This window comes from Alkalihalobacillus sp. NPDC127517 (assembly GCF_050276055.1).
In the GTDB taxonomy this organism is placed as follows: domain Bacteria; phylum Bacillota; class Bacilli; order Bacillales; family Bacillaceae_D; genus Alkalicoccobacillus.
This window is the reverse complement of record NZ_JBNNQX010000001.1, coordinates 329,439-387,109: the sequence shown is the minus strand read 5'-3', so window position 1 is coordinate 387,109 and position 57,671 is coordinate 329,439. Positions and strand designations below refer to the sequence as shown.

General features: G+C 40.0%; 58 protein-coding genes and 3 pseudogenes (1 of these 61 only partly in view). 45 read left to right on the top strand and 16 right to left on the bottom strand.

The window, feature by feature from the left end; all coding sequences use genetic code 11:
• The 15 genes from ACQKKO_RS01795 to ACQKKO_RS01725 form a co-directional block, all read left to right on the top strand.
• Positions 1 to 8 carry the 3' end of a CpsD/CapB family tyrosine-protein kinase gene (locus tag ACQKKO_RS01795; RefSeq protein ID WP_498643726.1) on the top strand. The gene continues 700 nt to the left of window position 1, outside the view, so only the last 8 of its 708 coding nucleotides appear in the window; the start codon falls outside the window, past its left edge; the stop codon is at positions 6 to 8.
• 27 nt (positions 9 to 35) lie between these two features.
• Positions 36 to 806 (top strand): tyrosine-protein phosphatase, encoded by a 771-nt coding sequence (locus ACQKKO_RS01790; RefSeq protein ID WP_498643724.1) that lies wholly within the window; start codon positions 36 to 38, stop codon positions 804 to 806.
• Positions 807 to 1,365: 559 nt separating this feature from the next.
• Positions 1,366 to 3,186, top strand: a complete 1,821-nt coding sequence (locus tag ACQKKO_RS01785) for a polysaccharide biosynthesis protein (RefSeq protein ID WP_498643722.1) — start codon at positions 1,366 to 1,368, stop codon at positions 3,184 to 3,186.
• A 37-nt stretch (positions 3,187 to 3,223) separates the two neighbouring features.
• A complete protein-coding gene (locus tag ACQKKO_RS01780; protein WP_498643720.1) occupies positions 3,224 to 3,841 on the top strand; it encodes a sugar transferase in 618 nt (205 codons plus the stop codon).
• Positions 3,842 to 4,729, top strand: coding sequence for an NAD-dependent epimerase/dehydratase family protein (locus ACQKKO_RS01775; protein ID WP_498643718.1), 888 nt, complete (start codon positions 3,842 to 3,844; stop codon positions 4,727 to 4,729). It begins immediately after the preceding gene.
• Positions 4,701 to 5,792 (top strand): glycosyltransferase family 4 protein, encoded by a 1,092-nt coding sequence (locus ACQKKO_RS01770; protein ID WP_498643716.1) that lies wholly within the window; start codon positions 4,701 to 4,703, stop codon positions 5,790 to 5,792. Before ACQKKO_RS01775 ends, ACQKKO_RS01770 begins: the two co-directional genes overlap by 29 nt.
• 231 nt (positions 5,793 to 6,023) lie before the next feature.
• Positions 6,024 to 6,404 (top strand): acyltransferase, encoded by a 381-nt coding sequence (locus ACQKKO_RS01765; protein ID WP_498643714.1) that lies wholly within the window; start codon positions 6,024 to 6,026, stop codon positions 6,402 to 6,404.
• Between the two features lie 2 nt (positions 6,405 to 6,406).
• On the top strand, positions 6,407 to 7,570 hold the full coding sequence (locus ACQKKO_RS01760; RefSeq protein WP_498643712.1) for a glycosyltransferase: 1,164 nt from the start codon (positions 6,407 to 6,409) through the stop codon (positions 7,568 to 7,570).
• A 38-nt stretch (positions 7,571 to 7,608) separates the two neighbouring features.
• A complete protein-coding gene (locus ACQKKO_RS01755; protein ID WP_498643710.1) occupies positions 7,609 to 8,676 on the top strand; it encodes a hypothetical protein in 1,068 nt (355 codons plus the stop codon).
• A gap of 154 nt (positions 8,677 to 8,830) precedes the next feature.
• Positions 8,831 to 9,766, top strand: a complete 936-nt coding sequence (locus ACQKKO_RS01750) for a glycosyltransferase family 2 protein (protein WP_498643708.1) — start codon at positions 8,831 to 8,833, stop codon at positions 9,764 to 9,766.
• A 73-nt stretch (positions 9,767 to 9,839) separates the two neighbouring features.
• Complete coding sequence (locus ACQKKO_RS01745) at positions 9,840 to 10,934, top strand: polysaccharide pyruvyl transferase family protein (protein WP_498643706.1); 1,095 nt, start codon at positions 9,840 to 9,842, stop codon at positions 10,932 to 10,934.
• 22 nt (positions 10,935 to 10,956) lie between these two features.
• Positions 10,957 to 12,483, top strand: coding sequence for an oligosaccharide flippase family protein (locus tag ACQKKO_RS01740; protein ID WP_498643704.1), 1,527 nt, complete (start codon positions 10,957 to 10,959; stop codon positions 12,481 to 12,483).
• A 29-nt stretch (positions 12,484 to 12,512) separates the two neighbouring features.
• Positions 12,513 to 13,517: a nitroreductase family protein gene (locus ACQKKO_RS01735; protein ID WP_498643702.1), complete on the top strand. Its 1,005-nt coding sequence runs from the start codon at positions 12,513 to 12,515 to the stop codon at positions 13,515 to 13,517.
• Between the two features lie 38 nt (positions 13,518 to 13,555).
• Complete coding sequence (locus ACQKKO_RS01730) at positions 13,556 to 14,905, top strand: UDP-glucose dehydrogenase family protein (protein ID WP_498643700.1); 1,350 nt, start codon at positions 13,556 to 13,558, stop codon at positions 14,903 to 14,905.
• A complete protein-coding gene (locus tag ACQKKO_RS01725) occupies positions 14,902 to 15,924 on the top strand; it encodes an SDR family NAD(P)-dependent oxidoreductase (protein ID WP_498643698.1) in 1,023 nt (340 codons plus the stop codon). The genes ACQKKO_RS01730 and ACQKKO_RS01725 overlap by 4 nt, the downstream gene beginning before the upstream one ends.
• A 334-nt stretch (positions 15,925 to 16,258) precedes the next feature.
• Here the strand turns inward: ACQKKO_RS01725 and ACQKKO_RS01720 are convergent, their stop codons facing one another.
• The 8 genes and pseudogenes from ACQKKO_RS01720 to ACQKKO_RS01685 all read right to left on the bottom strand — a co-directional run bounded on the left by ACQKKO_RS01720 (position 16,259) and on the right by ACQKKO_RS01685 (position 19,920).
• Positions 16,259 to 16,399: an IS3 family transposase gene (locus ACQKKO_RS01720; protein WP_498643785.1), complete on the bottom strand. Its 141-nt coding sequence runs from the start codon at positions 16,397 to 16,399 to the stop codon at positions 16,259 to 16,261.
• 73 nt (positions 16,400 to 16,472) lie between these two features.
• Positions 16,473 to 17,024, bottom strand: a pseudogene (locus ACQKKO_RS01715) (ATP-binding protein); the annotation flags it as partial.
• Between the two features lie 53 nt (positions 17,025 to 17,077).
• A pseudogene (locus tag ACQKKO_RS01710) lies at positions 17,078 to 17,329 on the bottom strand (ATP-binding protein); the annotation flags it as partial.
• 261 nt (positions 17,330 to 17,590) lie between these two features.
• The gene (locus tag ACQKKO_RS01705; RefSeq protein WP_498643696.1) at positions 17,591 to 17,926 is read right to left on the bottom strand and encodes a hypothetical protein; all 336 of its coding nucleotides are present in this window, start codon (positions 17,924 to 17,926) and stop codon (positions 17,591 to 17,593) included.
• A gap of 24 nt (positions 17,927 to 17,950) precedes the next feature.
• Positions 17,951 to 18,271 carry a hypothetical protein gene (locus tag ACQKKO_RS01700; protein ID WP_498643694.1) on the bottom strand — a complete coding sequence of 107 codons (321 nt, stop codon included), beginning with the start codon at positions 18,269 to 18,271 and terminating at the stop codon, positions 17,951 to 17,953.
• 12 nt (positions 18,272 to 18,283) lie between these two features.
• Complete coding sequence (locus ACQKKO_RS01695; RefSeq protein ID WP_498643692.1) at positions 18,284 to 18,808, bottom strand: hypothetical protein; 525 nt, start codon at positions 18,806 to 18,808, stop codon at positions 18,284 to 18,286.
• Between the two features lie 32 nt (positions 18,809 to 18,840).
• Positions 18,841 to 19,080 (bottom strand): hypothetical protein, encoded by a 240-nt coding sequence (locus ACQKKO_RS01690; protein WP_498643690.1) that lies wholly within the window; start codon positions 19,078 to 19,080, stop codon positions 18,841 to 18,843.
• A gap of 189 nt (positions 19,081 to 19,269) precedes the next feature.
• On the bottom strand, positions 19,270 to 19,920 hold the full coding sequence (locus tag ACQKKO_RS01685; protein ID WP_498643688.1) for an SGNH/GDSL hydrolase family protein: 651 nt from the start codon (positions 19,918 to 19,920) through the stop codon (positions 19,270 to 19,272).
• A 426-nt stretch (positions 19,921 to 20,346) separates the two neighbouring features.
• On the opposite strand from ACQKKO_RS01685, the gene ACQKKO_RS01680 reads away from it, so the two are divergent.
• From ACQKKO_RS01680 to ACQKKO_RS01665, 4 genes are read left to right on the top strand one after another with little or no spacing between them, the layout of a single operon-like run.
• Positions 20,347 to 21,120 (top strand): hypothetical protein, encoded by a 774-nt coding sequence (locus tag ACQKKO_RS01680; protein WP_498643686.1) that lies wholly within the window; start codon positions 20,347 to 20,349, stop codon positions 21,118 to 21,120.
• A gap of 18 nt (positions 21,121 to 21,138) precedes the next feature.
• Positions 21,139 to 21,435, top strand: a complete 297-nt coding sequence (locus ACQKKO_RS01675) for a hypothetical protein (RefSeq protein ID WP_498643684.1) — start codon at positions 21,139 to 21,141, stop codon at positions 21,433 to 21,435.
• Positions 21,428 to 21,685 carry a hypothetical protein gene (locus ACQKKO_RS01670; RefSeq protein ID WP_498643682.1) on the top strand — a complete coding sequence of 86 codons (258 nt, stop codon included), beginning with the start codon at positions 21,428 to 21,430 and terminating at the stop codon, positions 21,683 to 21,685. The genes ACQKKO_RS01675 and ACQKKO_RS01670 overlap by 8 nt, the downstream gene beginning before the upstream one ends.
• Complete coding sequence (locus ACQKKO_RS01665) at positions 21,645 to 21,938, top strand: hypothetical protein (RefSeq protein WP_498643680.1); 294 nt, start codon at positions 21,645 to 21,647, stop codon at positions 21,936 to 21,938. Before ACQKKO_RS01670 ends, ACQKKO_RS01665 begins: the two co-directional genes overlap by 41 nt.
• 26 nt (positions 21,939 to 21,964) lie before the next feature.
• Here the strand turns inward: ACQKKO_RS01665 and ACQKKO_RS01660 are convergent, their stop codons facing one another.
• Entirely contained in the window at positions 21,965 to 22,177 is a 213-nt protein-coding gene (locus ACQKKO_RS01660; RefSeq protein ID WP_498643678.1) for a hypothetical protein, read from the bottom strand.
• Positions 22,178 to 22,378: 201 nt separating this feature from the next.
• Here ACQKKO_RS01660 and ACQKKO_RS01655 point away from each other — a divergent pair, with 201 nt between their 5' ends.
• The 5 genes from ACQKKO_RS01655 (at position 22,379) to ACQKKO_RS01635 (ending at position 24,753) form a co-directional block, all read left to right on the top strand.
• Positions 22,379 to 23,320: a lysozyme inhibitor LprI family protein gene (locus tag ACQKKO_RS01655; RefSeq protein ID WP_498643676.1), complete on the top strand. Its 942-nt coding sequence runs from the start codon at positions 22,379 to 22,381 to the stop codon at positions 23,318 to 23,320.
• A gap of 45 nt (positions 23,321 to 23,365) precedes the next feature.
• Positions 23,366 to 23,620 carry a hypothetical protein gene (locus tag ACQKKO_RS01650; RefSeq protein WP_498643674.1) on the top strand — a complete coding sequence of 85 codons (255 nt, stop codon included), beginning with the start codon at positions 23,366 to 23,368 and terminating at the stop codon, positions 23,618 to 23,620.
• 18 nt (positions 23,621 to 23,638) lie between these two features.
• Entirely contained in the window at positions 23,639 to 23,860 is a 222-nt protein-coding gene (locus ACQKKO_RS01645) for a DUF6366 family protein (RefSeq protein ID WP_498643672.1), read from the top strand.
• Between the two features lie 119 nt (positions 23,861 to 23,979).
• Positions 23,980 to 24,426 (top strand): hypothetical protein, encoded by a 447-nt coding sequence (locus ACQKKO_RS01640; RefSeq protein WP_498643670.1) that lies wholly within the window; start codon positions 23,980 to 23,982, stop codon positions 24,424 to 24,426.
• A gap of 15 nt (positions 24,427 to 24,441) precedes the next feature.
• Entirely contained in the window at positions 24,442 to 24,753 is a 312-nt protein-coding gene (locus ACQKKO_RS01635) for a hypothetical protein (RefSeq protein ID WP_498643668.1), read from the top strand.
• Positions 24,754 to 24,902: 149 nt separating this feature from the next.
• On the opposite strand, the gene ACQKKO_RS01630 is transcribed toward ACQKKO_RS01635, so the two are convergent.
• Both ACQKKO_RS01630 and ACQKKO_RS01625 read right to left on the bottom strand, forming a co-directional pair.
• Positions 24,903 to 25,277, bottom strand: coding sequence for a hypothetical protein (locus tag ACQKKO_RS01630; RefSeq protein ID WP_498643666.1), 375 nt, complete (start codon positions 25,275 to 25,277; stop codon positions 24,903 to 24,905).
• Positions 25,278 to 25,488: 211 nt separating this feature from the next.
• Positions 25,489 to 26,088: a hypothetical protein gene (locus ACQKKO_RS01625; RefSeq protein WP_498643664.1), complete on the bottom strand. Its 600-nt coding sequence runs from the start codon at positions 26,086 to 26,088 to the stop codon at positions 25,489 to 25,491.
• A 171-nt stretch (positions 26,089 to 26,259) separates the two neighbouring features.
• Between ACQKKO_RS01625 and ACQKKO_RS01620 the strand changes: the two genes are divergently transcribed.
• The gene (locus tag ACQKKO_RS01620) at positions 26,260 to 26,997 is read left to right on the top strand and encodes a hypothetical protein (protein ID WP_498643662.1); all 738 of its coding nucleotides are present in this window, start codon (positions 26,260 to 26,262) and stop codon (positions 26,995 to 26,997) included.
• A gap of 124 nt (positions 26,998 to 27,121) precedes the next feature.
• Here ACQKKO_RS01620 and ACQKKO_RS01615 read toward each other — a convergent pair whose 3' ends face one another.
• On the bottom strand, positions 27,122 to 27,436 hold the full coding sequence (locus ACQKKO_RS01615) for a hypothetical protein (RefSeq protein ID WP_498643661.1): 315 nt from the start codon (positions 27,434 to 27,436) through the stop codon (positions 27,122 to 27,124).
• A 48-nt stretch (positions 27,437 to 27,484) separates the two neighbouring features.
• Positions 27,485 to 28,060 carry a hypothetical protein gene (locus ACQKKO_RS01610; RefSeq protein ID WP_498643659.1) on the bottom strand — a complete coding sequence of 192 codons (576 nt, stop codon included), beginning with the start codon at positions 28,058 to 28,060 and terminating at the stop codon, positions 27,485 to 27,487.
• 138 nt (positions 28,061 to 28,198) lie between these two features.
• Between ACQKKO_RS01610 and ACQKKO_RS01605 the strand changes: the two genes are divergently transcribed.
• The 3 genes from ACQKKO_RS01605 (at position 28,199) to ACQKKO_RS01595 (ending at position 30,682) form a co-directional block, all read left to right on the top strand.
• Entirely contained in the window at positions 28,199 to 28,771 is a 573-nt protein-coding gene (locus ACQKKO_RS01605) for a hypothetical protein (RefSeq protein ID WP_498643657.1), read from the top strand.
• A 633-nt stretch (positions 28,772 to 29,404) separates the two neighbouring features.
• Positions 29,405 to 30,229, top strand: coding sequence for an AraC family transcriptional regulator (locus tag ACQKKO_RS01600; protein ID WP_498643655.1), 825 nt, complete (start codon positions 29,405 to 29,407; stop codon positions 30,227 to 30,229).
• Positions 30,230 to 30,304: 75 nt separating this feature from the next.
• Positions 30,305 to 30,682, top strand: a complete 378-nt coding sequence (locus ACQKKO_RS01595; RefSeq protein WP_498643653.1) for a VOC family protein — start codon at positions 30,305 to 30,307, stop codon at positions 30,680 to 30,682.
• Positions 30,683 to 30,975: 293 nt separating this feature from the next.
• Here the strand turns inward: ACQKKO_RS01595 and ACQKKO_RS01590 are convergent, their stop codons facing one another.
• Positions 30,976 to 32,655 carry a methyl-accepting chemotaxis protein gene (locus ACQKKO_RS01590; protein WP_498643651.1) on the bottom strand — a complete coding sequence of 560 codons (1,680 nt, stop codon included), beginning with the start codon at positions 32,653 to 32,655 and terminating at the stop codon, positions 30,976 to 30,978.
• A gap of 372 nt (positions 32,656 to 33,027) precedes the next feature.
• On the opposite strand from ACQKKO_RS01590, the gene ACQKKO_RS01585 reads away from it, so the two are divergent.
• Both ACQKKO_RS01585 and ACQKKO_RS01580 read left to right on the top strand, forming a co-directional pair.
• Positions 33,028 to 41,340, top strand: coding sequence for a SpaA isopeptide-forming pilin-related protein (locus tag ACQKKO_RS01585; protein WP_498643649.1), 8,313 nt, complete (start codon positions 33,028 to 33,030; stop codon positions 41,338 to 41,340).
• 9 nt (positions 41,341 to 41,349) lie between these two features.
• Positions 41,350 to 41,949: a class D sortase gene (locus ACQKKO_RS01580; protein ID WP_498643647.1), complete on the top strand. Its 600-nt coding sequence runs from the start codon at positions 41,350 to 41,352 to the stop codon at positions 41,947 to 41,949.
• A 794-nt stretch (positions 41,950 to 42,743) separates the two neighbouring features.
• Here the strand turns inward: ACQKKO_RS01580 and ACQKKO_RS01575 are convergent.
• Positions 42,744 to 43,580, bottom strand: a complete 837-nt coding sequence (locus tag ACQKKO_RS01575) for an IS3 family transposase (RefSeq protein WP_498643645.1) — start codon at positions 43,578 to 43,580, stop codon at positions 42,744 to 42,746.
• Between the two features lie 49 nt (positions 43,581 to 43,629).
• Positions 43,630 to 43,920: a transposase gene (locus tag ACQKKO_RS01570; RefSeq protein WP_498643643.1), complete on the bottom strand. Its 291-nt coding sequence runs from the start codon at positions 43,918 to 43,920 to the stop codon at positions 43,630 to 43,632.
• Positions 43,921 to 44,397: 477 nt separating this feature from the next.
• Here ACQKKO_RS01570 and ACQKKO_RS01565 point away from each other — a divergent pair, with 477 nt between their 5' ends.
• The 15 genes and pseudogenes from ACQKKO_RS01565 (at position 44,398) to ACQKKO_RS01495 (ending at position 57,440) form a co-directional block, all read left to right on the top strand.
• Positions 44,398 to 46,104 carry a TcaA second domain-containing protein gene (locus ACQKKO_RS01565; RefSeq protein ID WP_498643641.1) on the top strand — a complete coding sequence of 569 codons (1,707 nt, stop codon included), beginning with the start codon at positions 44,398 to 44,400 and terminating at the stop codon, positions 46,102 to 46,104.
• 74 nt (positions 46,105 to 46,178) lie between these two features.
• Complete coding sequence (locus ACQKKO_RS01560) at positions 46,179 to 46,847, top strand: GntR family transcriptional regulator (RefSeq protein WP_498643639.1); 669 nt, start codon at positions 46,179 to 46,181, stop codon at positions 46,845 to 46,847.
• Between the two features lie 498 nt (positions 46,848 to 47,345).
• Positions 47,346 to 47,768 (top strand): phosphonate C-P lyase system protein PhnG, encoded by a 423-nt coding sequence (gene phnG / locus ACQKKO_RS01555; RefSeq protein WP_498643637.1) that lies wholly within the window; start codon positions 47,346 to 47,348, stop codon positions 47,766 to 47,768.
• 15 nt (positions 47,769 to 47,783) lie between these two features.
• A complete protein-coding gene (gene phnH, locus ACQKKO_RS01550) occupies positions 47,784 to 48,344 on the top strand; it encodes a phosphonate C-P lyase system protein PhnH (protein ID WP_498643635.1) in 561 nt (186 codons plus the stop codon).
• Positions 48,345 to 49,418 (top strand): carbon-phosphorus lyase complex subunit PhnI, encoded by a 1,074-nt coding sequence (locus tag ACQKKO_RS01545; protein WP_498643633.1) that lies wholly within the window; start codon positions 48,345 to 48,347, stop codon positions 49,416 to 49,418.
• Positions 49,415 to 50,281, top strand: a complete 867-nt coding sequence (locus ACQKKO_RS01540) for an alpha-D-ribose 1-methylphosphonate 5-phosphate C-P-lyase PhnJ (RefSeq protein ID WP_498643631.1) — start codon at positions 49,415 to 49,417, stop codon at positions 50,279 to 50,281. Before ACQKKO_RS01545 ends, ACQKKO_RS01540 begins: the two co-directional genes overlap by 4 nt.
• Positions 50,274 to 51,113: an ATP-binding cassette domain-containing protein gene (locus tag ACQKKO_RS01535; protein ID WP_498643629.1), complete on the top strand. Its 840-nt coding sequence runs from the start codon at positions 50,274 to 50,276 to the stop codon at positions 51,111 to 51,113. Before ACQKKO_RS01540 ends, ACQKKO_RS01535 begins: the two co-directional genes overlap by 8 nt.
• Before the next feature lie 14 nt (positions 51,114 to 51,127).
• The gene (gene phnM / locus ACQKKO_RS01530) at positions 51,128 to 52,327 is read left to right on the top strand and encodes a phosphonate metabolism protein PhnM (RefSeq protein WP_498643627.1); all 1,200 of its coding nucleotides are present in this window, start codon (positions 51,128 to 51,130) and stop codon (positions 52,325 to 52,327) included.
• 2 nt (positions 52,328 to 52,329) lie between these two features.
• Positions 52,330 to 53,031 carry a phosphonate C-P lyase system protein PhnL gene (locus tag ACQKKO_RS01525; protein ID WP_498643625.1) on the top strand — a complete coding sequence of 234 codons (702 nt, stop codon included), beginning with the start codon at positions 52,330 to 52,332 and terminating at the stop codon, positions 53,029 to 53,031.
• A pseudogene (locus tag ACQKKO_RS01520) lies at positions 53,031 to 53,219 on the top strand (PHP domain-containing protein); the annotation flags it as partial. The gene ACQKKO_RS01525 and the pseudogene ACQKKO_RS01520, both read left to right, overlap by 1 nt.
• An 84-nt stretch (positions 53,220 to 53,303) precedes the next feature.
• Positions 53,304 to 53,876, top strand: coding sequence for a hypothetical protein (locus ACQKKO_RS01515; protein WP_498643788.1), 573 nt, complete (start codon positions 53,304 to 53,306; stop codon positions 53,874 to 53,876).
• A 94-nt stretch (positions 53,877 to 53,970) separates the two neighbouring features.
• The gene (locus tag ACQKKO_RS01510) at positions 53,971 to 55,017 is read left to right on the top strand and encodes a PhnD/SsuA/transferrin family substrate-binding protein (RefSeq protein ID WP_498643623.1); all 1,047 of its coding nucleotides are present in this window, start codon (positions 53,971 to 53,973) and stop codon (positions 55,015 to 55,017) included.
• 16 nt (positions 55,018 to 55,033) lie between these two features.
• Positions 55,034 to 55,798: a phosphonate ABC transporter ATP-binding protein gene (gene phnC / locus ACQKKO_RS01505; RefSeq protein ID WP_498643621.1), complete on the top strand. Its 765-nt coding sequence runs from the start codon at positions 55,034 to 55,036 to the stop codon at positions 55,796 to 55,798.
• A 14-nt stretch (positions 55,799 to 55,812) separates the two neighbouring features.
• Complete coding sequence (locus tag ACQKKO_RS01500; protein WP_498643619.1) at positions 55,813 to 56,598, top strand: ABC transporter permease subunit; 786 nt, start codon at positions 55,813 to 55,815, stop codon at positions 56,596 to 56,598.
• Positions 56,595 to 57,440 carry an ABC transporter permease subunit gene (locus tag ACQKKO_RS01495; protein ID WP_498643617.1) on the top strand — a complete coding sequence of 282 codons (846 nt, stop codon included), beginning with the start codon at positions 56,595 to 56,597 and terminating at the stop codon, positions 57,438 to 57,440. Before ACQKKO_RS01500 ends, ACQKKO_RS01495 begins: the two co-directional genes overlap by 4 nt.
• Positions 57,441 to 57,671: the final 231 nt, after the last annotated feature.

Genomic DNA, 57,671 nt, shown 5'->3' with positions numbered 1-57,671 from the left:
ACTCATAATAATAGAATAATAAGGGGTTTTATTGTATGATCGATTGTCATTGTCATATTCTTCCTGGTCTAGATGATGGTGCGAAATCTTTAGCTCATAGTATTGAGATGGCACGTACGGCAGTAGATGAAGGTATTACAACCATAATTGCGACTCCACATCATGAAAATCCTTATTTTAATTCAACCTCTGAACAAATGCTAAATGGAGTGCAAGAACTGAATAGAGCTCTTGAGGCGGAAGGAATTCCTCTAGAAATAATGCCTGGTCAAGAGATTCGAATGTTTGGAGATTTGTTAAAGCATTTATCTTTGGGTTATTCGGTACCGCTGTCAGGGAGCGGAAGATATGTACTTTTGGAGTTTCCGACTAACTCGGTCCCAGCATATACCGAACGCTTATTATATGATTTAGCTGTTCAAGGTTATATTCCAGTAATCGCTCACCCAGAGAGAAACAAGGTCTTTCTGGATAAACCTGAGAAGCTGTTCAATTTTGTTCAAAATGGAGCACTGACACAAATTACTACCTCAAGTCTAACAGGAGACTTTGGAAAAAATATTCAAACCTTTACTAATCAGTTAATTGAAGCAAACCAAGCTCATATACTTGCTTCTGATGCTCATAACTTAGAAGCACGAACCTTTAGAATGAAAAAAGCATTTGAATTAATTGAGCATTCATATGGAAATGATCTTGTATACGACTTGCAACTAAATGCAGAATGTATACTCTTAAATAAAAACATAGTTGTTGAGCCACCTAGTCATGTTAAGAAGAGAAAGATTTTTAGTTTCTTTAGATAATTATTCGAAGCAGTAAAGTGTCTATTGGCAGTTTACTGCTTAACTTAGTTTTATTTCTTATATAGATATAAAAAATTGGTTATGAATAGTTTACTCATAAGGTCTAAATAAAATATAAAAGCATGTTATTTATCGACATTAATTGAAGATTCTTAAGGTATTTAGTCAATGAAAACTTAAAAAAATCTCGATATTTGTACATGTTTGTAGTATGATTAAACCAGTCAATGGAATTACTTTCTTATAATTACTAAGCAATAAATCAGTTGATTTAAAGGTAATATCTCCCCTACCGTTATCAGTTGGAGATACTCAATTATGCAACGGGCTTTATAAGCCTTAGGTGCTTGTCACCGAGGGTGTGATGAGAGGGTTGGTTTAATGCCATGAACTGGTTATGTCTAAAAAAGAGTTAGAAAAGCGTTTTCAATATGTAAACGATTTTCTAACTCTTTTTTATTATTTTGTCATTTAATTGATTTTATATTTCGAATTATTTAAAGCATTAAATTTAAAGTATTTGTATTTTACAATTTAACAAGAGGAGAGAAATTAAGAAATGAGTATGAAACAAAGATTACTGACATTAGTGGTTATTGACTCAACAATTGTTCTTGTATCAATATACATATGCAATTTCATCCTATCAGCTGGAAACTCACTTTTATCTAAAGAAATTATTATAAGCTCGATTGTTTTGCTTTTTGTTCATCACGTTTGTGCTTATAAATTCAAGCTTTATAAGAGGGCTTGGGAATATGCAAGCATAACCGAATTGAAAGCAATTGTCTATGCTATTACTATTTCAATATTTGCTACTGGAATTGTTCAAATTATAGGTTTTCAAAACTTATATGTGCGAACTCTAATTATGACTTGGATGATGCATGTGATATTAATTGGTGGATCAAGAATGTCTTGGAGGGTCTACAAAGATACATACATTGGAAAAAAGAAAGACGGAAAAAGAACATTAATAGTAGGAGCGGGATCAGCAGGAACGATGATTGCGCGCCAATTAAAACAAGATCAAGATACAATGTTAATACCAATAGGATTTATTGATGATAACATAACTAAACATGGACTCGAAATTATGAGTTTACCGGTATTGGCGGAATCAAAAGATATAATGATAATTGTAGAAAAATACAAAATAGATCACATTATTATTGCAATTCCTTCACTTAAGAAATCTGATCTAAATCATATTGTAAAATTATGTACTGATACAAAAGTTAAAACACAAATATTACCACGTATGGAAGATCTAGTTCTTGGTTCTGTTGAAGTAAGTCAGTTCAAGGACGTAGACGTGGAAGATTTGCTCGGCAGGGAACCAGTGGAATTAGATATAGATGGTATAGCTGAATTTATTACTAATGAAACAATTTTAGTGACGGGTGCTGGGGGTTCAATTGGTTCTGAAATATGTAGACAAGTAGCCAGATTTTCACCTGAGCAGCTCATACTGCTTGGTCATGGTGAAAATAGTATTTATTCAATTGAAATGGAACTACGAAGGACATTACCAAATCTTAAGATTGCTACTGAGATTGCAGATATACAGGATAAAGAAAAAATACATATTATTATGGAAAATCATCGTCCACATGTTGTTTTTCACGCAGCAGCTCACAAACATGTTCCATTAATGGAGCGCAATCCTGAAGAAGCGGTAAAGAATAATGTTATAGGAACACTTAACGTGTCTGAAGCTGCTGACTTAGCTAAAGTAAATACATTTGTAATGATATCAAGTGATAAAGCTGTTAATCCTACTAGTGTAATGGGTGCAACTAAAAGAATTGCAGAGATGGTTGTTCAACATATGGATATGATTAGTGAAACTAGGTTTGTAGCAGTACGTTTTGGAAATGTATTAGGAAGTCGAGGTAGTGTTATTCCGTTGTTTAAAGACCAGATAAAGAATGGCGGTCCAGTTACAGTTACGCATCCAGATATGGTGCGATATTTTATGACAATACCTGAAGCTTCTAGATTAGTTCTTCAAGCTGGATCTCTTGCTGAGGGCGGAGAGGTATTTGTATTAGATATGGGAGAACCAGTTAATATTTCAGATTTAGCAAGAAACTTAATACGTTTATCAGGTTATAATGAAGAAGAAATAACAATTGAATATACAGGTATGAGACCTGGAGAAAAGATGTTTGAAGAATTATTAGGCGTAGATGAAGTACACCATGAGCAAGTGTATCCTATGATTTATAGAGGGAAAACTCCAGAAGTTGATATAAATGTAACTTACAATCTAATAGACAGATTCCATGGTAGAAACAAAGAGGAGTTAAGGAGCGAATTACTTAAAATTGCTAATTTTAAAGTAAAAGAATTACGTGTTCTTAATATAGTAAAGTAATATTTAAAAAATTCTATTAGAAGAGGTTGATTCATTTATGTACCTTAAAATAAAAAGATACTTCGATCTTATTTTTTCGGTTTTTTCTCTTGTTATATTGTCTCCAATGTTAATTGTTTTGGTATTGGTAATTAAAATTGAGTCTCCTGGTCCAATATTATTTAAACAAAAGAGAGTGGCTATCAATAAAACTTATTTTAATATATTTAAATTTAGAACTATGCGTATTGACACACCCAAGGATACTCCTACACATCTATTGGAAAATCCAGAAATATATATTACTAAAATAGGAAAGTTTCTTAGGAAATCATCACTAGATGAAATACCACAGATATTTAATATTATTGCAGGACAAATGAGTATAATAGGCCCGAGGCCAGCTCTATGGAATCAGTATGATTTAATTGAGGAAAGAGACAAATATCAAGCAAATTCTGTTCGTCCAGGTTTAACAGGTTGGGCTCAAATAAATGGGAGGGATGAACTACCTATTGAGATTAAAGCAAAACTCGATGGAGAATATGTAAAAAAAATTGGTTTATTAATGGACTTAAAGTGTTTCTTTGGTACTTTTATTAGTGTCGTTAGAAGTGAGGGAATTATGGAGGGTAGTAATAAAAATAAGTCGGAAGAAATCAAGGAGCATTTATAAATGAAAAAAGTTCTAATAACTGGTAGGAATAGTTATGTTGGAAATTCTTTTACACAATGGGTTGATAATAATCCAGAAATAAAAATTGAAAAGATAAGTCTTAGAAACAATGATTGGAGAGATAAGGACTTTTCAAGCTATGATGTAGTTTTGCACGTTGCTGGTATCGCTCATGTTTCAACAGATCCAGAACTCGAGCAACAATATTATAAAATTAATAGAGATCTAACAATTGAAATTGCCAAAAAATCAAAGCTTGATGGTGTTAAACAATTTATCTTTATGAGTAGTATTATTGTTTATGGTGACAGTATATCTTCTGGAATGATAACTAAAGAAACTGTACCTAATCCAGCAAATTTTTATGGGAAAAGTAAGTTAGAGGCTGAAGATGGAATTCAATCTTTACAAAGTAAAGATTTTAAAATAGCCGTAGTAAGACCTCCTATGATATATGGAAGAGATTCAAAAGGGAATTATCCTAAGCTAGCGAAGTTAGCTAAATTTACACCTTTGTTTCCTGACTTAAATAATAAGAGAAGTATGTTACACATTGATAATTTATCGGAGTTTCTAAAACTTATAATCATAGCGAATGATAAAGGATATTTTTTTCCGCAAAACAAGGAATATGTTAGAACTAGTAAAATGGTTAAATTAATAGCTGACAAACACGGTAAAAATGTAAAACTTGTAAAAATTTTTAATCCTATATTCAAACCGTTTATTTCCAGGGTGGGTTTATTGAACAAAGTTTTTGGTGATCTATATTATAGTCAAGATATGATTGCAACTGGTGATTATCAGATAAATGATTTAAAAAAATCAATAGAAGAAACTGAGAGCAGGAATATGGAAAATGAGAAAAAAAGTACTTTTTCTAGTTAATCATGATGTTGTCATATATAATTTTAGGAAAGAAATTGTTGAAAGCCTAATAGAGCATGGGCACGATGTCATTATCTCTTCTCCTTATGGTGAAAGGATTGATGATCTAATTGCAATAGGGTGTAAATACGAGAAAATTGAATTTGATAGACATGGTATAAATGTATTTAATGAATTAAAATTAATAAAATATTATAAAAATTTAATAAAACGAGTACAAGCAGATGTAGTACTAACATTTACTATAAAACCAAATATTTATGGTGGGATGGCTTCTAAAAGTTTAGGAATACCTTACATAGCTAATATTACTGGGCTCGGCACAGCTGTCGAAAATGATGGTATTATGCAAAAGATTACGACTATTCTTTATAAAAATGCCTTTAAAAATATTAATAGAGTTTTTTTTCAGAACGAAGAAAATATGAATTTTTTCAAAAAGAAGAATATAGCTACTAATAAACATAAATTATTGCCTGGATCGGGTGTTAATTTAAACGACTTTAAGCTTTTGGATTATCCAAAAGATGATGTTATTGAGTTTGTTTTTATTTCAAGAATTATGAAAGAAAAAGGTATTGATGAGTATTTAGAAGCTGCTAAGTTTATTAGAAATAAATATCCTAATACGCGTTTCCATATTTGTGGATTCTGCGAAGGGGATTACGAGAATAAACTATTTGATTATCATAATAGTGAGCTAATTATTTACCATGGTATGGTCAGAGATATTAGAGAGATTTTAAAAAAAGTTCATTGCACAATACACCCAACTTACTATCCAGAAGGAATGTCAAACGTTTTACTTGAAAGTGCAGCGAGCGGAAGACCATTAATTACTACTAATCGAAGTGGATGTCGTGAGATAATAGACAACAATGTAACAGGCTATCTAATTGAAGAAAAAAATAGTGAGGATTTAATTCTAAAAATAGAAGAATTTATAAACTTAGGTTATCAACTCAAAAAAAATATGGGTTTAAATGGAAACGAAAAAGTAAAAAGAGAATTTAATAGAAATATAGTAGTAGATGAATATATAAAAGAAGTTCATAACCTATAAATTTTAATTTAAACTAACGAAAACATAATATAAGGTGATCTTATGAAAAGGAAAAGGGATTTAATTGCTAAATTTTCATTTTTTATGAAATTGATAATAAAGGTTTCGAAAATATTTCCTAACAAGATTCATCTTTTTATTCTAAAACGTATAAGAAGTCACGATAATTATCTTGCTATGTTTATAAGGTATATATGTTTGAAAAATTGCGCTAAAAGTTGTGGTGACAACGTGGCTGTATTCTCAAATGTGTATATTAATAATGTTCATAATTTAGTTATAGGGGATAATGTTAGTATTCATCCTATGTGTTATTTAGAGGCCTCAGGTGGAATTGAAATAGGTAATAATGTATCTATTGCACATAATACAACCATTATGTCTGAGGAACATATATATGTAAATTTAGAAACGAATATAAAAGATCAAGGATCAACTTATAAATATACAACTATTCATGATAATGTCTGGATAGGAGCAGGCTGCCGAATTTTAGCAGGCTCTACGATATTTAACGGAAGTATAGTGGCTGCTGGAGCTGTAGTAAAAAACTCTGTTAAAAGCAATACTATAGTTGGTGGTGTACCTGCGAAGGTGATTAAGGAGAGATAATAATGAGACTTGTTTTTGCACACGATCATATTTTTTATAAATATAAAGGTGAGCATTATAGTACTGGTGGTCTTTCAAAAGAAATGTTAGAAAGGTATACAAAGGTATTTGATGAAGTTATTGTTCTTAGTAGACAGAAAACAATAACAGAATTCAACGATAAACTGACAATAGCTACTACAAAAAATGTAACTTTTATTGAAATACCTAATTTTAAGTCAGTTAAAAACATTCATCAAATAATAAAAGCAAAAAAAACAATAAAAGATGAAATACAAAAAGCAGATTCATTAATAGCTAGATTGCCTAGCTCAATTGGTTCAATAGCAGTTTCTGAGGCTAAGAATTCTGGGAAACCTTATTTAATTGAAGTTGTAGCGTGTCCTTGGGACGCATTATGGAATCACAGCTTAAAAGGAAGATTTATGGCACCATTTAGTTATTTATCTACTAAAAAACATGTAAGAGCTGCAGAAGATGTAGTATATGTTACAAATAATTTTCTCCAAAAAAGATATCCAACTAATGGTAATAGTGTTAATTGTTCAAATGTAGCTCTTAAAGATTTTGATGGGTTAGTAATTAAGGAAAGGCTAGAGCAAATTCAAAACACGAATCTAGAAGGTAGAAAAATTATAATAGGTACTACTGCTGCTATCGATGTTAGATATAAAGGTCAACAATATATTATAGAAGCTTTAGGTAAGTTAAAGAAAAAAGGGAATCTCAATTTCGAATATCAATTAGTAGGAAATGGAAATGAAAAATTTTTAACATCTGTAGCAATTAAAAATGATGTTTTAGAGCATGTGAAATTTCTTGGTGTCTTACCACATAATGACGTATTTAATTGGTTGAAAACCATTGATATATATGCGCAACCAAGTAGACAAGAAGGTCTGCCGAGAGCTTTAATTGAGGCAATGAGTATGGGTATCCCTTCTTTTGGAGCAAATACAGCAGGAATTCCAGAGTTATTGCCTAGAGAATTTATCTTTAGTAATACAAAGAGGAATATTAAAGAAATCATTGATATCTTGACTAAAATGAATAATGAAAATATGGCTATACAAGCAGAAAGAAATTTTGAAGAAGCTCAGAAATACAATAAAGATTTAATTGAGAATAGAAGAGAAGAATTCTTTATAGCATTTAAAGGTTCATAATTTTATTAAAGATAAGCGTCTAGTTTGGTGGTGGAATTTTGTTAGATATTTTCTTGATTTCTTTGGCCTTTCCCTTAGCCCTGCTGTTAGTAACATTAATTTATAGAAAAATCACATTTTATAGTATGTTTTTTTTAATATGTATAGGCATCTACTTTTTAGGAGTAATATTGTGGTATTTTTTTGTAGTTAGTTATGGTGGAGATAATACGGTTTTTATATTTCCTGACGAGAAAACTTACATGTATGGGGATTCAACTGGTTTTTTTGGATCTATCGTGAAAATGATTGTAAGTGTAGTCTCCTTAGTAGGTTTTAGATTTTTAAGCGTTTTTTGTTATTCATTTGGATTGTTATGGCTTACAACGGAATTACTTCAAAGTTATATAGAAAAAGATCAAAAAATTAACATGTTTAAGTTTAGTTTTATATGTATTATAGCTGCTCTCGGAAGTTATTGGTCATTTTTTATATTAAAAGAAGGAATGACAATTTTATGTGTATCTGTATACCTAATATCATACAAACGCAAAAATTTAGTGTTGAAAGTATTTGCAATTTTAATGACTATTCTAGTCAGACCTGAAATTGCAATAGCAATAATTTTAGCAGAGTTTATTTTTTTTATGTGGAAAAGATCAAAAAAACTACTTTTTACTTTGTTTTTTGTTGGAGTTTTTACAATTATATATTATTTTAATTCAGCAGATTCAGAATCACTAAAATTAAGCTTTGTTTCGAGAAGGTACGGCGAAAGTGAAAAAATATATGATAATGAGGCAATTAGAACTGCAAGGTTGGGATTTTTACCATTTATAACCTCATATACATATCTAGAAACTATTTTAGGAAACTTTTTACGTAGTCTGGTGCCTTTATACCAATCAACTAGCCCGATAAGTACCCCGTTAACACTTATTAATTTAATTGGATCGATATTATTATTGGTTAAATTCAAAATAAGGAAAGATGTTCCTACTATTTTCGGTATAATAATTCTTGTTCTATTGTTAGCTTCAGTCTCAGTTGCACGATATCTAACAGTAATAATTATCCCTTTAACAATTTTTCTTTTATTAGATAATCACAAAAAGAAAATTAATTAAGATGAGTTATCTTATCTATGCTTATGTTATTAATTAAAAGTAATTTTAAAAATTGAAATGAACTTTTAACAAGTATATATGTATAGTATTAACTTCTATAAAATATTGATTTGAATCGTACTGAGCAGTAATACATCGGATAGGAGGAACTATCATGGAAAAGTTACCTTTAGTTTCAGTAATAATCCCTTGCTATAATTGTGAAAAATGGATAGCTGAAACTATAGCAAGCGTTTTTAATCAAACTTACAAAAACATTGAAATAATAATAGTAGATGACGGATCTACAGATAACACAAAAAGTATTGTTAAAAATATTAAAGATGTGATCTATTATTTTCAAGATAATAGTGGACCTTCGGCAGCTAGAAATTTAGGTATAGAGAAATCTAACGGAAAGTATATTGCATTCTTAGATTCAGATGACCTTTGGAACGAAGATAAACTATTAAAACAAATTAATTTCTTGGAGAATAATCCAGATGTACATTTAGTTTTTACTAACGTTACATTGATAAATGAAACAGGAAAAGTTCTTTACACACACTATAACAAAGTTCCAACTGAAAAAAGTGAGTTAATCAGAAAGTTTTATGAAGGAGAAATTGTAATGAATACCCCAACCATTCTTGCTAGAGGGGATTCTATAAACTATATTGGTGGATTCAATGAAAATTTACCTTTACGAGAAGATCATTACTTTCTAATGAAAATGGCTAACGTTTTTAAAATTGTCCATTTTAAAGAAGCGTTGGTAAAGAGAAGAGTTAATGATCAGAGTTTAAGTAGTACAGTTGATAGTGAGAAGGTGTTCAAGTTAAATAAGCCATTTTTAGAAGAAAGTATAAATTCATTTCCTTATTTATCTAGATTCGAAAAAAATGTTTATTCTAGAATGAATTTTGCTGTTGGCAAAACATATTGGAAAAAAAGACACAAGAAATTCGCTTTAAAATATATATATAAATCCATGAGTGATAGACCACTTAAAATTAAAAATTATATATTTTTTATTATTATTATTCTGCAGTTCAAATACGAAGATATTGAGAAACTAAAATGGAAAATAAGAACTACATTAAAAAATTGAAGCATAATAATTATTGATCATTTAGATTTATATATAATATTGGAAAATGAGTATGTTAAAACCAGGAGGAAATATGGATAAAATAGGTATTATTACATTGAATGGTTATAAAAATTATGGGAATAGATTACAAAACTATGCCCTTCAAGAAGCCATCAAATCATTAGATTATCAGGTGGAAACAATTTTAGTTGATACTGGTACTACAGAAACAAAAAGAGTATCACATAAAAAAAAGGTTAATGAATTACCTAAAAAAATAATTAGTAGACTTCTTAATATGAAAAATAAGAAACAAATAATTATTAGAACAAATAGATTTAAAGATTTTTCAAAGAATTATATACATGAGACAAGTTATAACATTGCTGGGGATGCTGATTATAAAGAAGACCTATTAAATTTTAAGGCATTTGTTACTGGCAGTGACCAAGTCTGGAACCCTTATTACATTAATGGATCCTCAGCCTATTTTTTATCATTTGCTCCTATCGAAAAGAGGATATCTTATGCAGCTAGTTTTGGGATCTCACATATTCCTAATGAATTTCAAAAAGAATATAAAGAAAACTTAGATAAAATTATGCATTTGTCTGTTAGGGAAGACCAAGGTGCTGAAATAATTAAAGATCTAACCGGAAGAAAAGCACAAGTTGTTGTCGATCCCACGATGTTACTTACAAAGGAACAATGGAGATCTATATCTAGTTCATCTAATTCAAAACCAACTAAACCATATTTATTAACATATTTTTTAGGAGAAATCTCTCGTTCTTCTCAGACTAAGATTGAAAAATTAGCCAAAGATAAAAAGTTAGAAATAGTTAATTTAGCTAATCTGAGCGATTTGCAACGCTACACTTCAGATCCTTCCGAGTTCCTAGATTTCATAGACTCAGCAGAGATTTTCTGTACAGACTCGTTCCATGGTGTGGTTTTTTCAATATTATTTGAAAAAACTTTTATAGTGTTTGAAAGAACAGGAAGCTTACCTTCCATGTATTCAAGACTTGAAACTCTACTTTCTAAGTTTAATTTAAAACAAAGAATGGAGAAAAATGTGAATTTTGATGATTATATTAATGAAATTGATTATTCAGAAGTAGAAGGTACTTTGAAAAAAGAACGCGAAAAAGCATATGCTTATCTAAAAGAAGCATTAAAATAAATTTTTAGAAAGTGGTAATTTGATGAATGAAAGAAAAGCCGGTGCTGTACTTTCTTACGCTTCTCTACTAGTAACTTTACTAGTTGCTTTAGTATATACTCCAATAATGATTAGATTGATTGGCCAATCAGAATATGGTCTATTTGCATTAATAGGATCCTTGGCGGCGTATTTTAGTGTTATGGACTTGGGCCTAGGAAACACAATTATACGATATATCTCAAGGAACAATGCTATAGGAAGTAAAGAGATTGAATCAAAACTAAATGGTTTCTTTCTTAAGATCTATAGTTGTATTGGTCTACTTGCAATAGTAATTGGGTTACTAGTTTGGTTGAATGTTGATATTATCTTTGGGAACAGTCTTACAGAATCAGAGTTGGATAAAGCTAAAATTATGATAATAATACTCATTTTTAATTTTGCTCTCTCCTTCCCATTATCCATTTTTAGTTCAATCTTACAGGCTTACGAGAAATTTATAGTAGTAAAAACAACAAGTATTATACGTGCATTACTGATTCCAACAATTACTTTACCTTTTTTGTTTATAGGTTATGGTGCTGTTTTAATGCTTTTTATAACTACCATTGTTAATATATTTGTGTTGATTTTCCAAGCGATTTATGCATTTAAAAAGTTAAATGTTGAATTCAATTTCAATAAAATTGAATCTAGTTTTGTTAAAGAGATTGTTGGATTTTCTATTTTTATATTTTTAAATGTATTAGTAGACTTGATTTATTGGAATACAGATCAATTTTTATTAGGTGTTATATCAGGAACTCAAACTATAGCGATCTATGCAATAGCTATGCAATTTGTAACAATTTATAAAATGTTTTCTACATCTTTAAGTAATTTATTTTTACCTCAAGCATCAAAATTAGTGGCTAATAACGCAAGTAACCAAATAATAAGCGAGTTAATGGTAAGGTATGGAAGGATTCAATTCATAATACTGACTTTTATATTATCTGGTTTTTTCTTGTTTGGAAATCAATTTATTTATGTTTGGGCTGGCGCTAGTTATACTGACGCATTTTACATTGTATTAATCATTATGATACCTTTGCTTATTCCATTGACTCAGAATTTCGGTATAGCAGTTTTACAAGCGAAAAATGAGCAGCGGTTTCGTGTAATTACCTATTTAATAATTGCAATTATTAATGTAATAATAAGTATTCCTCTTGCTATATATTACGGTGGAATAGGAATTGCATTTGCCACAGCAGTTTCATTAATTTTAGGTCATATTATTATAATGAATATTTATTATCATAAAGTAATTAAAATTGATATGATTTTATATTGGAAAAATGTTAGTAGTATTTTATTAGTAGTGATTATCATTACTACTTTTGGATATGTCATAAATAATTATCTGTTTAATACAGACGATTTACTATCACTAGCTATTAAAATCGTAATATATATTTTAATATTTACTGTGAGTATTTGGTTATTTGGGATGAATAAGTACGAAAAAGAATTGGTTAAAAATACCAAATTAAAGATAGCGAAAAAGTTTAACTTTAGTAGATAGGTTTTAAAGTAGAGGAGCTAAAGAATTGTATGAAGAGTATTGCTAAAAAGTATTTACCTAAATTCCTTTTTACTAAGGGAAAGCGGTTAACCATGATATCACAATTACGTTCTAACTATCAAAAGGATTTAAAGAGATACTATACACACTCATATGAACTTACTGAAAGTAAAACTAAGAGACATATGGAGACTGATCTAATTTTTTTCTATCACAAGATTGAAAAAGGGTTATCTTTACCAAATCCAAGAGTTGGATTCGGCGAAAAAGCAGTAAGACATCTGGTAGAAAAACTTGATAACTATGTAAGTGAGTATGGTTGGGACAGAACAGCACAAATCTGTCTAAACTCATTGTATAGTTATTACGACTTTAATAAAGAAAATGATTTAATTTTAGATAAGCTTTATTCTGAACTAGAGAACCTAAAAGATATGTCGAAATTTAAAAACAATCAAATTACTGCGGGAGGGGTTACTAATTTAACAAAGGAAGATATTGAAAATGCAAACGTCAATTTTAAAGATTTTGCCTTGGCTCGTCACAGTTTAAGGAATTTTTCACCAGGTGAGGTTTCTTTAGAATCAATTAAAGATTGTGTCAAGATAGCTCAGAAAACGCCCTCAGTTTGCAATCGACAATCCACAAAAGTGTATGTGTATGAAGGTGAAGAAATGAAGAATGTCTTAAACCATCAAAATGGAAATGCTGGTTTTGGTTTTGGTGCAAATAAAGTTCTAATTATTACGGTGAATCTTGAGGACTTTAGAGGACCAAAAGAAAGAAATCAAGCTTATATAGATGGTGGGTTATTCTCCATGTCGTTAATATATGCATTTCATTCATTAATTATTGGTACATGTGCATTAAATTTATCATTAAACTATGATGATGAATTACGGCTAAAAAAAGAAGCAAAGATACCTAATTCAGAAGTAACAATTATGATGATCGCAGTGGGGAATTATCCTGATACATTTAAAGTTGCAGATTCCCCTAGAAGAAATCTTGAAGAAGTTTTGGTTATAAATTAATTTAGACTTTTAATCTTTATTTAGGGGGGCTTCACATAATGAAAAACTTAGCAGTAGCTGGAACTGGCTATGTCGGCTTAGTTACTGGAGTGTGTATGGCAGAAAACGGACACAATGTAACTTGTGTAGATATAGACAAACAAAAAGTAATGAAAATGAAAAAGGGTATCTCACCAATTTATGAAGTTGAGTTAGAAGAGTTAATGGCTAAAAATATATCTGCAGGTAGATTACATTTTACTACAGATTACCAAACAGCCTATAAAAAAGCAGAAGCTGTCTTCATTGGGGTAGGTACACCAGAGCGGGAAGATGGTTCAGCTGATCTATCTTATATTGCTACAGTTGCTCGGCAAGTAGCGGAATCGATTGAGCACGATTGTTTAGTTGTTGTGAAATCGACTGTTCCCGTCGGTACGAATGATAAAGTTGAACAATTTATTAATGATTTCTTAATTAGAGACGTTAAAGTAGAAGTTGCTTCTAACCCAGAATTCCTTGCACAAGGTTCAGCTGTTAAAGATACCTTAGAGGCCGATCGTATTGTCATTGGTACAGAAAGTGAATGGGCAGAGAGAATCTTAACAGACATTTATACACCTTTTCATATTCCAATTGTTTCAGTAAATCGTCGTTCTGCTGAAATGATCAAATATGCATCGAACGACTTTTTAGCCTTAAAAATCTCTTATATGAATGATATCGCCAACCTCTGTGAATTAGTCGGTGCGGATATTCAAGATGTTGCTAAAGGGATGAGTTATGACGATCGTATTGGTAGCAAGTTCTTAAATGCAGGCATTGGTTATGGAGGATCTTGTTTTCCGAAAGATACAAAAGCTTTAGAATATATTGCGAAGCAGAATGGATACGAGTTGAAAACTGTTAAAGCTGCAATCGAGATAAATACTGAACAAAAGCTTGCTCTATATAAAAAAGCGAGCAATCGTCTAATTACGTTCCATGGTCTGAAAGTCGCTGTACTTGGTCTGACTTTCAAACCGGGTACGGATGATCTTCGTGAGGCTCCTTCTTTAGAAAATATACCATTACTACTTAAAGGCGGCGCGAATATTTATGCGTATGATCCTGTTGGTAGTGATAATTTTGCAAAGCTATATCCAGAAGGTAAACAAGCTAATGGATCTATCACATATGTTAATAAACCTGAAGAAGCACTAGAAGGTGCAAACGTATGCTTTATCTTCACTGAGTGGGGAGAAATTAAAGCCGTTACTCCTAATCAGTATAATGAATTAATGCGGACACCTTTAGTTTATGATGGTCGTAATTTACATGATGTAGGGGAAATGGCTCATAATGATGTGGAGTACCATTCCATTGGTCGTATATTAAAAAAATCAGCACGAGGAGTTGCTTTAGTTTGATAGATAAAAAAGTATATCTTGTAACAGGTGCTGCTGGATTTATTGGATATTTCCTTTCTAAAAAACTTCTTGATGAAGGAAAAACTGTCATTGGCATTGATAATGTAAATGACTATTACGATGTGAATCTGAAAGAAGCTCGTTTATCAAATTTAGAGCCGTATGATAAATTTACATTTATAAAAACAGATATCTCAGACAAAGAAAGTATTGAAAATATTTTCAAAAAATTTCGTCCCTCTATTGTGGTGAACTTAGCAGCACAAGCTGGGGTTAGATATTCCATAGAGAATCCTGGAGCCTATATGCAGAGCAACATGATTGGTTTCTTTAACATATTAGAAGCATGTCGGCACTTTCCAGTAGAACATCTCATTTATGCATCGTCCAGTTCAGTGTATGGTGCAAACAAGAAAGTACCATTTGAGGAATCTGACTTTGTTGACCACCCTGTATCACTTTATGCTGCAACTAAAAAGTCTAATGAACTAATGGCACACACATATAGCCACTTATATGACATTCCAGCAACAGGTCTACGTTTCTTCACTGTATATGGACCGATGGGAAGACCGGACATGGCTTATTTTGGATTCACGGATAAATTCTTTAATAATGAACCAATTCAAATTTTTAACGATGGAAACTTTGATAATGATTTGTATAGAGACTTCACATATATTGATGATATTGTCGAAGGGATTAAAAGATTAATCAGCAATGTACCTACTAGAGACAACGAAAGTGTGGCACATAAAGTCTATAACATTGGAAACAATAATCCAGAGAAGCTGATGACTTTTATAAATACTCTGGAAAAATGCATAGGTAACTCATTAGAAAAAGAAATCACATTTAATAAGCAATTTGAACCAATTAAACCAGGGGATGTACCAGCTACTTACGCTTCTACTGAAAAGTTACAAGAAGCAGTTGGATTTAAACCTCAGACTTCGATTGAAGCAGGGTTACAACAGTTTACAGATTGGTATGTTGATTATTATAAGTTGAAGAGCTAATAGAAAAAAGAGACTATGTTGAATAACTAGCTTCGGATACACAAAAATCTCGTTCACTTTAAATATAGTGAACGAGATTTTTGTCGTTTTATAATTCACATTTTATCTCTTGTACAAATTCCATATATTCTCGTTGTACTTCTTTGTAATCAGTAAAACTTGGTCTTCTATCAAGAAAGTGGACACTAAAAAGTGAGAGTGATTCCTCTCAAAGCCTACATTACTGCCTCTACCTCGACAGTTGAGATCTTATCTAAAAGTCGGGGGATAACTTACTTTTGTCTAACTAATTGTTTTTTGCGAGTCATGATTAATCCTTTTGGCATAGGTTCTCTCAAATTGGTTCGGGGATTGATAGTTCAAAGTGGAATGCCTTCTCGTTTTCATTGTATCGACTATAAATATAATGATGAATGGATTTCATCGCCTCGTTTCTTGTTTGAAATTGAAAGCGATAGATGAGTTCTCTTTTAATGGTGTAGACGTCAAGTTGAATTTTACACTTTTTGCTCGTTTGCTTTTAACACTTCTGCTGAAAAAATGCTCTTTCAATTTTTCATTCGGTGACTTTCCTCTTCTTCACCTCCATGGATCACTTCCACACGATGAAGTAGGCGATCTAAAATTGCTGTGGTGATGGCTTGGCCACCGATTAAATTGCCCCATTCTTCTGGACTCTTATTTGATGTTAGGATAATCGAACTTCGTTCGTATAAATGATTGATTAAATGAAAGAATAGATTTGCTTCTCTCTGATCCATGGCCATATACATTAAATCATCAATAATCACTAGGTCGGCATTTTTAATTCTCTTCAGCTGAACTTTAGATTTGTTGAGGTATTCCTCCGATTTGAGAAGCTGCACCAGTTCACCCATTGTAGCGAAATACACATTGAACCCTCTGTAAACAGCCTCAAGTCCAAGCCCAATTGCGATATAAGTCTTACCAATGCCTGGAGGTCCCAAAAGAATCAGATTATACTGTTGCTCTAGCCAGCTTAATTCTCGGAGTTGAGAGAGCTGTCGAGCTGTCAGAACGTTTTGTCCTCCCAACTCAAACTCATCTAATGACTTCACGAAAGGGAAGCGTGCCCATTTTGTCAACAACGGTCTGAAATTCCCTGTTTTCAACGGAATCAAATTCCCTTATATCAGCGAATTGTAGCCGGTTGAACACCGGCCTTTTTCTTTTCTCTCAGTCGATACGAATTTCCTTTTATATTAAACGTTGTTGAATGATGAATGAGTCGATCTGAGATGGCAGTAGCTAGCACTTCGTCACCAAATATTTTGCCCCATTCTACATACGATTTGTTTGATGTGACAATCATCGCACCATGTTCGTATCTTTTAGATATGATCTGAAACAACGTATTTGCGCTTAAATCATCAAAGCTAAAATACGAATTCTAACGAATGCCATTTTTGCATCAGAAGCAGGAATGAACGAAGTATATTTCAAAGAGAATCCTTCCGTTGGTGTGAGTGTTCCAAGAACCTATCATACGATGGGACATCAAAGTAGAGATAACGTGATTGAGTTTAAAAGGAAAAGAAGGAGATAGTTCTGGAGAAGGGAATTTATTTATTTGAAAGTTAGTAAGTTAACGATACTAAGGACGGGATTTAAACAGTCTCCTAATAGTTTGAAGGGACTGTTTGCTTTATCCGCATTCCTTAAGAGTCATCTCAGCATTAAACCGTTGTTGACCAATGTTACGATCTTTTGCAAATCTTCTGAGAAGGGCAATTGAGTCTTTTTTGCGATAGTTCATTTGAATGGATATCACACTTGTCCAAATAAGAACGCTTGGATTTGTTTCTTTTAAGAGGGTGTCTATCATAATAGGACCGTTCACTGAGTCACGTTTAATTTTCTCGGATAAGGTAAAGAGAATTTTTGATGATTTGTTCCCTCTTTTATAGTTACCGGTTTCCTCTGTTTCCTCATGAATTAAAGCGTGTTTGATAAATTTTTCTTTCACTCTATCTAGGTCCATCATTACCTCCTACAGAGCTTTTGACTAGAGCTCTTCAGTTATACTTTTTAACTGATCTGTTAAGATATGATCTTTAAGGGAACCATCCGTATTTTTTAATCTTTCAGGGAAATCTTCTGAAATAGGTTTCGCTCCATTAGCTATCCAACGCTTTCTGTATTGAGTATATAGTTCTTCCTTTGTATAGAGAATAGGTTCATTATGATCATCACAATCATCGTCATCTACTCCAAACTGAAACCCACAACAGAAACAAATTTCAAAGCTGCTACAACCAAATGTATCGTATGGAGGCTCATCCAAACCAAGATAACCACATACGGAACATCTATGTAAAGTTGTCATATTCATCTCCATTCACGAAACTTCCATTCGTAATGTTTTCATCGGCAGTCCCGAATTCTTTCTTTTATAATACAAGCTGAAACGTTCATATACCGTGAAGATGGCCCCACCAAGCGCTCCCGCACAAATGAGACGTAATACAAAGTAAAGAAAGTCAAAGATGAAAAATGTATTCTGCTCCATCCATGCATTAGGAACATGAAAAAGAACATTCATGATCGACACGACTGCCATACATACTAGACCAAGAAACATCCAATAGCCTACTTTTAGTTGGGTGACGACTCTTTTTTGTTTTCTAGTCTGCCGAACCATAGGTGTTGTTTCATTTTCATCGCTAATTATATCAAAATAAATACCTAGCCATTTTAATTCTGTTCGGTCAACCTCACTAAAGGTAGTTGCCTTTAAATCAAGACGTTTTCGTTCTCCTAGGTCGTTCTCAATCACAAGGTCTTCCGTGTACTGCATTCGTTTTAACACGTACGACTTGCCTATTGTGAAGTGTTCTAGTTGTTTGATATTCTCTAGCTGCATGCATTGCGTCCTCCTGAAATCCAATCACTAACCTAACTGCTTTTCGTTTTACAAAGCTTATACTTAACTGCCAAATACACAATATAAATGAGATACATGACGTATCCTATAAGAAAACTAATCCCTACGTTTTTAAAAGCTAAGCCAACTGCATTAAACGTTATGAGACTCCATAGAAAAGGTAGGAGCTCTACTGTGATTGCTAACCCTGCTCCAAGAAGGGAGGGAGCTACGATAAATGTGAAGACAAAGGATTTAAATGTATCAGCCATATGATCTCCTTGTACAAATGAAGTGTTTCTTTGATACTATCACTAATTACTTAGTAAATTTCTAATATTATTCTAAAATTAGTATGAATGGTGTCTAAATACCTAAAATATTTCTTGGCCGTACCAATATAAAAAGACAAACCATTCATAGATTGAATGATTCGTCCACTTAATTTTCATCTAATTACATTACAACCCAGCCAACCTCGCCACAACCGGATTCACATAAAACAACTCATACCCCTCTGTGTTCGGGTGAGTACCGTCCTGGTTGATGGTATAGGCATGATTCATTTCTTCTAAATGCGTATTCAAGCCACCTTCTGTATACAGATCCACATAAGGAATACTCCATTTCCGGCAGATCTCCAGTGCTTTGTCTCCGAAAGACTTTTGTTTGTCAGCTTCTCTTGATTTCATGTTGTGCGGACGGACGTAAAGGACTTTGGCGCCGAGCCAGTTTGTTTTAAACTTTTTACAAATGGATTCGAATCCTCCACAGAATGTACTCTCATCAAACTCGGTGTCGTAGCCCTCTGTTACTTCACCCAAGGGAGCGTAGCGCGAACCAACGATGTCATTCGTCATGCCGTTAAAGACGATGTAATCGGCCTTAGCCCCTTCAGATAGAGCTTTTTCAATATGGATATGTAGATCATTTTCGAGGTGAGGGATGCTTGTAATGGTTGCGCCGCCTCTTGCATAATTGGTGTATGGGATAGAAAGTTTATCTGCGGCCATCGTAGCGAATGATTTTAAGTTATTTTCATTCCCATGTGCGATGCTGTCTCCGAAGATTAGGAGATGTTTTGATGAGTAGTCTTGAGTGGTTGATGTCATTGGTGTATCCCTCCAAGGTTTAGTTAAGCGTTTACATAATTTCTTTATATTCGCTATGGTTAGACAAAATCCTTCTTTATGTTTGGAGTTTACGGATTGGCAAAGAAGATGTATCTAAAAAAGAATATGGTCAGGATGAAGAAAAACAGAAAGAAGTTAATGCCTATGAAGATGAGCTTGTGTTTTTTGTTGATGAAGCTCAAGGATAGGGAAAGTATAAGCAGAGGTGTAAACACGATCGTAAACGTATTGGGTGTGTTCCATAAAACGATTGCGTAGATCAATGATAAAGTTGTTGTAATGATTGTCAGCAAATACATGATTCATTCCTCCTTATCCGTTACACTATTCTTACAGTGTAGTTTGAAGGGATAGAACGATTCAAGGTATTTTTGAAATCGCTTTCTTGAGAGGGAGGTTTAATTAATGAAGCCATATATGCATATCTCGACGGACGATATGATTACTGTGTTAGAGGATTTGGCTCGCTATGCTTCTTCTTACACAAGCATGTTTGATCAGCCGATTATGTCTTTCTTAAGAGATATGCATCTTCAATACGGCCTGGTGCACAGTGGATATGTGTTTTATGAGTCGGTAGATCAATCATTTGACCTTACTCAGGTTCCTGAGACGTTTGCGAGTGAGTTTCAGGTGAATGCTCATTGGCTGAGATGGGGTTTTCATGCGAACAATGTAAGGTCGCGCTATGAGTCTGCTACGTATGATCAGGCGAAGAATGACTACGCGCGAGTTCTCAGGGAGTTAACTCCGATCACGGGAGGAACAACTGCGATTGATCGGGTTGTGCGGACACATTTTTACGAGGGGAGTAAGGAGGCTGTTTCAGCTTTTAAGAATCACTCTACTTTGGGAGTGTCTGGGTTACTTACTTCTGAGGATGATCGTCTTAGTTATGATCTGAGTGCTGAGAAGTGTGATGAGTTGAAGCGTTATGGGCGTATGAGAGATGTGGAAAGGGGTCTTACGTTTCTTAGAACGGATCTGCGTCTGGAGCATGTCCAAGGTGTGGAGGGTCAGCTTAGAGAGTTCGCAGTTGCTGAGAGGGATCTAATTATTTTTACACATGAAAAATACCTATCTACTGAAGAGATGAAAGAAAAGATTAGACTGTGTTGTGAGTTTGCGGTAGGGAATGGCTATCGATTTGGCTTTCCGATGAATGAAATCGACTATTAAACGAAGGGAGACATGGTGATGAAAGTGGATCTTGTATTGTTTATGGGGCAGTCAAACATTGCGGGCAGAGGTGTTGCGGAGGATGCACCGCGTGTGGCAGAAGGGCATGGATTTGAATTTCGTGCAATTACGGACCCGACCAGGCTCTATCCCGTGACGGAGCCTTTCGGAGTGAATGAGAACAAGGACGATGGCATTACAGAGGAGACGAAGACGGGTTCATTGGTTTCGGCTTTTATAAATGAGTATTACTCGATTACAAAGGTTCCGATTGTGGCCGTATCTGCATCGAAGGGTGGAAGCTCCATTGATTAATGGCAGCCTGGTACGCGTTATTTGGATGATGCGATTATACGGGTACATACTGCCAAAGGAGTGGCTAGTGTCAAATGGCTATGAAGTAAGGCTTTTGTTCATGGTGTGGTGCCAAGGAGAGACGGATGCGTTTATGTCGGGGGATATCTACGTGCCGAAGCTGACCAACATGATTGAGGAGATGTGCGCAAGGGGTGGAGCGCTGTTATATGATCCGAATTGGAAACAAGGAGGGGACGGACCTCTATAAGTCGATGATTAAAATCCAGACAGAGTTTTGTAAGTCGTATCCCTATGCGACGCTGGTATCCACTCTCTATGCAGGCATGACCTCGGATAAGTTGAATTTAATGAAAGAGGACGGCATTCACTACACACAAGAAGGATATAACCGAGTTGGTGTAGAGGCGGGGCGGAATGTGGCCTTTCATGTGCAGAATCGCAAAGAGCCTTACTTGTATGATCCGGAGTATGAGGGGCTTTATTTTTCATATAAGAGTTGAGTAAAGACATTCGCTTTGAATGTCTTTTAATTGATATCTTTTGCAGGGTTTTTGCCTTTGAACCTAAAGAAGAACTTAAAAAAACCTACAAAAAATGCAGCAAGAGCTAACCAAGCTACGGCATTAGAGACAGGAATGAGATTCAAAAAACCTAGAATCGCGATAATGGGCATAACCGTCATACCAGTCAGAATGGTTTTGTAATGTGAATGATCTACCCTCTGTTTAAACGTTACCATAGGATATTTCCTCCTTCATGATGTATTAGTTCTTGAGTACCCGGTTGCTGACTGGTTAAACAGAATATGTTTTTGTTCCTGAAATATGGATATCGGAATTTTATAGAGGTGTTAAATGTTGAACATTCTTATATGCCGTTCTCGTAATATTTGTTACAATTTATGGTATAGATAGAGAAAGATGAGGGGGCGGCATTTGTCGTGAGGAAGTGGATAGGGATAGCTTGTGGATTGGTCCTTGTTAGTGTGTTAACGGCGTGTAGTGATTCAACGGAGAACCAAATTGTTGGAACGTGGCAGTTTGTGTTAAATGGTGAGAAAGAAGATTCATTTATAGAGATTGAGGAAGACCGTGTGCTTTTATGGGATGACATATCATTTGGCCCTGAAGTGGCAGCATACCGAATCTTTGATTTAGATAATGATCAATTCCTTTTAGAGATTGCAGAGAGTGGGGAAGACTTCGAGTTTGGTTTCGAAGGATTCTTTGATAGTAAGGACAGAATTGTTATGGGATTAAAGGAAGATACGGATGGGAAAGAGCGTTTAATTCGCATCGATAGCATCGAGGACGCGATCGCTGAATTAGAGAAAGAGTTGGAAAGGGAACTAGCGATCATTGCGAAAGAGGAAAAACAGTCACGAGACGTTCAAAGGACAAATGTAGAGCCGGATGCGGAAGAGGATGTGGTGAGTGAGATTGAGGAAAGGGTCGAGGAAGAAGAACCTACAGATTTAATAGATGAAGAAGAGATTGTAACGAGTGAGTGGCCAGAGCTTGCAGGTGATAGTGTGCAGGCAGAATACAGCCGATTAGCCATTGAATTAGAAAACAGGATGTATGAGGAAAATAATATCATATACAACGATGTCATTGCGACTGGATTTTACACTCCTTACTACGAGGAATGGGATGAATTATTAAATGAAATCTGGAGCGTGCTAAAAAATCAAATGCCCGAAGATGCGTTTGAAATATTAAAGGAAAGTCAGTTGGAGTGGATTAATCAGAAGGAAACTAATTTCGCTGAGATGCCAAGTGACGTAGCGGTTGAGCGGACGGAAGGCATGGATTACTTAACACATGAAACGATGTATCGTACATATTATTTAATTTACAATTATATGGATTATGCAGAGTGATAAGTGTCCTACTCGGCATCTTTTCACTAAATCAGGCCCTTGTGATTGGTGACGCTTGATGAAGGAAAGAGTCCGGATAGAAGTGGTACGGAGGAATATCGGATCATAGATACAGCGGACGACTCATTTACTCTCGAGATTGCACATCCAACAAATGAATCGTATCATCCAATCTTTGAAGGAATCTTTGATGATCAAGATAAAATGTTCATTGGTGCCGATAGTGATGGGGACCAAGGAAATGCACTCATTCGAGTGGAGAGTGTAGACGAGGCACGTGCTGAGTTGGAACAAGGATGATAAGAAGGTGGTTACGTTATGGCACACCAACAAAAAGAAACACCAGAAGAGAAAAGAGAACGCCTAAGATTTGAGGAACAAAAGCGTAATCCAGGTGGCAACTTCAGTGATGGGGTGAACCGAAACGATGGTGGAGGCCTTGCTGATCTAGGCTGGAAAGGTGTTTTGGGCTTACTTGTTTTACTCATTGGTGGCTATATTGCGTACCGCCTTTATGTCTTAGGATATTTTCCGTGGTGAAGAGCGATCTCAGAGTCTGAGATCGCTCTTTATTTTTATACAGAATCAGGTAATTAAGGAGATTGATGACGTTTGTAAGGGGGTATGGGGGAGAAAAGGCTTTTAAAAAGGGGTGTCTTATGAGAGAAAGATGGAGAGCGGGACTTGGTAGTATGTTCTTACTGAGCGTATTAACAGCCTGTGGTGTGGATCATGAAGAGCAGATTATCGGATCTTGGCAATCCGTCTCTGACGGAGAGAAACAGAATCGGTACTTAACCTTTAGGGACGATCAAACGGTTAGTCTTGTACAGAAAGTACCCGATTCGCAGGGGCAGGAAGACTATCAGATTAGAGATACGGACGATGGATTCGATTTAGAGATTGAAGTCTCAGGCGATGATAGTTCTTTTATGTTGGAGCTTTTAGATCCAACGGAAGGCGAATTTAATGGAGTGTTTGAAGCGTATTTTGAAGATGAGGATACAATCGTCATCGGATCAGAAGATGATGATAACAAGGACTCCCTCATTCGAATTGATCGCATAGATGAAGCGCACGGAGAGTGGATGCGAGACAACCAATAGTTGGGGGTGGCTAAGTTGGAACAAGAGGTGATAGAGAAAAGGAAGGATCGTTATTTGTTTGTGGAGGGTTGGTTGTGGTTTGGGATCGTTGTTGTGTATGTGGTCTATGCAATCATGTCTGCTATCAATCGTTGGGATGACTTTCATATAGATACAACCTATGCTGTAGTCTCGTATTTATTTCGAGGGTTATTTTCCATTGCACTCTTGATTAAAGTGGTGAAGATGAGAGCGTTTCAGAAGACGATTCGATTTTATGTTTATTTGGGATTGCTTGTTGTTACGTTGGTGGTTTTCTTTTTTCCTTTTCAGGTTTTTTATAATTAATCCTTCTAATTGACTAGTGATTCAATACACTTGGGAAGATGAGAATGTGCTCATATGAGTGGATAGCGTAGAAGAGGCACTTAAAGAGATGGGAATGAGGGGGAGAAAGAGAGAAAGAAGAACGCTCCGAGTGGATGCGTTCTTCTAAGTTATTCGTATTTAGGCTTTTCACCTAATAAAGTTCGAAGGTTATCAATCTCCGTCTCGTATTCAGAACGAGCATCCGCCCCATCTTCATCCTTTAGATAACTTAGAAAGATCAAAGCAACGAAAGTTTGATCAGCAATATCGGAATCCTTGCTATCTGAATTCTCTCCCTCTAACCCTTCTAAATCAGAAAAAATGTCTTCAAACACTTCGTCTGTGTTGCACGAACTACTATCCGCACATTTTTCCATTTGACTTACATGGTCTTTCCCCGCTTTGTAAGCTTCACTGGATACGCCTTCTGGTGCAGAAGAGCAGGCAAATAGAATAAACGCGGTGATTAGAAATAATGATGATACAAGTAGTTTTTTATACAAGTGGATCAGCCTTTCGAGTGTAAGTATAAGATAAAATTAATTGAAACTAGTTATAATTGCTCGAAAAAATCTAAAACTGCTTATGATTGATAGTTAAAGAATAATAGTATAAAAAATGAACATGGCTTAAAACGATAAGTAGGTGTTTAGTGAGAAAACTAAATACATTTGCGGGACCAGACCGTAAAGAGACAAAAAAATCTCAGTTAGATTAATAATTATTTCTTCTTATTTCTTCCCTAACGCCGTCAAGATCAGCATTCGATCGACTCGCCGTTCTTTCTAAATCGTTCATTCTATTATGGAGTGCGTTCATCGTATTCATTTGCTCTCTTTGCATATACATTTGCTCATTATGCATATCATATTGCCTTTTTAATGCAATACATTCCTCTAATGTTTTTGCTTGTAGTGATTCTAAATAATGTATGAATTCGGTTATTGTACTTTTAACATGATAGAACTCTGGTACAACGCCAAAAGTGAGTACTTTATCATGCTGTTGCTGAATTATTTGTAACGAATTAGATATTTTCCTTTTTCTTTCACGTGCTTGTGATGTCATAATTCCGAAAACGATAAAGGGTAATACAAAACTAAGCAAGCCGAATAAGTCTAATAATAGAGTCATTGGTAAAATACTAGTTAAGATAGTCCAAATTAATCCATGCGCAAATGGTACTATTATGAATGAAATTAAAATTCGTCTTAAAAGCTTATTCTTTTTTTCATAGGTTCCAATCTTTTCATACTCGTTATCTACTACAATAAGTTCATTTTCATAACTTCTTAATATATTTAGTAAGTCCATTCATAATTCCTTTCAGTGATTTTGAATCCTTAGGTCTGATCCTAAACTACTAGTATAGATATAAAATGAAATGAAGTCAAAACTGTGTAGAAGGTCCATTATTTTCTTTTAATTGGATTATTATAGTATAATTGTAGCTTGAGACTATTTTACTAGCCAGAGGAGAAGATCATGTTTAAATTCAGCAAACAATTTAACTATTCTTTATTATTCTTACTATGTATTGTGTTACTAGCAGCATGCTCGGGAGGCCAATCAAACGCCACTAAAAGCAACGCTCAAACAAAAGAAGAACCGGTGGAAGTTACTGAAGAACCTGTTGAAGATATAGAAGAGCCACAGGAAGAAGAGCCTATAGAGGAAGAGGTTGAGGCCGAATCTGATAAGACTGATGACTCAACAGCCACAACCGAACCTGCTAAGGATGCAGAGGAGATTGTTACTACTGAGAGTGAAAGCACGACAGCTGAGGCCAGCGAATCAAATGAGGCTGCTGAAGAGGTAGCTGAGGTGGAAGTAACTGATGCGGATTCAGCTGAGAATGTTACGGAGTCAACAGAACCTGAGGACGCAGGTACGATCCAAAGTGAGCCTGGTTATGAAAATTGGGTTGATGGAAAAGGGTTACCTTGGAAAGATTATTTTGGGTCAGATTTTGATGTAGACATTGACCCTGCGACGAAATTCGCCAATATCAACATTCAATCAGTATCTAGTCCATTTAAATACGCTCCTTTGAAGGGTGAAGGCGTGTGCTGGGCGGAATATTGTATGAGTGCAGATGAATTACCCGAGACGGCATTCTTTGCGGCTGATGGCTATATTTATGATATGGAATACGCTGGAACCTGGGAATATCATTTTGAACTTAATGATCCGTGGATGTTCTATGCTTGGAATTTTGAATAATTGAGATAGAGGAGAGGACTAGTTCAGATACTAGCCTCTTTTATTTTTAATTAGACTAGTCATAATCTTGATTAACTGATGAAAATGATAGCCACGAGGGCAAATGAAGTGTGTGAACTCCTAGTTAATAAAAGATGACACGTACGGAGCAGCCTATTAAAGCGAGCGTTAAAAGAATACTCATCGTTATGTATAAGATCTTCTCACTACCTTTGGAGGCTGTACTGTTTGTGCTATACAATAAAATTAAAATAAGATCGAGCGCTGCAATGACCACAAAATAAATAGGGTCATTAACGAAATATGTTCTGTCAGACATACCCACAAGATTCATTAAAAAGATCGGAAGGAATAACATAATGCTTAAAAGGATGCTTCCTCTAACTGCTCTTTGTTCGAGTGACTTATCTGTTTTAACTGGACCTTTATGATGTTTCATTTTAAGACCTCACTTACATAGGTTTATTATCTAAATCGTAATTAGAAGCTAGTATCGTGGCAAGTCGTCAGCTGAAAGGTTAATTGTCCACGCATTTGGAACAGTAAAGCGGATAAGATCTCCAGAATAGATAAATTCAGCTTGCCATTCACCGGTAATTTCCATACTCGCTTCATCACCAGTTGCATCTACAAGGGGCTCTAGCTCTGAAACCCATGATACTCCGCCATCCCCATATGACTGGGAGCTAATTTCAATCGGCTCTAATAACTCAGAATCGTCAACTGTTTCAAAAAGAACAGACCTTTTCAGTTCAAAATCAGCAATTGGTTCAGAGGTTGGCATATCTAATTCAATCCGATAAATTTGTCGATTTGACGTATGACTATGTTCAACTACACTAAATTCGTTAGTGCCTTCATACTTTTTAAATAACTCTATATAGTTTAGTAAACCTTCCACTTCATCTTGGTTTAACTCCGCAAAGCTAGCAGAATCAACATTATTTGTATCTTGTATAGTTAATTCAATTGAATAGTCTTGCTCAATATCTTCAATGCTTTTTTCTTGGCTACAACCCGCAATCAACAAAATGAAAAATGCAAAGAAGGAAAAACGTCTCATATAAATCACTCCCTATATATACTAATATATCCATACCCTTCCTTAGGCGGATGAATCAAGTTTTTTTAAAATCAATCATTAACAAATTATTGGTTCGTTTATCAATAAAAGGGTAGAGGGAGTGAAAGGAGGGGTTTGATGAAGCGAATCTGTGGGGTTTTACTATTTTCGATTATACTGATCGGTTGCAGCAGTGAGAAAAGTCTTGAGGAATTTGAAGAGGAGTATTCCGTAGATTTCTACACTGAAAGTCTTGAGGAAAGCATTGCAAATTTAGATGAAAATCAGATTGAAGGACTACTCGCTTATATTGAAGAGTATCAGGCAGAGGGCATATCTGATTTTGACCTTCTACATCACTCTGATGGGGAGGAGGGTGATTTTTTTAGCATTCTACTTAAAGAACCGGAGAGAGATATTCCTGATTATGAGCTATATCGAGTGATACGTTTTGATATTGAACCTTCAGATGATGAATTTGTACCCGCGCGAGTGACCTCTGGATTAAATGGAGGCGGTGGCGTTGAGTGGGTGGAATTACTTGAACCCACTGTACGACAGTCAGATGACCTCATATCAATTGATATAATTGGACAGTGGCAAGCAGAATTTATTTATCAAGGGGAAATGGTGATGTTTCACGCGGATGAAATCTGGACGGTTGAATTTACAGAAGAGGAGCTGCTGGCGATGGAGCCGGTTGAAAATTAGATAAATGAAACGATAGCTTTTCTGATACAATTTATAGTATATGATACATTGTCTTTTAGAATCTGGAGTGACGGGCTATCTTTTATACTATGATCTTTTTCAGTACATTTCTTTTATTCATAGGGTTCGTTGGATTACTGTGAATTCTACCCCATTGCGCTGCTTTTCTTATTTTGTTCAACTGTTATTTTAAGTTTAATGCTTCATAAACGCATGCAAGGGGCTGTTCTAAAAACAGTTTTTGGTACGACTCAATTCTTAATTATTTCATGCATGGCAGTCTTTTTAGTGATGCATTTGTTTGATACGTAAGTTAGATCGATTATGGATGGAGAGATCATACCTTTGGTTATTCGTAAATCAACATTTTACACACAAGCTGTGTCCCTTTTACTTGCTTATTTTCTATTGCTAGCTTTAGGCAGTCTGCTGCAGAAAGACTCTTTCGTACCGGTCACTTTTTACAGTGGTGGCCTCTCCATTCATTTTGTTGGAATGATCCTTTGTCTACTTCTATCCAACCTTTTCTATCTTCTTATTTCAAAAAGCCAATGAGTGGAGCATCAATTGCCTAGGGTATAGTTTCACGTGTAATATTGTGATCTTTTAAAGGATAGCGTGGGTGTGTGAGGGATGAAAAAGAGTTCACTAACTCGTTTTTTACCTGTTCAGTCTCCAATACTTGAGCAGACAAATGATGAACATTATCAATATAAAGAATATCAACCAAGCGTTGATTTAGCTAGTTATGTAGCGTGTTTTTGGACGGTTCAGTTTGATGGTCAATCGATTAAGCCACACCGAATTGTTCCAGATGGCTGCGTGGATCTTATTTTTGATTTGATTGATCCCACGAATTCTAATGCATTTCTAGCTGGTTTAATGACTGATTATGCTCTACTTTCCTTTCGTTCGCCAATCAAGTCTTTTGGCATTCGTTTTTATTCGGATTCAGTGTCACGCCTCATGAGGATTCCTGTTTCAGAATTAACTGGAAACGTGTCCATTCATAATCTGTGGGGGAGCGGTTCTCAAGAAATGATTGATGTAATGGCTGAGGCGAGTAATGTACAAGATCAGATACATTATACGGAAGGGAAACTCAGAGGACGGATCGATGGGTTGGGCTATCGGCCTGAGAGTTTATTTGAAACGAGCATGTATCATCTCTTTTCCCATCAAGGGGTCATTTCAACAAAAGAGCTGGCAGCTATCGAACATTATAGTGAGCGAACCATTCGTCGTGCGTTTAAGGATGAATTGGGGATTAGCCCAAAAGAAATGATTGAGCTGGTGCGATTTCAATATTTGTTGCAGGAGTTTAATCAAGGTGGCGCTCAAATGATGAACATCGCCGGAAAGTATGGGTTTTATGATCAATCCCATTTCTCTAATCAATTCAAACGCTATTACGGACTAGCGCCGAGCCGCATTTTAGAAAATCGAAACTCAATCTAACGTTGTCCGTTTTTTCCAAGCCATTCGTTATCGGGTCGTGCATACTAAGATTAACGATGGAAAGGGAGATGGTTGATGATGTTGAAGCTTGATATTGTGGGGATTGTTGTTAAAGAGATGAAAGCAGCGCTGGACTTTTACCGAGTCCTTGGCTTTGAGATTCCAGAAAGTGAAAACGAAGCATTACACGTAGAGATTGATCAGGGGGGTGTGCGCCTCGCTTTTGATCAACTCAGTATGGCGATGGAGATCTTTGGAATCTGGGATGAGCCCACAGGACACCGAATTGAGCTTGCCTTCTTGTGTGAAAGTAACGAATCCTTAAATGCACTTTATAAAAAAGTCATTGATCACGGGTATGTGGGTCACAGTGAACCGTGGGATGCCTTCTGGGGTCAACGATATGCAATAGTGACCGATCCAGATGGGAATTTGATTAGTCTTTTTGTTTAATAGGGTAGGGCGAATAGGAATGAGTAGGCTTGGATTAGAGGATCCGGGCTTTTTTTTGTGTTGAGCGGAGTTGCTCGGATTGAAGTGAAGGCGGGGGGAGCAAGAGGAAATGGGAGGATACATCGGGGTAGAGGGGAAATACATCGAGGAAAAGGTAAATACATCTGTTCAGCGGAAAAGACATCATGAACCCAACCCAAAAGTCGCGCATAATCAATGAAACTCGCGCACGTCCAGACAAAAATCCCCCCACCAACAACGGTAGGAGGACCATCCCAACTTCTTTCTACAATCTACACCTTAAACCTCGAAATCTCATCTCTCAAATCCCCAGCCAAGTCGGCCAGTCCTTGTGCAGACGAGGCGACTTCTTCCATAGCAGCGAGCTGCTCCTCTGTGCTTGCGGCGGCGTCTTCGGTGCCGGCGAGCGTGGTTTCGGAGGCTTGGTTCATTTGAGTGATGTGACTTTTCAGCTGTGTGGTTTGTTTGGAAATGTCTTCGGCTGAGGCGAAGACGGTTTGGATCTGGTTTGTGACTTTATCGATGGAGGTGGAGATGGCTTCAAAGGATCGGTCTACGCCTTTGATCATCTGTGTGCCTTTTTCGACTTCGCTTGTGCCTTTTTGCATATCGGTAGCGGCTGATTTGGCTTGTTGCTGGATGCCTTTGATCATCGCTTCGATCTTAGTGACCGATTCTTTTGATTGCTCGGCAAGGCTGCGGACTTCTCCGGCTACAACAGCAAAGCCTTTGCCACTTTCGCCGGCTCTAGCGGCCTCGATGGCTGCGTTTAACGATAATAGGTTGGTTTGATCAGATATAGATGTAATTAATTCTAGGATCGTGCTAATTTCCGTTACTTGTGCGTCGAGCTGATTCATCGTCTTAGATGACGATGCCACCGTACGATTAATGGACTCGATTTGTTGAATCGCTTGTGCGACCGAATCTCGGCCTTCTTTTGAGCGATTGCCCATTTCTTGGGAATCCGCTTTCATTGATTGAGTCGCTTGCGTAATATGCTGTGCTTTTTGCTCCATCAGTGTGGATGCCTGCATACTTTCACTAGATAAAGTGACGCTCGTATCAGCTGTATGTGTTAAGGATTGTACGGTATCCGCGATCTGATTCGTCGCCGCAGATGTTTCTTCGGAGCTAGCTGAAAGCTCTTCTGATGTAGCTGCTACATTTTCTGCTACATTTCTCGTTTGTCCGATGAGTTGTTGGAGTGAGGCTTTCATTTCGTTAAATGAAGAACCGAGTAGAGAGAGCTCATCTTTTGTTTGGATCTGAACTGGCGGACTGGAAAGGTCGGCGTTTGCAATGAGATCTGCTTCGCTCACCAACTGTTTCAAAGGTCTGGTGATGGATTGGGCAAGCCATAGAATTAATCCAACCATAATGAGAGCTGTCACACTCACAATTGTGATGACTAATGTTTGCATGGTTTGCAGTTCGGCTTTGTTGATATCAAAGCTCTCTTCCATACTCTCGCGGCGATTTTCTGCTAGCTCTTGAAAGTTACTTGTGATATCCCGTGCAATCATTGTTGTTGAATTGCGCATGATTTCACTGGCAGCTTCCACGTCACCTGCTTGGTATACAGGAAGAACTTCATTTTCAATAATATCAAGCCATTGATCTGATTTCTCAATGGTCGAAAGTAACTGTTCATTTGAAGATAAGGCAACTAGTTGTTCTTTGGTCTCAACAATTCGTTCATTCACTGCATCAAATCGATCTAAAAAATCGGCCTCCCCAAACATAAAATACCCTCTAATTAACGCTAAGCGATCATTCATGCTGCTTGCCATTTGCTCTTGAAGCACCACAAGTTCAAAGTCAATGTCCTGCATTGTCTCCATTCGATCATTTGTCTGAATAAGAGCGATGACTAAGTATACAGATAACCCCGCAAACAAAAGGAGTACTGCTCCAAACACACTAAATAACTTCCCTCTAATTGTTCTCAACCACCTATCACTCTCTCTTTCTCTCTTTTTCTTATTCGAAAATTCGAATTATGGTATATATCGGCTTAAAACGGAATAGATTAATTTGGTTCTAAATTTTGATTAGAAGGTCCCGATTTCGAGGATTATCTGATCAAAATTCGTTCTTTTTTTATGAATTTCTTGGATGGGTATAAAGCAACAGTCTTTAGTACCTGTTTAGAAGGATCTGTAAATTGCGGAGGAAATGTGGTGATGATAAGCAAATCGACACAGAAATTAAAAAGATGAATAGGTCTAAGTTACCCATTATGACAAGTTCAAAAGTAATGCTACTCTGGTCAAATTTGTGCGATTATAATAGGTCTGAAAACTGAATGAGGAGGAATATTTATGAAGAAAAAAGGGATGATACTCCTACTTACAATCCTTTTTGTCTTTCAACCGGTACTAGCAAGCTCGGGAATTGCGTTGGCTGAAACACCAGATGAGCGCAGAGAGCTTAATGTTGAGGTTGATTTGGTAAATGGGGATGCGACCTCAATACAGGAGCAAACCGTCTCAAAAGAAGATGCATTTAAGACACTTGTTACGATTTCTAGCGAGGCAAGTGAGATCGAGGGGACAGAGCGAGTAGAGGTCCCGCAAGAAGTGACTCTGACAGGAGAAACATCAGGTGAATTACATACAGAAGATGGAGCCGTCATCGGTACCTACGAAGTAGTGAACCAGACGATTGCATTAACCGTTCTCCCTCAAGAAGCAGCAGTTGTTGGTGTGATTAGCCTAGACTCCAAGTGGAACGAGGAGAAGGTAGAAGAGCTTAGTGGTTCCAAGGAGCTTTCCTTCCGCTGGAGTACAGCTGAGCAAAAGCTGAATGTTACGTTTGAAGAAGTGGTTGAGGAAGAAGCCGTTGAAGAAGAAGCTGCTCAAGAAGAGACCACGGAAGACGTAAATGAAGAGCAGCCTGAAGACGTACAGGAAGAAGCGACTGAGGAAGAAGTTGTTGAAGAAAATGTAAAAGAAGAAGAACAGGAAGAGACAGTTGAAGAGGAAGTAAAGGAAGAAGAGCAGGAAGAAACGGTTGAGGAAGGTGTAAGGGAAGAAGAGCAGGAAGAAGCAGTTGAAGAGGAAGTAAAGGAAGAAGAGCAGGGAGAAACCGTTGAAGAAGAAGTGAATGAAGAAGCGACAAAAGAAGAGCAAGAAGAAGAGGATGCTGAAGATGAGGAAGTGTCCATCGCGGCTGTTGTGACTGAAATTGAACAAAACATCATTACAAACGTTGAACTGAAAAATGCGGCAGGTGAGCCGATCCATCGTGATGAGAATCCTGATTACCGTCCGGTGCGTGGAAGTGTTGCGAACATTTATATGGACTGGGCACTGCCAAACGGACATGGCTACGCGAGTGGGTCTACGTTCACTTTTAAATTGCCAGAAGAGTTTGAAGTCTTTAACGAAGTGTCGGGTAACTTAGACTTTGATGGTGACAGTGTTGGAACGTTCACACTCGCAATGGATAACACGGTTGTTGTTACATTTAATGAAACCATTGAACAGTTATCAAATATTACAGGTACCTTGTATTTCCAAACGAAGATCAAGGAAAAGCTTGAAGGTACAGTAGAACGGGAGATTATCTTTGAGATCTTTGATGAAATCATTGCAAAGATTCCTGTATTGTTCGGAACACCGGGTGGAGCAGATATTGATAAAAAAGGAACGGCTGATCGTGCGTACAATGCGCAAAGAATTCGTTGGACAGTGGATTTCAATAAATCGATGTCTACTTTAAAAGGGGCCGTTTTGAAGGATTTCTTGGAAGAAAATCTAGCACTCTCACCAAACACAGTGAAAGTTTACAAGTTAAATGTAAACGTGGATGGTAGCGTAAGTCAGGGAGAAGAGCTGGATGCGAGCAAGTATTCCGTTAACGAACATTCATTTGAAATTACGTTTAAAGAAGATTTAAACCATGCGTACCGAGTGGTGTATGACACAGCTATCACAGATAACGAAGCAACGTCTTACAAAAACAATGTTGTTTTAACAAGCTCAAATCAAAATGATCTAAAGGCACAGGCATCAGTGGGAACAAAACGTGGTCAACCGCTTGAGAAACGAAGCGCGAACTACAACTCGAATACTCAAACCATTACATGGGAAATCAAATACAACTACAATGAGCGCACGATTTCAAAAGAGGATGCGTTATTGAAGGATGAATTTTCAAGTTCTCATGGATTGATTGAAGACTCAATTAAAGTGGAGCAGATCGAGATTGACGGAGATGGTCGTGAGTCCGTTAAAGGAGTTGCTTCAAACTACACTGTTACACCTAAAGGAAATGGATTTGATCTACAGTTTACGGAGGATATTAACCAAGCTTACAAGATCACGTATCAGACAAAGTCAAATGATCGGGTCATTGATAGTGGAAATATCCATAACAAAGTAACTGTAGGAGACAAATCAAAGGATTCAAATCAAGGCATTAACCATGTTGTCATTAATAAGTGGAATGACAACGTCAATTACAAAGATAAAACTGCCAAATGGCACATTAGTATTAACCGTGATTCACACAAAATGAATGAGGTCACCATTCATGATGTGTTTGATCATAAAGGCTTAAACCTACATGAAGATACGTTCACAGTAAAGAATGTTAAAACGGGTGAAACCCTTAAAAAAGGTGAGCATTATACATTAACCGTCAATGAGGATAATGGGTACACCCTTACATTTAAAGAATCAATTGAGGATCAGCATGACATCTCGTATGTAACGGATTTCCGCTACGAATTGTTAAAGGATGGCACAAACCATTTTAAAAACACAGCAAAAGTAAGCTGGAAGAATGATAAGGGAGTCTCATTTGAGAAAGATGCTTCATCTACTCTATGGCCAGATGAGTATACCCGGAACAACGGTTTTAAGAATGGGCAGTACAACGCGCAAACAAAAGAAATTACATGGAACATTGGTGTGAACTACGATTTACGTAAACAGAACAACATCGTGGTCACAGATGAAATTCAAGGCAATCAGCAGCTTTTAACGGATTCAATTAAAGTGTATCGATTGGAGCTTGAAGGCTGGTGGAACGGAGCGAAAAAAGGTGCTGAGCTCGAGGCAGGTAAAGATTATGAAGTCTCAGTTAGTAACCAGAAGTTTGTTGTTTCCTTTAAGGGAGAACAAACAGGTGCCTATTGGATTGAGTACAAAACAGATTTGAAAGATCAATTAATTAAGAATACTTATGAAAACCGTGCTGTTGTCACGAGTGATAACGGGAAACCAGTAAACCTTGATGCTCACGTAAGCGTTAACCATGGTGGAAGCTACGTTAATAAGACGGGCGGACAAAGTGGAAAGCTAATCAATTGGAAGATTGATATTAACTTTACACAGTCTACGGTTTCGAATGCAGTGGTCAATGACGAGCAGGGAAGCAATCAGATTTTACTAGAGGATTCATTTAAGCTGTATTCAACGAATGTGGCGGCAAATGGAAATGTCTCTAAAGGGGCTTTGCTTGAGAAAGGCAAGGACTATGAGCTTACGATTGAAACAAAAGAGGATGGATCTCAACGTTTTGATCTATCATTTAAAAACCAAATCACTTCAGCTTACATCTTAGAATACCAATCTTACATTAATGCTGATGATGAAGAGACCATTACAAACAAGGCGACGTTTAATGGAGAGAAGATTACAACGGAGCTAGTGGAATCTAGTAAAAGCATTAAAGTTCAGATTACATCAGGTGGCGGTTCGGGAACTGGCGAACGAGGCAGTCTTGAAGTGAAGAAGGTTGATGCTGAGACTGGAGAGAAATTATCCGGTGCCAAGTTCACACTTTATGATAGTGAGGGACGTATCGCAATCCGCAGTGTTGTTACAGATGAAGATGGGATTGCACGCTTCACAAATCTTCGTTATGACAATTACATTCTGCTTGAAGAGCAGGCGCCTGAAGGCTATGTAATCGGCATTCAAGATCAAGAGGTCGTGAAGATTGATGGCCATAAAAAGCTTAAAGTAGAAAACAAAAAGATTACGAGACATGTAGAGTTAAAGAAAGTAGACCAAGAGACAAAAGAAAAGCTAGATGGGGCGGAATTTACTCTAGAGTATAAAGATGAAGGCTCATGGAAAGTAGTAGCAGAAGGGCTTAAGGTCGAAAACGGAACGCTACGCTACGAGGATCTTGAAGTAGGAGAATACCGTTTTATTGAAACACAAGCACCAGAGGGCTACGTGTTAAATGATGAGCCTGTTGAATTTAACATTAAAGACGTTCAAACAGAAGTAGTAAAGGTTCAGAAGACAAACGAAGTCTTAAAGGGATCAGCAACATTAAAGAAAGTCGATTCAGTGACTGGAAAAGGCTTAGAGGGAGCAGTCTTTAAGCTAGTAAACAAAGAAGGTCAAGTGGTACAGGAGAACGTGACATCAAACGAAGATGGTGTCGTTGAACTGGCAAATCTTCGTCCGGGCAACTACCAACTGATTGAAATACAAGCACCACAGCACTATCAGTTGGACGCCACACCAATTGATTTTACGGTGAAAGCCGGGGAAACAAAGACTGTGAAGCTACCTGATAAGAAAAACACACTCGTTACAGGAAGTGTAAAAATCAAAAAGGTAGATGGAGATGATTACTCGGGTCTTGCTGGAGCTGTGTTTAAGCTGGTGAATGAAAATGGAGATACGGTTCGCGAAGGACTTGAAACCAATGCAGCTGGACACCTTCAGATTACAGGCCTTGCACCAGGTAAATACGAGCTGATTGAAACGCAAGCACCTGCGAATTATGAAAAGCTGAAAGATCCAATTGCGTTTGAAATTAAGCCAAGTGAAAAAACAAAGGTTCAGTTTGAGACAAAAGTGAAGAATTACCTGACACCAGGTTCGGTTCTACTTAAAAAAGTGGATGATAAGGATGGAACTGCACTTGCAGATGCGGTGTTCAGTTTATTTACAAGTAAGGGGGAAGAGCTTCAAACCGAGCTTGTTACGGATGAAAAGGGGCAGCTTGAGGTCCATGATTTGAAGCCTGGAGATTATTACTTTGTAGAAACGAGTGCACCTGATTTCTACCTAGAGAACAGTGAGCACATTCCATTTACAATCGATCGTGGGCAAGTGAAAATCGAAGTCGTTCCAGTAACTAATACATTAAAACCAGGTTCCGTTGCTTTAGTTAAAGTAGATGCGGACGATGAAACGGTTGTGTTAGCTGGAGCAGAATTTGAGCTTGTAGACGCGGATGACGAGATCATTAAAGAAGGGCTTGTCACAGATGAGAACGGTCGGATTGTTGTAGGAGATCTTGCACCGGGTACCTACTATTTTGTAGAAACCAAAGCACCGGCTGATTATGAGTTAGATGCAACAAAGATTGAAGTGAAGGTTGAAAAAGGACAGATGGATGAAGCTACGTATACGGCTGAGAACAAGCTGAAAACAGGATCTGTTGTACTTGAAAAAGAAGACGATGGATCAGGTGAGAAGCTTGTAGGAGCTGAGTTCCGCTTAGAAACATCAGATGGCGAAGTAATTGAAGAGTCACTGGTCACAGATGTGAATGGTCGAATTGTGGTAGAAGGTTTGAAGCCGGGATCGTATCAGTTTGTAGAGATCAAAGCACCAGCTGACTACGTACTGGGCGATGAGCCGTATCCATTTGAGATTACAAAGAGTCAAAAAGAAGTAAAAGTTATCAAAGCAACAAACACGCTTGTTCCGGGATCAGTTGAATTGATCAAAGTGAACAAACATGATTCAAATGAGTCACTTGTTGGAGCAGAATTTAGCTTGTTTGATGCAGAGCATACACTTTTACAAAAAGATCTTGTGACAAACGAGGAAGGCAAACTGGTTGTGGAAGGCCTTGCACCAGGAAGCTATTATTTTGTAGAAACAGCAGCACCAACGGATTTTGAGTTAGATGCTACACCAATTCTGTTTGACATTAAACGTAGTGAGAAAACAACAGTAGAAAAAGTGCCGGTCACCAATGAGCTGATTCGCGGTCAGGTGTCATTAGTGAAAACCGACAGTCTCAATTCTTCTATCGTCCTTCCTGGAGCGGTTTTTGAGCTTCAAGATGAAAATGGGGCTATAGTCGCTACAGAAGTAACAAATGAAGAAGGCGTCGTGACCTTCTCGAATGTGTTACCAGGGGAGTACGTTGTGGTGGAAATCGAAGCACCGTTTGGCTATGAGCTGGACGCAACGCCAATTCCAGTAATAGTAGAGCGCAATCAAGCTGAGGTACCAACGCTTGCGAAGGAGAACACATTAACAACAGGTTCATTTACATTATCTAAAGTGGATTCTGTTGATGAGTCGCTGACACTTGCAGGAGCAGAATTCAAGCTTCTTGATGAGTCAGGTGAAGAGCTACAAACAGGACTCACAACCGATGAAAATGGTCAGTTAACCATTGAGAACTTACCTCCGGGTGATTATCAGTTAGTTGAAACGAAAGCACCAACCAATTATGTGTTAGATGCAACACCAATCATTTTTACGATTGAAAAAGGCCAGCAAACCGTGGCTGAAAGATTATTTACCAATACACTTGCACCAGGTTCCGTTGCGCTTGTGAAGGTAGATGCTGATAACCCAGAGGTGACACTAGCTGGAGCAGAGTTCAAGTTAGTAAATGCTGAACGCGAGACGATCCATGAAACGCTTGTTACAGATCCGGATGGACGAATCGTGGTAGATGGGCTTGCACCAGGCACCTATTATTTTGTGGAAACGAAAGCACCTGAGCACTATGTGCTAGAAGAAGCAGAGTATGAAGTCGTTGTGGAAAAAGGGCAAGAAGAAGCAGTTGTCATTACAGCAGAGAACACACTTGTGAGTGGCGGCGTTGTTCTTGAGAAAGTCGATAGCGTGGATGGTTCAATACTTGAGGGAGCAGAGTTCCGTTTGGAAACATCTGGTGGAGATGTTGTGATTGAATCACTAATAACAGATGAGAACGGACGCATTGCCGTAAGTGATTTGAAGCCAGGAAACTATCAATTTGTCGAGATCGCAGCACCAGTTGGGTATGTGCTGGATGAAGAACCAATTGCTTTTGAAGTAGTGAAGGGTCAAGATGCCGCACTTGTGATTCAAGCGGAGAACATTCTAACACCAGGAACATTTATCTTAACGAAGGTAGATTCGGTAGATCCTAGTGTAACATTAGCAGGAGCTGAATTTACATTGCTTGATCAAGATGGGGCTGAGCTTGAAACGGGCTTAGTGACAGATGAAAATGGTCAGCTAAAGCTTGATCAGCTTACACCAGGAACCTATCAACTAGTCGAAACCAAAGCACCAGAGCACTATGAATTAGACGAAACACCAATCACATTCACGATTGAGAAGAACCAGCAGACCGTTGTAGAAAAGTCATTTGAAAATAAACTACAACCAGGAACAATCAAGATCGTGAAAGTAGATGAAGAAGACAAAGAGCGTACACTCGAAGGAGCGATTTTCCGTTTAGAAGATGCAGATGGAAACATCATTAAAGGCCATCTACAAACGGATGAAAACGGAGCATTCCAAGAACAAATCGCACCAGGAACCTATGTATTAATTGAAACACAAGCACCAACAGGTTATGAGCTCGACCCAACTCCACATGTTATTGAGGTTGGGGCGGGAAGCACAGAAGTTATTGAACGCATAATTACAAATGCACGTACACCAGGGGAGCCAGGAGAGCCAGGAGAGCCAGGGGAGCCAGGAGAGCCAGGAGAGCCAGGAGAGCCAGGAGAACCGGGAGAACCAGGAGAGCCGGGAGAACCGGGAGCACCAGGAGAGCCAGGAGAACCGGGAGAACCGGGAGCACCAGGAGAGCCAGGAGAACCAGGAGAACCGGGAGCACCAGGAGAGCCGGGAGCACCAGGAGAACCAGGAGAGCCGGGAGAGCCGGGTAGCCCAGGAGAACCAGGAGAACCGGGAGAACCGGGAGCACCAGGAGAGCCAGGAGCACCAGGAGAACCGGGAGCACCAGGAGAGCCGGGAGCACCAGGAGCACCAGGAGAGCCAGGAGAACCAGGAGAACCGGGAGCACCAGGAGAGCCGGGAGCACCAGGAGAACCAGGAGAACCGGGAGAGCCGGGTAGCCCAGGAGAACCAGGAGAGCCGGGAGCACCAGGAGCACCAGGAGAGCCGGGAGAACCTGGAGAACCGGGAGCACCAGGAGAGCCAGGAGAACCAGGAGAACCGGGAGCACCAGGAGAGCCGGGAGCACCAGGAGAACCGGGAGAGCCAGGAGAGCCGGGAGAACCAGGAGAACCGGGAGAGCCAGGAGAGCCGGGAGCACCAGGAGAACCGGGAGCACCAGGAGAGCCGGGTAGCCCAGGAGAGCCGGGAGAGCCGGGTAGCCCAGGAGAACCAGGAACACCAGGAGAACCAGGAACACCAGGAACACCTAGTGAATCTACTGAGCTACCAGCTCAAACAAACAACAACACAGGTAACAAAGGTCAGAACAACATCATTCCTGTAGGGAACGGTCCAAAAACTGGAGCAGCCACTCCGGCATCCGGATCAAAAACAGGTACACTTCCTCAAACGGGAGAGCAAGCTTATCTCATGTATCTTCTTGCAGGGATGATGCTCATCCTAATTGGAGTGGGAGTCATGATACAAAGCAAACGTTCAAGAAAAGTAACCGGAAAGTAGGGAGCTCTCTTGAGAAAAGCAAAGTCACTCATCGGATTGGCCCTCATCGTAGTGGGAATGGTGTTTGTCTCCATTCCTCTCTACCATGAGTGGCAACAAACAAAAGATGTATCAGCATTTGAAGGGGCACTTGCCTCACTTGAAGTCGATCCGCTACATGGCTCAAGCCAAGAGCTGACTACAGAATGGACAGAAGAAGAATTGAAAGAGGTTAAGACACTTGAGATTCCTTCAATTGAGCTCGAACAATATGTGCTCGGAGAAACAACAGAAGAAAATCTCGCCCTCGCCTTAACTCAGATGAATCCGAATCAAAACCCTGAAGACGGGAACTTCAGCATTGCCGGTCATCGCGGATATCGTGGCGATCGTCATTTTAGACAACTATCAAACGTAAGTGATGGAGATGAAGTTCGACTAACGGCAGACGGGAAAACGTATGTATATGAAGTAAACAGCATTTCAATTGTAGAACCGACTCAAGTAGACGTGCTGGATGATTCAGATGAACCAGAAATTACACTGATTACCTGCACGTTGTCGGGAGAGCAGCGGTTAATTGTGAAGGGTGTGCTTGTGGAGATTGTTGAGGAAGCGCAAACCGTATAGGATAAAAAAGAAACCAGCCTATGGAGAGATAGGCTGGTTTTTTGTGGAAGTGCCCGTTTTTTAGTTAAATAATTTTAACTGGCTCAGTCACTTGATCCGAACGAACGCGTCTGGCCGTTCTTATAAGTGTTCGATCATTTTTGTACATAAACCCATTCTCAATTGCGAAATTTATAATTCGGTGCGGGGTCTCAAGGTAAGTAGTCGATTTATAATAATATTTATTTCCATTTACAAATGTTAAACGATAATAAAAAATAATGGTCATCTCCTTAAAACAATAAAGCTAGGTATTTAGATATACGAAGATTATTTTGAGTTGATCTGTAAGATTGTGTGGGCACTTCCATGAAAAGTATAACGAATGCATTGCAATGAATGGAAGGTATTTTGAGATCTGGTCTTAAAAGTGCATCCTAAGTCTGACAAGACACCAAGCATCAGCACCATGGTTGCGCTTACTTAATAAGGAAAGTTCCTAAATAAACGTTTGTTTAACAGTGAAGAATGTTTTAAGAGAAGGGAAGGTATTCGGTTAATAAATGAAAATGCGCTTCCAGAAAAGTAGAGAATGCTCAAAAACAAAGGGTATGTGCGCAAAAAAGAGAGGAATGCTCAAAAACAGAGGGTATGTGCGCACAAAAGAGAGGAATGCTCAAAAACAAAGGGCGTGTGGTCTTCTGTCAAGAAAGTGGACACTAAAAAGTAAGAGTGTTTCCTCTCAAAGCCTATCTTACTGCCTCTATTTAGACAGATGAATGCTTGTCTAAAAGTCAGGACACACTTTCTTTTGTTTAACTAATTGTTTTTTGCGAGTCATGATTGATTCTTTGGGCGTAGGTTCTCTCAAATTGGTTCGGGGATTGATAGTTCAGAGTCGAATGCCTTCTCGTTTCGTTGTATCGACTGTAAATATAATGATGGATCGCCTTCATTGCCTCATTTCTTGTTTGAAATCGAAAGCGGTAGATGAGTTCTCTTTTTATTGTCGCGTGAAACGATTCAATACATGCATTGTCATAGGGATCGCCTTTTCGGCTCATGCTTATAGTGGCTTTCGCCTGAGTGAGTGCTTCAATGTACTCGTTTGAACAGTATTGAGACCCTCGATCAGAATGATGGATCAGTCCCTCCGTGGGACGTCTAGTCGCTATCGCACGCTCAAGCGCGTGTAACACAAGGTCTTTTTCCATCGATGTACTCATATTGAGGCCCACAATTTTCCGAGAAAACAGGTCCATGATCGACGCGACGTATAGCCAGCCCTCCAATGTCCGCACATACGTAATATCGGCCACCCATATGGCATTTGGGTACGCAGCTTGAAACACTCGCTTCAGTAAGTTGGGATACACATGTAGAGCGTGAGTCGAATCCGTTGTGACCACATACTTCGCTTTAGGCTTCGCGCTAACTTCCATTTCTTGCATATAGCGCGCCACCGTTTTTTGCGAAACCACATAGCCCCATGCGATTAAATCCTGGTAGACTCGAGGACTTCCATACGTGGCCAAGCTCGCGTGGAACGATTGACTAATCTTCTTTTTCAGGTCTGCTTTTTGTTTTTCACGCTCCGCAGCTTCGCTTTCCACTTGTAGAATCCACTGGTCGAGACTTGAAGGACTGAACACATCTTCACAATGGAATGTTCATCTTGATGAGCATCCATAAAATGAAATTTTATTTGGGCTTTTGCGTGAAGATGTGCATGGCCTTTTTTAAGATCTCGTTCTCCTCTCGAAGAGAGAGCATTTCCTTTTCATGATGTTTCTTTAACTTTTCCACTTCGGATGGGGTCAGATAATCGCCTGAGTTTGGCTTCTCCTGTTTCTTCTTATAATCGTGAACCCAGCGGTGAATAGAAGACACATGGACCTCTAATTCATAGGCCATATCACTCGCCTTTTTACCTTCTTCAATAATTAGCTTCGCCACATACTCACGATAATCAAGGGAATACTTTTTCGTCATCGGAACACGTCCTTTGTCAGATTAGATTTAGTGTACAAAGAATTAAATTATCGTGTCCACTTTTTAGACTAACCTCACGTGTACGCAAAAAAGGGAAGAATGCTCAAAAACAAAGATCTGCGCAGAAATCCTAATCGCGCGCAAAAAGCCTAATAGCTTTATTCCCTGCGTTTATCATACTTTTAGCCGACTCTAGCAAAGGACTTTTGTTTGATTAGATTTTGTCGAATGACCCCTCATCATTTCTATATCAATAACTTATTTACCAATTTTCGTCATAGAGGTTGATCGTTTAAATCCATTTAGTATAATTAATTGGTATAAAAATGGAATTTAAATCAACTGGGTGAGTCTGGAGTGATCCATATGAAAATCTGTCCGAAATGTCAGGGGCAAACAAGTGAGAGTTCACGCTTCTGCACGAAATGCGGGGCGAGTCTTAATGGAGGGGAAACACGCGAGGCGAAGGGGTCGAAAGTGAGTCGAACGAAGTGGTACGTCATTGGGGGGAGCGGGGTAATTCTTGGAGGCATTCTTTTCTTTACTGGACAGGCTGCTGCAGATAAGGAGAATGTGCTCGATTCCTTTCTTGAGGCGGTTGAGGAACGAGACACGGTTGCGGTAAAGAAGCAGTTGGTTTCAAACCATCCGGATCAGGATGTAGATGATGAGCATGTGGAAGCTTTTTTTGAAGTGCTAGACAATTCAAGTGAGGCTCATGGGGAGCTAATTCAGAAGTGGATTGCTGAGTCCGATGTGATGGATAGTGCGCGCGCGGTGTCTTATTATGAGGGGAGGTATGAATCGTTCCCTGTTTCATTTCAACAAAACGGAAAGAAGTGGTTGTTCTTTGATAACTACGAGTTTGTGTTGGAGGCACAGCCGTTAACGGTAAGCTCAAACGTGAGTGATGTGACTCTTCAGTTAAATGAGGAGCCGGTTGAACCGGAGGAAAGCGATAGCTCTATGTATCTTGGAGACTATTTGCCTGCGAACTATCAAGTGAAGGGTGCAGTGGAAAACGAGTTTGGCGCGAATGAGCAAGAAGAGACCATTAATTTGTATAACTCCTCTTCTACGAATCTACAGTTTGACCTCAATACGGTCTCCCTTGACGTGGAAGACTTGCTTGAGGGAACGACCTTACATGTGGATGGGAGTGAAGAGGCTCTGCCTGTCACAAGTACGCCGTTTGAATTCGGTCCGATTTTAACGGATGGTAGTCTGAATTATTACATCGAGGCGGATACTGAAGAGTTTGGTACGCTTCAAAGTGAGGTAGCTTCCATTGATGGTATAGAGCTCACGTCTAGCTTTACTCCAAACGAAGAGTTGAAGGAGCAAATAGAGAGTGTAATGCATGACTATTTGTTAAGTCGGCGTGTAGCGAAACAGGAGAAAGATATTGGGAAGTTAACGTATGCATCTGATTCAATCAAGTCGAGCATTGGATCAAATTTTGAAGATACATCCATTTGGGGAAATGATAAATTTTATGCGGGGTATTTGCTAGAAGCCGGGTTTAATTGGGATCGCACAACTCTGGAGAAAACCCATCATGGCTGGAATGTGCGTGTACCTGCCTATGAAAAATGGGAGGAAACTGAGTACGAGGAGGGAGACGATCCTATTCTTGAAGAAGTGGATCATTCATCTATCTATGAGCTGAAATATGAGGAAGGCGAGTGGATCGTTGAGTCAAGAGAGAATCAGTACGAGGCTGTTAAACCGACTGAGTCAACTGGATTTGATCGGGATGAGCAGGATGAAGAGTCTTCTACAGAAGCGTCGATTGAAGAAGGAGTGAAGATCAGACTAACAGACGGGGACGCGGATCGACTTGTTTCAAGTTTTGTTCGAAATTATGTAAATGGCATTAATAATGGATCGGCCTCCGTAGTTGAAAACGAAGTAACTTCTGATTATCAAGAAGAAGTTGATGCCTATATGAAGGATGTCTTTGATCGCGGAATTAGGCAGCGGTTTGCCGGAGCAGAAGCAACCAATGTTACGTTAAACGACGATGATTCCTACACGGTTGACACAAAAGAAGAATACGAAATTCGTCCAAAGGATGGAGACTACACAAAGAGAACGTTCGAAGCCTCATATAAAGTAGTCTATGACGAAGAGGATGAAAGCTGGAAAATCTCAGAGCTGATCGAAACAAATGAAGTAGATTAATAGAAGCAACACCTCTATTTTGGTAGGGGTGTTGCTTTTTTTAGGTATAATAGACGTAAGAGGAGGGGACGCGAATGCATGGAAAAAGTGAGTCGAGAATGTATGATGAGTTGCTGGTGATGATTGAGAGCGGAGACATCAAACCAGGAGGACAAATGCCGTCTGAGCATGAGCTGGTCCAGCAATTCGGGGTCCCCCGATTAACCGTGCGAAAGGCTTACGAGCAGTTAGTGAGTAGAGGATATGTTATCTCGGTAAAAGGTAAAGGACGTTTTGTTAAAGAAGCCTCAAAACAAGTGAAGCTGCACATGTCTGCGAGTGAAAGTTTTACCGAGAAGATGCTCGCGGCCGGGTACGATTTGAGGACGGAAGTATTTGAGACGGAGGCGGCGGATGATGTCTTTAAAATCTCACGCCTACGAGTGCTGGACGGGGAGCCGATTGCCATACACACCTCATTTATAAACAGAGAACTGTTTCCGAGGATTGAGTCAGAGGGCCCGCGGATTACATCTGTTTTTGCATATTATGCGGCATGTGGGTACACTCATTATTCCAATGGAAAGTCGCTGCTCAGTGTCCAGTTTCCATCAACCGTTGAGCAGGAGCGACTGAACTGCTCAGCCATTGTTCCATTAATAAAACTTTCGGGCAGTACGATGGACGCGAGGACCGGAGAATTGTTGGAGACGACGGAAATATTGTACCGCGGAGATAAATTTACATATGTATTGGAGCATTGATCGAGCAGCGACCACCTGGAATTGAGGTGGTCGCTTTTTTTGTTTGGGGATGGGGTAGAGGAAGGATCGATGTGATAGAGCCCGAGATCCATGTGATGGAGGAAGGATCGATGTGATAGAGCCCGAGATCCATGCGATGGAGAAAGGATCGATGTGATAGAGTCCGAGATCCATGTGATGGAGGAAGGATCGATGTGATAGAGCCCGAGATCCATGCGATGGAGGAAGGATCGATGTGATAGAGTCCGAGATCCATGCGATGGAGGAAGGATCGATGTGATAGAGTCCGAGATCCATGCGATGGAGAAAGGATTGATGTGATAGAGTCCGAGATCCATGCGATGGAGGAAGGATTGATGTGATAGGGTTCGAGATCTATACGATGGAGCCCATCCCCTCCACTCCCCATGTAAATCCCCATTTACAAAACCTTCAAATCCTCTTAAAACACAGCCACTTGGCGCCAAGTTAAGATGAGTGTGTAGAGGAGGGGTTGCGATGAATCGCCTAAAACGGACGGAAATTTTAATAGAGTCGCCGCCAGAGGTTGCGCACCAGCTGGCGGAGGAAATTATTCATGCGCACGAGGTCATTGAGCTGCTGGCTCCGAGGCAGGGGCTCGCAATGATGAAGATGCGGGAGTCGGCGAAGAACTCGCTGTTTTACATGGGGGAGGTGCTGATCACGGAGGCAATGGTAGAGATTAACGGCAGTGTTGGCATCGGCCTCATTAAAGGAGCGGAACCAACACGGGCACGCGACCTGGCAATCATCGACGCGGCGTTTGTGGCCGAGCTTCCGGAAATCACTGTCTGGGTGCAACGTCTACATGAGGAAGCTGCTAATCTTCAGGAAAAACGAAACCTCGAGCACGCACAGTTACTGAAAACAAAGGTGTCCTTTGACACGATGAGTACATAGAGGAGGCGTACATAGATGCAGGTGGATATGGTACATGATACGCAACAAGCATTTCGGACGGTGCTGGATGCGATGGCGCGTCCGGGGAAAATCAGCCGCTTACACGACACACTGGATGCAATCGTACTGCTGGCACACACGCTTTTAGATCGGGAGGTAAGCTATCACATGCTCCCGGGCTTCGACGAGCAACTCCAACAAACGGTTGCGCTCCAGACGCTGGCGCAACAAGTGGATCCAAGTAATGCGGACTTTCTATTCATTTCAGCCGCAACCCCGCCACACCAGATTCAAGAGGCACTAACTGAGTCGAAAAATGGCACACTCATCGATCCGCACCAATCAGCCACAATCATTTTTCAAACGCCACACATCACAGAAGGAACAACATGGCGGTTAACGGGACCGGGGATCCAGACCACAACAGAGCTTACATTTCACTTCCCACCCGAACTTCACCAAATCCGCCAGGCTAAAAATCAGGAATATCCACTCGGCATCGACTTGATCATTACTGATCCAACCGGGCAGATTGCGGCTATTCCGCGGACGACTCTCATGGAGGAGGTTTTGTAAATGGGCTATGTTGCGGTAAAAGGCGGTACTAACGCAATTGAGGCATCAATCAACCAGCTACACTACAACCGAATAAAAGGCGGGCAGCTGCTTGAAGTTGAGACAATTCTCTCCACAATGAAGGCGCTGGTCGATCAGGTGATGTCTGAGAGCAGCCTGTATGCGCCAGAGCTTGCGTCGCTTGCGATTAAGCAGGCGGAGGGCAGCATGGAGGAGGCAGTTTTTATCCTGAGAGCACACCGCTCGACTCTCCCTCGGCTCCACTATACGGAGACGATTGAGACAAGCCAGATGCGCGTGTCGCGGCGGATTTCGGCGAGCTTTAAAGACATCCCGGGCGGACAAATTCTTGGAGCTACCACGGATTACACGCATCGGCTTCTCGACCCCGAGCTTCAAACGGAAACAAACGAGGACATCCTAGAAAAAATCAAACAGTTTCAGCAAACCCAACCTAAGCCTGCAAACGCACGGACCTACCCTAAAGTGGTGGATTACCTGAGGGAGCAGGGGCTATTCCCAACCTACCAAGATGACAACTCCGCACCTTTTGACATTACAAAACAAAGCTTACCCTTTCCGGCTCCACGTAGTGCGAGACTACAAACGCTGACTAGAGGACAGACCGGAGCGGTTACCTCGCTTGGGTACGCGTCGCTTAGAGGATACGGGCAAGTGCATCCAACGGTGGGAGAGGTGCGTGTTGGCCAGGTTCCGCTTACGATTGCGCATCCGCATCAACCAGACGATCCGTACTATATCGGAGAGGTTGAGGTGACGGAGGTAGAGTCATTTGTGCCAACCGCGTCGGGGGATACGCTCGATTTTGAGATTGGGTACGGATTGTGTTACGGACAAAACGAGACAAAGGCGATTGCGATGAGCATCTTAGATCAGTGTCTCGACCATCCTGAAGCTTCGTTTCCAACGCATGATGAGGAGTTTGTGCTTTTACATATTGACTCAGTTGAGGCTTCGGGCTTTATCTCTCATTTAAAACTGCCGCATTACGTCACCTTCCAATCCAAACTGGATCGTGCCCGCGCGTTACGAAAGGAGCAGGAGCAATCATGAGCACAGAGCATCATTTTGCGTTTTTTGATGAAGGATCGAAAAAGGAAATTAGACGGGCGTTACTCAAAGCGGTGGCGATTCCTGGATATCAGGTGCCATTTTCATCGCGAGAAATGCCGATCGCGCGGGGCTGGGGTACAGGTGGACTGCAGATTACGCTGTCACTGATCGGTAAAAGCGACCGCCTCAAGGTAATCGATCAAGGATCGGATGAATCGGTGAACGCGGTCAGTATTAAAAGGCTTGTGCAGCAAACAACGGGCGTAGAGGTCACGGATGCGACGGTCGAAGCGACACTTATTCAGTCAAGGCACCGCGTTCCCGAGGTGCCACTCACAGCGGATCAACTGCTTGTGTTACAGGTGCCAACACCTGAGCCGCTCCGGGATGTGGAGGCGAGTGAGGCGAAAACGAGAATACTTCATTCGGAAGAGGACTACAGCGGTGCTTGGCTTCAATTGTTTGAGCAGGTGATGAAATATGGTCGAACAGCGACGGGTGCGGATCATCCGGTGTTTGTGCACAATCGCTATGTGATGGCACCAAGCCCAATCCCACGCTTTGATAATGCAAAGTTGCATCAATCGGAAGCACTTATTTTATTTGGGGCAGGTCGCGAGAAAAAAATCTATGCGGTGCCACCATATACTGAGGTCCGTTCACTGGCGTTTGAGGATTACCCTTTTACAACAGAATCGTTTGAAGGAAAGTGCTGCAAGCTCTGTGGCGCAGACGACGTCTTTTTAGATGAAATCCATAATGAGGTGACGGGTGTGACCGAGTATCAGTGCAACGATACAAGCTATTGCATGGAGCAATTAAATGCGCAGACCTCGCAAAAAGGAGAGGTGGGGCATGCATAGTCAACCCATTTTACAAGTCCAAGGGCTGAATAAACAATTTGGCGCGGGATGTACGTCTTGCTTTGATTCATCTACGCGTGTACTTGAGAAAAACTATTGTTCTAACTGTGGCACGGTGTACGCATGTCAGGATCTTTCGTTTGACCTTTATCCTGGTGAGATTTTAGGGATAGTTGGGGAAAGTGGAAGTGGGAAGTCAACGCTGATGCAGTGCCTTTATTTTGATGAAGAGGCAAGCTCAGGTGCGATGCTGATACATCGCGAGGGCTTCGAACAGATGAACAGCTTAACAATTTCAAACCAACAAAAACGCTATATACGTAACCACCTTCTTGGCATGGTATATCAGAACCCTATTCGCGGACTCAATATGAACTATTCAGCGATTGGCAATATTGCAGAAAAGTTAATCGCGGCTGGAGGACGAAACGTAGGCATGATGGAGGCGAGAGCGGAGGAGCTGCTTGAACATGTGCAGATTCCGTTGTTCAGAAAGAAAGAAGCACCGAAGCATTTTTCTGGTGGAATGCAGCAGCGCGTCCAAATTGCGAAGGCACTTTCCAATCATCCGCCAATTCTCTTTTTAGATGAGGTAACGACTGGGCTTGATTTGTCGGTTCAAGCGAAGGTGCTTGATCTTATTAAAACGATCCAGAGAGAGCTTGGAATCAGTATGTTGGTGGTGTCACATGACTTGGCGGTGATCCGTATGCTTGCGGACCGGACGCTTGTCATGCTTAACGGAAAAGTGATTGAGCAGGGCTTAACAGACCAAATTCTAGAGGATCCACAGGATGCGTATACCCAGCAGCTTGTGTATTCCATGCTATAAAAGGGGGCAGCGATATGCTTGTGATTCATAACGGAAAGCTAGTGCTAGAGGAAACGATTCTTGAAGGATTTGCGGTGTTGATAAATGGAGATGAGATTCTGGATTTGATCCCTGCGTCAGAGCTTGTTCATGACCCAACTGATGAGTGGATTGATGCGCAAGGTGGCTACATTACGCCTGGTTTTATCGACATTCATTCAGATTACATTGAGTCGATTGTGTCCCCACGTCCAACAAGCATGATGGATGTTCATATGAGCTTACGAGAAGCGGAGCGAATTTTAATCGGGAATGGGATCACAACGATGTATCACTCCCTTTCCTTGTATCGTGAGGATGTATTCACACATAAACCAATGCGATATCCAGAAAATGTTCAACGCTTAATTGACGCCATTCACCAGACTCATGAGCGAGAAACGTTGATTCACCACCGTCTTCATGCGCGTTTTGAGATTGATAATCTGGATGAAGTAGATCGTTTAAAGCGGAATATCCGGGACGGGAAGGTTCACTTGCTTTCCTTTATGGATCACACCCCGGGCCAGGGGCAGTACCGAGATCTTGAGGTGTACCGCGATACATTAAAAGGATACCGCGATCTTACAGATGAAGAGGTTCATACAATCGTAGAGGAGCGTATGCAGACGCCGGTGCTGACGCTTGAGCGACTAAAAGAAGTGTCGGAGTTTGCCCAAAAGCATGATATTCGTGTGGCCTCTCACGATGATGACGATGTGCAAAAAATTGACCTCGTAAAGGAAATTGGCACCACGATTAGTGAGTTCCCGATTACGCTAGATGTCGCGAAGAAGGCGAAGGAGTGTGACCTTCAAGTCATCGTTGGAGCACCAAACATTCTGCTTGGTGGCTCGCATTCTGGTAATCTCTCGGCTGCGACTGCGATTCAAGAAGGATGTGCGGATATCCTTTGTAGTGATTACTACCCGTCTGCCCTGCTTCATGCGGTGTTTGCGTTACATGAACAATATGGGGTAGAGCTTCATAAGGCATTCCATTTGGTAACGAGGAATCCAGCAAAGGCTGTTGGAATAGAGCATGAGATTGGCACCATTAAGCCCGGTCTAAAAGCCGATCTACTCGTTATTGAAAAATTGGCGGACGGTCATCCAACCGTTACAACCGCCATCGTCCGGGGGCAAGTGACGTCGCAAACGTATTACAACCCACGTACAACGATGAGTGAGGTGTGAGTATGACGACACCCCTTTTACGTGTTGAAGGATTCGGAAAAACATTTGGCATCTCGCATTTAAAGCAGACGATACAAGCGGTTCATGGAATTCATTTTTCTGTAGAAAAAGGCGAGTTCCTTGGTATCACCGGCAAATCTGGCAGTGGGAAGTCAACGATTTTAAAAAGTCTGTACCGTACCTATTTGCCGGATGAAGGCGAGATTTGGTTTGATTCAGAGGCGTTTGGGCTCCTGGACTTAAGCCAAGCGACCGAACAGGAGATCATTTATTTACGTAAGCATGAAATTGGCTATGTGTCACAATTCCTATCTGTGATGCCGCGGACGACCTCGCTTGAGCTCGTGCAGCAGTCTTTGCTTGAAATGGATGAAACGGCTGAAGTGGCAGCGGAGGAAGCAGCATCGGTACTCCGCCATTTTGAACTGGATGAGACACTTTGGCATACCTACCCAAATACGTTTTCTGGTGGCGAAAAGCTGCGGTTGAACATTGCGATTGCATCGGTGAAAAAGCCGAGACTGCTACTGCTTGATGAACCGACAGCAAGCTTGGACGAAGCGTCAAAGGCACGAGTGCGTGAGCTACTTCAAAAGCTGAAGCTTGGCGGAACGACCTTGATCGGTATTTTTCATGATCTTGAATTTATGGACGGCTTGTGTGATCGCGTCTTTGACATGAGCGAAAGAGTGGGGGTGCTGTGATGAAGGCAGATCTCCATGTCCATAGTCACTATTCGGATGGTCAGGGTTCTGTAGAGGAAGTACTGAATCAGGCACGACAGCAAGGAATCACCCACCTGAGCTTTGTCGACCACGACACGGTTGCTGGAGTTGGGGAGAAGCTTGAGCAAGGTCAGAGGGCAGGGATTAAAGTGATACCGGGCATAGAGATCTCGGCTTATGACTTTACACGGAACCGGAAAGTACACGTGCTGGGCTATGCGTTCAGCGCGTCGGCACCTGCTATCGGGGCCTTGTGCCAGCCACTATTAGCCCGTCGCCATGCCCATTCACTGTGGCAAATGGAGCGAATTGCCGAGGCGGGTTACTCTATTGATCACAAGCAGGTTGCGCGCCTAGCTCTTCCAAGCGAAACCATCTACAAGCAGCACATCATGGCTCACCTCACAGACGCCCCAGTTTCTTCCTCCGCCTACCAAACTCTCTACCGCTACCTTTTTAAAGGAGATGGTCCCGCAGCTGGTGACATCCTCTACGTCGATGCCTTTGATGCAGTTCGTGCCATTAAAGTAGACGGCGGAATAGCGATTGTCGCCCACCCCGGTCAGCTTGATTCCTATGACCTGATTCCAGAGCTTCTGGAAGCAGGACTTGACGGAGTGGAACGAAATCACCCTGACCACGACTCATCAGATCATGAACGGATTGACCAGCTTGCACGTACCTACGATCTACTTTTAACCGGAGGCTCAGACTATCACGGCTCCTTTGGCACACCCGTTACCATTGGAAGTGAGGCATCCGATTTGTCGAACGATGACACATTTCTTCAATTTTGTAAACGGAAGATGAAAGAATATTGGTAATTGAGTAAATTTTCGATCGATCAAAGAAAATTATGGTTAAATGAAGTGGCAAATAGCATGACCAATAAAAGATTGATCGAAGGGTGGATGAAACGTGTTTAGAAAGAGATTTGGTTTAGTAGCAGTTGCAATGTTAACAGCAGGACTTGTAGCTTGTTCGGATGGAGATGAAGGAGGCGGCACATCAGCAGAAGCAAGTACAGACAATAATGATCCGATTAACTTTGTTTGGTACCCAAATGAATCTGGACAAGACATGACTTCATCTCGCGACGCCATTGGCGCGATTATTGAAGAAGCAACAGGACGTGAAGTAAATCACCAACTAACAACGGACTATGCCATTGCCATTGAGACCCTTGTTAACGATAACGCAGAAATGGCTTTCATGGGCGCACAAGGATACATAGAAGCCAATGATCGCAGTGATTCCATTCAACCACTTGTGGTTCAATCTGGTTCATCTGGAACAATCGATGATGCGGTTTATTACAGCTGGTTGGCTGTCAATGTAGATGATGAAGATGCATGGAAAGACGGAGAAGACTATAACCTAGATGAGCTTGAAGATAAAACGATGTCTTTCGTATCAAACAGTTCCACTTCAGGATTCAAGGTGCCGGCATCAGGAATCATGGCTCAATTTGAAGACAAAGATTTAAGTGAAGAAGACCTTATGGAGGGTGGAGCGTTGTTCTCTCAAGTTCTTTTTGGAAACTCTCACCAAGGGTCTGCTGTGAATCTATTAAATGACAGTGCTGACGTTGCGGCGTTCTGTGATACGTGTGTAGAGAACTATGTAGAGCTTGTTGAAGGGGAAGAGAATCGCCCAGGGTCTGTTTACAAAGTTAAGGACGATGCAGCTGAGCCATTTAACACAGTAGCAGGTAGTGAATTTGTTTTAATCAGTGTGACTCCAGTTCTTAATGCACCATTTGTAGCAAACATCGACATGCTTGGAGAAGAAACGTTTAACAAGCTACAAGAGTTCTTTGCAACGGACGAAGTAGCGGACAACGAAGAAATCTTTGTTCCGGAAGACTCTGAGGAATCTGCACTCTTCTTCAAATCAGAAAACGAACGCTTTCTTCCTGTTGAGGATGACTGGTTTAATCCGATTCGCGAGTTATCAAACAAGTAAAAGGGAGTGACAATCAGTGGTTCTCTTAGATGTACAAGGACTTCGTAAATCTTACCAAGCTAATATAACTGTCTTAGACGATATTCAATTTCAGGCAAAAGCGGGAGAGTTTCTCTCTGTGATTGGACCTTCTGGCGCGGGGAAATCTACACTTCTCCGCTGCCTAAACCGTTTAATAGAAGCGGACGCAGGCGACATTACCTTTGATTCAAAAGACATTCGCTCACTTAATCGGAAAGAGCTGCGCAAAACAAGAACGGACATCGGTATGGTGTTCCAGCACTATAATTTGGTTCCGAGACTGACAGTCATTGAAAATGTTCTTCACGGACGTTTTGGCTACAAGTCTACGCTAAAAGGAGTGCTCGGCATTTTCACCGAGGAAGAAAAAGAGCGCGCCTTTTATTTGCTGCAAAAGCTTGGCATTGAGGAGCACGCGTATAAGCGTTGTGATCAACTAAGTGGCGGACAGCAGCAGCGAGTTGGAATCTGCCGTGCACTTGTTCAAAATCCAAAGCTCATTCTATGTGATGAGCCAATTGCTTCCTTAGACCCTCATTCCTCTAAAGTGATTATGGATTACTTAAAACTCATTACTGAGGAAATGGGCATCACATGTATCGTCAATCTGCATCAGGTTGATGTGGCGCAAAGCTACTCAGACCGGGTCATTGGCTTAAACAGTGGAAAACTGGTGTTTGAAGGATCGCCTATCCAGCTCACGCAAAGCTTCATTAGTGATGTGTACGGGATGGATACAAAAGAGTTAATCACAGGGTAAGGATGTGTGTGTTGGTGAATGAGCAACAATTTAAACGGCGGAAGTGGAAAAGCCTTACGTTCTTCCTGATCATTATCGGGATCACATGGCTTTCCGCTCATCTCACCGCCTTTAATTTCATTGAAGGGTTTACGACCATCCCCGCAGCTTTTATGTGGATTATTGAAAATCTCTGGATCACTACTGAAACACTCGAGCGCTTGCCGGGCATCCTTGATCGCTTAATCGAGACGATCCTCATGTCGATTGCGGCTACAACGATCGCGGCCGTGGTCGCTTTTTTTCTAGGAATTGCCGGATCCAATACAACCTCAAGCAACAGTTTGTTAAGCGGCTTCGCTCGCTTTGTTGCCTCGGTTGCAAGGAACATCCCAGTGGTCGCATGGGCACTCATTCTTTTACTATCATTTGGTCAAAATTCGATCACAGGGTTTCTCGCTCTTTTTATCGGAACGGTTGGCCTTTTGACACGTGCCTTTATCGAGGTGATAGATGAGGCCGGACTCAGTGCGTATGAAGCACTGACTGCGACAGGGGCAACCTACTTCCAGGTGGTTGGCAAAGCTGTGATGCCACAAACACTACCGCAGATGGTTAGCTGGATTCTGTTTATGATCGAAACCAACATCCGCAGCGCCACACTGGTCGGCTTACTGACTGGAACCGGTATCGGCTATTCATTTGATCTCTATTACAAGATGCTCGACTATCAAACTGTAACCTTAATTACGATGCTAATCATTATTACCGTTATCTGTATCGAACTCACATCGAATAAAGTTAGGAAGGTGATACTATGATCGCCTCCGAACATATTAAACGCACACGTGCTGGCAAAATTAATATCAAAATTGGAAACAAAGTCGACCGCGTCTTGCAGTGGACGATCGGTGTACTGGGACTTTTGACGATTCTCGCATTCTTCTTTTTTGACTACCGAGGGTTCGAGCTGGTCCGTGCGGTCACCGAAACAGCGAGCAACCTGCAAACGATGTTTCTCCAGCCAGGCCTGAGTCACTTCGGCTGGGGACACGCTGCCTATCAAGTTGTGCAAACACTCGCCTTGGCCTTGCTCTCGACCGTTATCGGAGCCTTTATCGCGCTGTTTCTCGCACTCTGGTCAGCCGACAACCTCTCTGTAAAATGGGTCGCCCAGCTCATCAAAGTGTTCGTCGCCTTCATCCGCGCCGTGCCCACCGTACTCTGGGTGCTCATATTCGCGATCGCCGCAGGCCTTGGAAGCGCCGCGGCCATACTCGGAATGCTCTTCCACTCCGTTGCCTACCTCGTCAAAGTGTTCTCCGAATCCTTTGAAGAAGCAGACAAAGGCATGATCGAAGCCCTGCGCGCAACCGGCGCCGGCTGGTGGCAAACCGTTACCCACGCCGTCCTGCCGCAGACCTTCACCTACCTGCTCTCATGGACCTTCCTCCGCTTCGAAATCAACTTCGGCGTCGCCGTCGCCATGGGCGCCGCAGCCGGAGCCGGCGGAATCGGGTTCGAGCTCTTTATGGCATCAGGGTTTTACTTTGATTTGAGGGAAGTCGGGTTTATTACTTACGCGATACTGATCGTGGCTGTGTTGTTGGAGCTCACGTCAACGAGGCTGAAGCGGAGGTATTTTCCGACGAAGGTGAGTTGAGGGATGAGTTGAAGATGGGCAAAGATGAAGAAGGAGATAAAGATGGAAAGGAGACCCCGCTGGTGCGGGGTTTTTTTGGGTTTTGTGGGTGGGAGCAAGATGTGGAATACGCGGGAATAGGGTCCGGGTGCGCGAGTGCGGAGGGAAGTGCGCGGGAAAGAGATGGGGAGAACGATTTTACATTCAAAAAAAGCTGAAATGCTCAAAATTCCGGGTCCTGTGCTCAAAAAA

Coding starts and splice junctions, on each gene's coding strand:
- ACQKKO_RS01790 (WP_498643724.1), top strand. CDS start 36: ATGATCGATTGTCATTGTCATATTCTTCCTGGTCTAGATGATGGTGCG.
- ACQKKO_RS01785 (WP_498643722.1), top strand. CDS start 1,366: ATGAGTATGAAACAAAGATTACTGACATTAGTGGTTATTGACTCAACA.
- ACQKKO_RS01780 (WP_498643720.1), top strand. CDS start 3,224: ATGTACCTTAAAATAAAAAGATACTTCGATCTTATTTTTTCGGTTTTT.
- ACQKKO_RS01775 (WP_498643718.1), top strand. CDS start 3,842: ATGAAAAAAGTTCTAATAACTGGTAGGAATAGTTATGTTGGAAATTCT.
- ACQKKO_RS01770 (WP_498643716.1), top strand. CDS start 4,701: ATGAGAAAAAAAGTACTTTTTCTAGTTAATCATGATGTTGTCATATAT.
- ACQKKO_RS01760 (WP_498643712.1), top strand. CDS start 6,407: ATGAGACTTGTTTTTGCACACGATCATATTTTTTATAAATATAAAGGT.
- ACQKKO_RS01750 (WP_498643708.1), top strand. CDS start 8,831: ATGGAAAAGTTACCTTTAGTTTCAGTAATAATCCCTTGCTATAATTGT.
- ACQKKO_RS01745 (WP_498643706.1), top strand. CDS start 9,840: ATGGATAAAATAGGTATTATTACATTGAATGGTTATAAAAATTATGGG.
- ACQKKO_RS01740 (WP_498643704.1), top strand. CDS start 10,957: ATGAATGAAAGAAAAGCCGGTGCTGTACTTTCTTACGCTTCTCTACTA.
- ACQKKO_RS01735 (WP_498643702.1), top strand. CDS start 12,513: ATGAAGAGTATTGCTAAAAAGTATTTACCTAAATTCCTTTTTACTAAG.
- ACQKKO_RS01730 (WP_498643700.1), top strand. CDS start 13,556: ATGAAAAACTTAGCAGTAGCTGGAACTGGCTATGTCGGCTTAGTTACT.
- ACQKKO_RS01705 (WP_498643696.1), bottom strand. CDS start 17,926: ATGGACCTAGATAGAGTGAAAGAAAAATTTATCAAACACGCTTTAATT.
- ACQKKO_RS01700 (WP_498643694.1), bottom strand. CDS start 18,271: ATGACAACTTTACATAGATGTTCCGTATGTGGTTATCTTGGTTTGGAT.
- ACQKKO_RS01695 (WP_498643692.1), bottom strand. CDS start 18,808: ATGCAGCTAGAGAATATCAAACAACTAGAACACTTCACAATAGGCAAG.
- ACQKKO_RS01690 (WP_498643690.1), bottom strand. CDS start 19,080: ATGGCTGATACATTTAAATCCTTTGTCTTCACATTTATCGTAGCTCCC.
- ACQKKO_RS01685 (WP_498643688.1), bottom strand. CDS start 19,920: ATGACATCAACCACTCAAGACTACTCATCAAAACATCTCCTAATCTTC.
- ACQKKO_RS01680 (WP_498643686.1), top strand. CDS start 20,347: ATGAAGCCATATATGCATATCTCGACGGACGATATGATTACTGTGTTA.
- ACQKKO_RS01675 (WP_498643684.1), top strand. CDS start 21,139: ATGAAAGTGGATCTTGTATTGTTTATGGGGCAGTCAAACATTGCGGGC.
- ACQKKO_RS01665 (WP_498643680.1), top strand. CDS start 21,645: ATGATCCGAATTGGAAACAAGGAGGGGACGGACCTCTATAAGTCGATG.
- ACQKKO_RS01660 (WP_498643678.1), bottom strand. CDS start 22,177: ATGGTAACGTTTAAACAGAGGGTAGATCATTCACATTACAAAACCATT.
- ACQKKO_RS01645 (WP_498643672.1), top strand. CDS start 23,639: ATGGCACACCAACAAAAAGAAACACCAGAAGAGAAAAGAGAACGCCTA.
- ACQKKO_RS01640 (WP_498643670.1), top strand. CDS start 23,980: ATGAGAGAAAGATGGAGAGCGGGACTTGGTAGTATGTTCTTACTGAGC.
- ACQKKO_RS01625 (WP_498643664.1), bottom strand. CDS start 26,088: ATGGACTTACTAAATATATTAAGAAGTTATGAAAATGAACTTATTGTA.
- ACQKKO_RS01620 (WP_498643662.1), top strand. CDS start 26,260: ATGTTTAAATTCAGCAAACAATTTAACTATTCTTTATTATTCTTACTA.
- ACQKKO_RS01615 (WP_498643661.1), bottom strand. CDS start 27,436: ATGAAACATCATAAAGGTCCAGTTAAAACAGATAAGTCACTCGAACAA.
- ACQKKO_RS01610 (WP_498643659.1), bottom strand. CDS start 28,060: ATGAGACGTTTTTCCTTCTTTGCATTTTTCATTTTGTTGATTGCGGGT.
- ACQKKO_RS01605 (WP_498643657.1), top strand. CDS start 28,199: ATGAAGCGAATCTGTGGGGTTTTACTATTTTCGATTATACTGATCGGT.
- ACQKKO_RS01600 (WP_498643655.1), top strand. CDS start 29,405: ATGAAAAAGAGTTCACTAACTCGTTTTTTACCTGTTCAGTCTCCAATA.
- ACQKKO_RS01595 (WP_498643653.1), top strand. CDS start 30,305: ATGATGTTGAAGCTTGATATTGTGGGGATTGTTGTTAAAGAGATGAAA.
- ACQKKO_RS01585 (WP_498643649.1), top strand. CDS start 33,028: ATGAAGAAAAAAGGGATGATACTCCTACTTACAATCCTTTTTGTCTTT.
- ACQKKO_RS01570 (WP_498643643.1), bottom strand. CDS start 43,920: ATGACGAAAAAGTATTCCCTTGATTATCGTGAGTATGTGGCGAAGCTA.
- ACQKKO_RS01560 (WP_498643639.1), top strand. CDS start 46,179: ATGCATGGAAAAAGTGAGTCGAGAATGTATGATGAGTTGCTGGTGATG.
- phnG (WP_498643637.1), top strand. CDS start 47,346: ATGAATCGCCTAAAACGGACGGAAATTTTAATAGAGTCGCCGCCAGAG.
- phnH (WP_498643635.1), top strand. CDS start 47,784: ATGCAGGTGGATATGGTACATGATACGCAACAAGCATTTCGGACGGTG.
- ACQKKO_RS01545 (WP_498643633.1), top strand. CDS start 48,345: ATGGGCTATGTTGCGGTAAAAGGCGGTACTAACGCAATTGAGGCATCA.
- ACQKKO_RS01540 (WP_498643631.1), top strand. CDS start 49,415: ATGAGCACAGAGCATCATTTTGCGTTTTTTGATGAAGGATCGAAAAAG.
- ACQKKO_RS01535 (WP_498643629.1), top strand. CDS start 50,274: ATGCATAGTCAACCCATTTTACAAGTCCAAGGGCTGAATAAACAATTT.
- phnM (WP_498643627.1), top strand. CDS start 51,128: ATGCTTGTGATTCATAACGGAAAGCTAGTGCTAGAGGAAACGATTCTT.
- ACQKKO_RS01525 (WP_498643625.1), top strand. CDS start 52,330: ATGACGACACCCCTTTTACGTGTTGAAGGATTCGGAAAAACATTTGGC.
- ACQKKO_RS01495 (WP_498643617.1), top strand. CDS start 56,595: ATGATCGCCTCCGAACATATTAAACGCACACGTGCTGGCAAAATTAAT.